Source organism: Dysgonomonas termitidis, assembly GCF_042654545.1.
In the GTDB taxonomy this organism is placed as follows: Bacteria; Bacteroidota; Bacteroidia; order Bacteroidales; family Dysgonomonadaceae; genus Dysgonomonas; species Dysgonomonas termitidis.
Map to the genome: position 1 here is coordinate 1 of NZ_JBHSGN010000143.1, position 41,340 is coordinate 41,340.

33 protein-coding genes and 3 pseudogenes are annotated in these 41,340 nt (G+C 43.8%); 8 read left to right on the plus strand and 28 right to left on the minus strand.

All coding sequences use genetic code 11. From position 1 onward, the window contains the following. Nucleotides 1–69: 69 nt before the first annotated feature. Both ACFO6W_RS22775 and mobB read left to right on the plus strand, forming a co-directional pair. Nucleotides 70–177, plus strand: a pseudogene (locus ACFO6W_RS22775) (plasmid mobilization protein); the annotation flags it as partial. Nucleotides 178–187: 10 nt separating this feature from the next. Further along, nucleotides 188–1,477 (plus strand): conjugal transfer protein MobB, encoded by a 1,290-nt coding sequence (gene mobB, locus ACFO6W_RS22780; protein ID WP_380000831.1) that lies wholly within the window; start codon nucleotides 188–190, stop codon nucleotides 1,475–1,477. 18 nt (nucleotides 1,478–1,495) lie between these two features. Here the strand turns inward: mobB and ACFO6W_RS22785 are convergent, their stop codons facing one another. Next, entirely contained in the window at nucleotides 1,496–2,053 is a 558-nt protein-coding gene (locus ACFO6W_RS22785; protein WP_380000833.1) for a hypothetical protein, read from the minus strand. A gap of 4 nt (nucleotides 2,054–2,057) precedes the next feature. Further along, a complete protein-coding gene (locus tag ACFO6W_RS22790; protein ID WP_380000835.1) occupies nucleotides 2,058–3,797 on the minus strand; it encodes a DUF262 domain-containing protein in 1,740 nt (579 codons plus the stop codon). A 255-nt stretch (nucleotides 3,798–4,052) separates the two neighbouring features. Here ACFO6W_RS22790 and mobC point away from each other — a divergent pair, with 255 nt between their 5' ends. Further along, nucleotides 4,053–6,062 (plus strand): conjugal transfer protein MobC, encoded by a 2,010-nt coding sequence (gene mobC / locus ACFO6W_RS22795; protein ID WP_380000837.1) that lies wholly within the window; start codon nucleotides 4,053–4,055, stop codon nucleotides 6,060–6,062. Between the two features lie 86 nt (nucleotides 6,063–6,148). Here mobC and ACFO6W_RS22800 read toward each other — a convergent pair whose 3' ends face one another. Beyond that, complete coding sequence (locus ACFO6W_RS22800) at nucleotides 6,149–6,796, minus strand: hypothetical protein (RefSeq protein WP_380000839.1); 648 nt, start codon at nucleotides 6,794–6,796, stop codon at nucleotides 6,149–6,151. A gap of 225 nt (nucleotides 6,797–7,021) precedes the next feature. On the opposite strand from ACFO6W_RS22800, the gene ACFO6W_RS22805 reads away from it, so the two are divergent. The 4 genes from ACFO6W_RS22805 (at nucleotide 7,022) to ACFO6W_RS22820 (ending at nucleotide 17,380) form a co-directional block, all read left to right on the plus strand. Next, the gene (locus ACFO6W_RS22805; protein ID WP_380000841.1) at nucleotides 7,022–8,899 is read left to right on the plus strand and encodes a DUF4099 domain-containing protein; all 1,878 of its coding nucleotides are present in this window, start codon (nucleotides 7,022–7,024) and stop codon (nucleotides 8,897–8,899) included. A 32-nt stretch (nucleotides 8,900–8,931) separates the two neighbouring features. Next, complete coding sequence (locus ACFO6W_RS22810; protein WP_380000844.1) at nucleotides 8,932–11,034, plus strand: type IA DNA topoisomerase; 2,103 nt, start codon at nucleotides 8,932–8,934, stop codon at nucleotides 11,032–11,034. 147 nt (nucleotides 11,035–11,181) lie between these two features. Next, nucleotides 11,182–11,628: a DUF1896 family protein gene (locus tag ACFO6W_RS22815; protein WP_380000846.1), complete on the plus strand. Its 447-nt coding sequence runs from the start codon at nucleotides 11,182–11,184 to the stop codon at nucleotides 11,626–11,628. Then, a complete protein-coding gene (locus tag ACFO6W_RS22820; protein WP_380000849.1) occupies nucleotides 11,615–17,380 on the plus strand; it encodes a helicase-related protein in 5,766 nt (1,921 codons plus the stop codon). Before ACFO6W_RS22815 ends, ACFO6W_RS22820 begins: the two co-directional genes overlap by 14 nt. Before the next feature lie 108 nt (nucleotides 17,381–17,488). Here the strand turns inward: ACFO6W_RS22820 and ACFO6W_RS22825 are convergent, their stop codons facing one another. The 24 genes and pseudogenes from ACFO6W_RS22825 to ACFO6W_RS22940 all read right to left on the minus strand — a co-directional run bounded on the left by ACFO6W_RS22825 (nucleotide 17,489) and on the right by ACFO6W_RS22940 (nucleotide 38,565). Beyond that, complete coding sequence (locus ACFO6W_RS22825) at nucleotides 17,489–17,821, minus strand: helix-turn-helix domain-containing protein (protein WP_380000851.1); 333 nt, start codon at nucleotides 17,819–17,821, stop codon at nucleotides 17,489–17,491. Between the two features lie 432 nt (nucleotides 17,822–18,253). Then, a pseudogene (locus ACFO6W_RS22830) lies at nucleotides 18,254–18,860 on the minus strand (AraC family transcriptional regulator). Between the two features lie 114 nt (nucleotides 18,861–18,974). Then, nucleotides 18,975–19,586: a DUF1349 domain-containing protein gene (locus ACFO6W_RS22835; protein WP_380000853.1), complete on the minus strand. Its 612-nt coding sequence runs from the start codon at nucleotides 19,584–19,586 to the stop codon at nucleotides 18,975–18,977. Nucleotides 19,587–19,895: 309 nt separating this feature from the next. After that, on the minus strand, nucleotides 19,896–20,243 hold the full coding sequence (locus ACFO6W_RS22840) for an SH3 domain-containing protein (protein ID WP_380000855.1): 348 nt from the start codon (nucleotides 20,241–20,243) through the stop codon (nucleotides 19,896–19,898). Nucleotides 20,244–20,260: 17 nt separating this feature from the next. Next, on the minus strand, nucleotides 20,261–21,100 hold the full coding sequence (locus ACFO6W_RS22845) for a CPBP family intramembrane glutamic endopeptidase (protein ID WP_380000857.1): 840 nt from the start codon (nucleotides 21,098–21,100) through the stop codon (nucleotides 20,261–20,263). A gap of 14 nt (nucleotides 21,101–21,114) precedes the next feature. Then, nucleotides 21,115–21,726, minus strand: a complete 612-nt coding sequence (locus tag ACFO6W_RS22850) for an NAD(P)H-dependent oxidoreductase (RefSeq protein ID WP_380000859.1) — start codon at nucleotides 21,724–21,726, stop codon at nucleotides 21,115–21,117. Between the two features lie 3 nt (nucleotides 21,727–21,729). Further along, entirely contained in the window at nucleotides 21,730–22,887 is a 1,158-nt protein-coding gene (locus tag ACFO6W_RS22855) for a class-III pyridoxal-phosphate-dependent aminotransferase (RefSeq protein ID WP_380000861.1), read from the minus strand. Between the two features lie 13 nt (nucleotides 22,888–22,900). Then, nucleotides 22,901–23,575 carry an HAD family hydrolase gene (locus ACFO6W_RS22860; RefSeq protein ID WP_380000863.1) on the minus strand — a complete coding sequence of 225 codons (675 nt, stop codon included), beginning with the start codon at nucleotides 23,573–23,575 and terminating at the stop codon, nucleotides 22,901–22,903. A 99-nt stretch (nucleotides 23,576–23,674) separates the two neighbouring features. Beyond that, entirely contained in the window at nucleotides 23,675–24,448 is a 774-nt protein-coding gene (locus ACFO6W_RS22865; protein WP_380000865.1) for a class I SAM-dependent methyltransferase, read from the minus strand. Between the two features lie 25 nt (nucleotides 24,449–24,473). After that, on the minus strand, nucleotides 24,474–24,896 hold the full coding sequence (locus ACFO6W_RS22870) for a DUF3788 family protein (RefSeq protein ID WP_380000867.1): 423 nt from the start codon (nucleotides 24,894–24,896) through the stop codon (nucleotides 24,474–24,476). Between the two features lie 6 nt (nucleotides 24,897–24,902). After that, nucleotides 24,903–25,385: a flavodoxin domain-containing protein gene (locus tag ACFO6W_RS22875; RefSeq protein WP_380000869.1), complete on the minus strand. Its 483-nt coding sequence runs from the start codon at nucleotides 25,383–25,385 to the stop codon at nucleotides 24,903–24,905. A 7-nt stretch (nucleotides 25,386–25,392) separates the two neighbouring features. Continuing rightward, a complete protein-coding gene (locus ACFO6W_RS22880) occupies nucleotides 25,393–25,716 on the minus strand; it encodes a carboxymuconolactone decarboxylase family protein (protein WP_380000871.1) in 324 nt (107 codons plus the stop codon). Between the two features lies 1 nt (nucleotide 25,717). Further along, nucleotides 25,718–26,470 (minus strand): subclass B1 metallo-beta-lactamase, encoded by a 753-nt coding sequence (gene bla / locus ACFO6W_RS22885; RefSeq protein WP_380000873.1) that lies wholly within the window; start codon nucleotides 26,468–26,470, stop codon nucleotides 25,718–25,720. Nucleotides 26,471–26,476: 6 nt separating this feature from the next. Then, nucleotides 26,477–26,953, minus strand: a complete 477-nt coding sequence (locus tag ACFO6W_RS22890) for a GyrI-like domain-containing protein (RefSeq protein ID WP_380000875.1) — start codon at nucleotides 26,951–26,953, stop codon at nucleotides 26,477–26,479. A 79-nt stretch (nucleotides 26,954–27,032) separates the two neighbouring features. Continuing rightward, a complete protein-coding gene (locus ACFO6W_RS22895; protein WP_380000877.1) occupies nucleotides 27,033–27,392 on the minus strand; it encodes a TIGR04076 family protein in 360 nt (119 codons plus the stop codon). Beyond that, complete coding sequence (locus ACFO6W_RS22900; RefSeq protein WP_380000879.1) at nucleotides 27,389–27,646, minus strand: hypothetical protein; 258 nt, start codon at nucleotides 27,644–27,646, stop codon at nucleotides 27,389–27,391. The genes ACFO6W_RS22895 and ACFO6W_RS22900 overlap by 4 nt, the downstream gene beginning before the upstream one ends. A 12-nt stretch (nucleotides 27,647–27,658) precedes the next feature. Continuing rightward, nucleotides 27,659–28,108, minus strand: coding sequence for a helix-turn-helix domain-containing protein (locus tag ACFO6W_RS22905; protein WP_380000881.1), 450 nt, complete (start codon nucleotides 28,106–28,108; stop codon nucleotides 27,659–27,661). Beyond that, nucleotides 28,089–28,940 carry an RteC domain-containing protein gene (locus tag ACFO6W_RS22910; protein WP_044164916.1) on the minus strand — a complete coding sequence of 284 codons (852 nt, stop codon included), beginning with the start codon at nucleotides 28,938–28,940 and terminating at the stop codon, nucleotides 28,089–28,091. The genes ACFO6W_RS22905 and ACFO6W_RS22910 overlap by 20 nt, the downstream gene beginning before the upstream one ends. Nucleotides 28,941–28,969: 29 nt before the next feature. After that, nucleotides 28,970–29,686: a LytR/AlgR family response regulator transcription factor gene (locus tag ACFO6W_RS22915; RefSeq protein ID WP_380000884.1), complete on the minus strand. Its 717-nt coding sequence runs from the start codon at nucleotides 29,684–29,686 to the stop codon at nucleotides 28,970–28,972. Further along, nucleotides 29,683–31,434, minus strand: coding sequence for a sensor histidine kinase (locus ACFO6W_RS22920; RefSeq protein WP_380000886.1), 1,752 nt, complete (start codon nucleotides 31,432–31,434; stop codon nucleotides 29,683–29,685). The genes ACFO6W_RS22915 and ACFO6W_RS22920 overlap by 4 nt, the downstream gene beginning before the upstream one ends. Before the next feature lie 7 nt (nucleotides 31,435–31,441). Continuing rightward, nucleotides 31,442–33,802, minus strand: a complete 2,361-nt coding sequence (locus ACFO6W_RS22925; protein WP_380000888.1) for a carboxypeptidase regulatory-like domain-containing protein — start codon at nucleotides 33,800–33,802, stop codon at nucleotides 31,442–31,444. A 153-nt stretch (nucleotides 33,803–33,955) separates the two neighbouring features. Beyond that, a complete protein-coding gene (locus ACFO6W_RS22930) occupies nucleotides 33,956–34,492 on the minus strand; it encodes a dihydrofolate reductase family protein (protein ID WP_380000891.1) in 537 nt (178 codons plus the stop codon). A gap of 667 nt (nucleotides 34,493–35,159) precedes the next feature. Next, nucleotides 35,160–36,266, minus strand: a complete 1,107-nt coding sequence (locus ACFO6W_RS22935; protein WP_380000893.1) for a site-specific integrase — start codon at nucleotides 36,264–36,266, stop codon at nucleotides 35,160–35,162. A gap of 505 nt (nucleotides 36,267–36,771) precedes the next feature. After that, a complete protein-coding gene (locus ACFO6W_RS22940; protein ID WP_380000895.1) occupies nucleotides 36,772–38,565 on the minus strand; it encodes a glycoside hydrolase family 15 protein in 1,794 nt (597 codons plus the stop codon). 203 nt (nucleotides 38,566–38,768) lie between these two features. Here ACFO6W_RS22940 and ACFO6W_RS22945 point away from each other — a divergent pair, with 203 nt between their 5' ends. Then, entirely contained in the window at nucleotides 38,769–40,937 is a 2,169-nt protein-coding gene (locus tag ACFO6W_RS22945) for a bifunctional alpha,alpha-trehalose-phosphate synthase (UDP-forming)/trehalose-phosphatase (RefSeq protein ID WP_380000897.1), read from the plus strand. Nucleotides 40,938–41,071: 134 nt separating this feature from the next. Here ACFO6W_RS22945 and ACFO6W_RS22950 read toward each other — a convergent pair. After that, a pseudogene (locus tag ACFO6W_RS22950) lies at nucleotides 41,072–41,340 on the minus strand (hypothetical protein); the annotation flags it as partial.

Consider the following 41,340-nt stretch of genomic DNA (forward strand, 5'->3'; position numbering starts at 1 on the left):
CAAGCGTACTCCCTGCTTATTTTTTTTACAGGATAGACGTCATCGCGGAGACGCTTACAGAAAAAAGCCCTTTCCATGCTCTATAAACTGGAGCAGGAAACGATAGAATTGTCGAAAATCGGGCGGGAAGTGTTGCAGTTGTGCGAGCAGTTCAAGAAAGAATGTTTGCCTGAATAGTCCTTAAAAAATGGTTGCGGATATACACATAGGGAATAATTTGTACGGCGCATTGGCGTATAATCAGGAGAAAGTTGATGCGGGTTTGGGTAAGATTCTGGAAACGAACCGTGTCTTTGTTCCTGCCGACGGGCAGTTTTCCGTAGGGAATTGTATGCGGGATTTTGAACGCGCGATGCCTCCTCAGGTAACTACCACGCGCGGAATTATCCATATTTCCCTCAATCCGCACCCGGAAGATAAGATAAACGACGACCAATTAGCCGACATCGGACGGGAGTATATGGAGAAATTGGGTTTCGGTGGCCAACCCTGGATGATTTTCAAACACGAGGACATCGACCGCCAGCATTTGCACATTGTTTCCACCCGTGTCCGCAACGACGGCACGTTAATCAGCGACAAGAAGAATTATGAGAAAAGCCGCCAGATTACCGATGACCTTGAAAAGAAATACAGTTTGCACCCGAAAGACAGGAAGCAAGGCGAGGCATGGCAACTTTCACCGGTGGACGCTTCGCGCAGCGACCTGAAAAAGCAAGCCGCCAATGCTATCAAACCGCTGACAACAATGTACCGGTTCCAATCGCTCGGCGAGTACAGGGCGTTGTTGTCGCTCTATAATATCGGAGTGGAAAAGGTCGAAGGTAGTAATCCGGGGAATAAATATGTGGGGCTGGTGTATTCGGCGTTGGATGCCGACGGCAACCGTGTAGGCAAACCGCTCAAATCTTCCCTGTTCGGGAAGGATTACGGCATCGAGGCATTGGAGCAGATGATGAAGAAATCCGGCGAGGAAATCAAATCAAAAGGAATCGTTGCCGATACCCGCGCTATCGTTTCTGTGTCCATGACGAAAGCCCGCACAGGAAGCGAGTTTCGGGCGGACTTGCAGAAGAAAGGTATCGACATGATATTGCGTTATGGAAACGGAGGACGCTTGTTCGGGGTAACGTTTATCGACCACAACAGCCGCACCGTCCTGAACGGTTCCGCGCTGGGCAAGGAGTTTTCTGCTAATGCCCTCGGCGCGCGGTTCGCAGATTTTGCGCAGCCACAAGAATGTCGCGAGAATCTGCAATCCGTTCTGTATGTACCTGCGAAAGAGGCTTTACGTCCGGCTGTGCAGCATGAGCAGGAGGATAAACAACCGGCTACCGTCAAAGGCCACGGCGGGGACGATTCGCCCGTCGGCAGTTTGCTTTCGGTTCTGACGCCGGAGCCGGATCAGCATGATGATAACCAGCCAGCGCCGACACGAAAGAAAAAGAAAAAACGGAGGTATGGGAGGCAGGTGTAGAATTAAGTAATAGCTTACTTAAAACTCACTAATCTTTTCTTCTTCTAATAATGTAATGTTGTATTCTAAGTTATCTGCAACCTTTGTAAATACTCTTTGCAAATATGGAATAACCGTATTCATATTTAATTCTTCTTCCAGTGAAAAGTTGTGGTAATGATGTAGATGTTGCTTTATATCCTGAATCTCAGTATCCGGTAAATAAAAAAATGGATTCTTATTCGTGTAGTTACTCATTGGTGAAAGATGAATAAACGCGCAACCTAATTTATAAACAGATAAAGACCAGCCGTATAGATTATTGGAAAACTCTACCATATGTCTGTCTGTTACTAAAGTTCTTGAATTAGGAAAAGTCCATTTCTGATTATTTAGTGTTTGCGACATGTAATGGTTTCTAACATTGATGTCGGATTTCTCCAAAAGGAATATTGTTCTTACCATAGAATCTAATTCTTGTCTAAGTATCGAAATAGCCTGTCCATATAAGCCATTTTCTATCATTAGAGAGATTGCTAATCTATGTTCTTTTGATCTTTCTCGTAGCAAATTACAAAAAGCATCTTTCTGTGTCATAATATTATTCGATATTATAGTATGCCTTCAATGTGTCAAGAACATATTTTTGATTCTCATTTAATTCATTTTTTGTCCACTGAGTTCGATATTTATTAAACACTCTTAATGAATTCGGAAATGTATTTATGTTTTCAGCAAAATATTTTTGATGCTTCAATGAATAATCAAATCGGCCTTGCGATGCATTTTTTCCTCGCCCCAATAAAATCAAATTTCCGATTTTATTGGTTAGGTCTGCTCGGTCTGTATCTGTGAAGTCTTTTTTCCATTGACTACCATCTTTGGGGTTTTGAGGTAGAATATGTTCAATGGTAATTTGACCAAACCAACTCCACTTATTTACTTTATTGTCATTATAAAGAAAATCAAGTTTTAATAAAATGTTTTTAACAAATTGCCTTCCATATGCTTTTTGACTAATATTTTTCAACAAACTTACTTTATCAAAATCAAATAAATTCGTCTTAAATAAATCGTCAGGAGATTTATGAGATTCAATTCCTTTCAGAATAGCATTCATATTTTCAATTCGTTCTGTTGGTGTTAACTGCCCAATCCAATCTCCTGTGAATTTTTTATCAAGCAATAATAGGAAATCATATATACGATTTGAATTGAATTTATTATAATAAGAAAGCAATGGAGGAATCCAATCGGTAGATGGCAACGTAGTTTTCATAACTACCACCATATTGTTGAATTCAAACCCATTAGTAAAATTATAGTTGTCGTTTTCAAACAATTGGTCGTAATGGTCATAGTATTTATTCAACAAATCAAAAGTTTCTTTTCCTCTTTTTAGTAAAGCAGGTTTTAACTTACCTGTAGTTTTATCTTTCTCCTTTGGATTGTATATTTTATCTTCAAATTCTTGAAGCAAATTCAAACGAGCTTTCTCCTTAACTACAATTGTTCGAATGAAAGACAGAAAACGATCAAATTCCTCTCCTAATTCACTTTCCAATTCTTCCCATTGGAGTCCATACTTAGTGCGCTCGGAATCGGGAACATACTGTAGGTTTTGTGCTTTCAAAATATCAGAATTACGTAGTTTTACGCCTCTATCATTTAAAATGGTAAATAAGCGGAATGCGTCTTCTAATTGCTCTGAATACACATAAATCATCAATACATACTGTAGTAAATAAGGGAAAAAAGTATCAATGTTTTTATTATCTTCAAAATAGGTACGAATGCTCACGATAGCATTTGCCATATTCTTGATGGATACATCTTTGTCTTCAATCGCAATACGTTTAATATCTTCCCATTTATCAATGATGCTGTTTTCAGGCTTCACATACTCATCAATAAATTTTTCTACTTCAGAGCGAATCTTGTACAACAATCGAATTCGTTCAGGCGTATTAGTATCTTTATCTTCTTCTTGGAAAATATACTTTTGGCAATTTTCTTTTCTTATCTTGTTTGTTTCAATATCGCGAACGACAGCAAAAAGTAAAAATATAGTAGTAATACGTTGTTGCCCATCAAGCAGATCATTTTCAATGAATTCTTGTTCTCCGCCAGCCTTCCTGTGCTGATACACAAAAGAGCCAAGAAAATAATCATTGGAAGGAGTATTTACAGATGCATAACTAATATCGTCCAATAACTCTATAACTTCATCTTTACTCCATACGTAAGGACGTTGATATTCTGGAATACGATACCATTGTTCAAATACATCTTTAATGTATATTTTATCCGTCTTGATTTCGTTGCGAGGTGTTATTGCCATATTATCACTTTTTATGGTTCTTATTTTATTTTTCTACTATAGTAGATACTTATTTTGCCGCCACAAAATTAGCAAATATTTGATGAAAAGGAAGAATAATCACTTATAACCTTTGATATCATTAACAACAACGCCACAAGCATCCAAACCGACGCCACAAGCTGCCACGCCCCGAAAACATAGCTTCGGGGCGTTTTCATCTTCCTACTTTCGCATTTTCAATCCATTGTCAAACAACTAAAAAACAAATTGATTATGCAACAAGAAGATGATTTGAGAGGGCTGGCAAAAGTCATGGACTTTATGCGGGCGCTAAGTATTTTATTCGTAGTGATAAACATATACTGGTTTTGTTACGGAGCAATTAAAGAGTGGGGCGTCAATATCGGGGTGGTCGATAAAATCCTGATGAATTTCAACCGCACTGCCGGATTGTTTACCTCCATCCTGTGGACAAAAATTTTTGCCGTTGTGTTCCTTGCCCTGTCCTGTTTGGGAACTAAGGGCGTGAAAGACGAGAAAATAACATGGAATAAAATCTACGTCTGCTTGGGCGTAGGGTTCGTTTTCTTCTTCCTGAACTGGTGGCTTTTGATTTTGCCGTTCCCGCTTATAGCCAATGCCGGGTTCTACATTTTTACCATGACCGTTGGTTATATCCTGCTGCTCATGGCGGGGATATGGATGTCGCGCTTGTTGAAAAACAACCTGATGGACGACGTGTTTAACACGGAGAACGAGAGTTTCATGCAGGAAACCAGGTTAATGGTAAACGAATATTCGGTAAACCTGCCTACCCGCTTTTGGTACAAAAAGAAGACGTGGAAAGGCTGGATAAACATTGTAAATCCCTTTCGGGCGGCGATTGTGCTGGGTACGCCGGGTTCGGGAAAGAGTTACGCCGTGGTAAACCAGTTCATCAAACAGCAAATCGAAAAGGGATTTACCGGTTACATTTACGATTTCAAGTTTCCTGATTTATCGACGATTGCGTATAATCACCTGCTGAACAACCGTGAGGGTTACGCCAAAGTCCCAACCTTTTATGTGATAAACTTCGACGACCCTTCGCGCTCTCACCGCTGCAATCCGATTAACCCCTCTTTCATGGACGATATATCGGACGCATACGAATCAGCCTATACAATAATGTTAAATTTGAACAAAACGTGGGTGCAAAAGCAGGGCGACTTTTTCGTGGAATCCCCGATAATCCTCTTTGCAGCAATTATCTGGTATCTTCGCATCTATCAGGACGGGAAGTATTGCACCTTTCCCCATGCGGTTGAGTTCCTGAACAAGCGCTACGAAGATATTTTTCCGATACTTACTTCGTATCCTGACCTCGAAAACTACCTTAGCCCCTTTATGGATGCGTGGTTAGGAGGTGCCGCTGATCAGTTGATGGGGCAGATAGCGTCGGCCAAAATTCCACTCTCCCGAATGATAAGCCCGCAATTATATTGGGTAATGTCCGGCGATGAATTTACGCTGGACATCAACAACCCCGAAGACCCGAAAATCCTTGTAGTCGGCAACAATCCAGACCGGCAAAATATCTACGGGGCGGCATTGGGACTGTATAATTCCCGTATCGTGAAACTCATTAACAAGAAAGGCCAACTAAAAAGTTCGGTCATTATCGACGAGTTGCCGACGATCTACTTTAAAGGGTTGGATAACCTGATTGCCACCGCCCGAAGCAACAAGGTGGCCGTATTGCTTGGTTTTCAGGACTTTTCACAGCTAAAACGGGATTATGGCGATAAGGAAGCCGCCGTAGTGATGAACACGGTCGGCAATATCTTTTCCGGTCAAGTGGTGGGCGATACGGCCAAAACCCTTTCCGACCGCTTCGGGAAAGTGTTGCAGAAACGCCAGTCGATGACCATTAACCGGCAGGACAAATCGACATCCATTTCAACGCAAATGGATTCATTGATACCGCCGTCGAAAATTTCCAACCTGACGCAGGGGATGTTTGTCGGGGCGGTCGCCGACAACTTCGACGAACGCATTGAGCAGAAGATTTTCCATTGTGAAATAGTAGTGGATAACGACAGGGTAGCCGCAGAAATGAAGGCGTACCGGAAAATACCCGTCATCTCCAATTTTGTAGATGAGAATGGTGTTGATCGTATGAAGGAAATGATTAAAGAGAATTACGACCGCATTAAAGCCGAAACAAAACAAATCGTCGCGGAAGAATTGGAACGTATCAAGGCCGACCCCAAACTGTGTCATTTACTCCCAAAACAGGAGTAAGAGAAACAGAGAGAGCCGCCCATTCGGGCGGCTCTCTCTGTTTCCATACACATTATATATATGTAATAATTAACTGAGAACAGGGGTTAGCTGTTTTTTACGCTAACCTCTGTCTTCTTCTGTAATTTATTCATTGCAGAAGTTACATTGTCCTGAAAGAATTTCCTCAATGTGGCGTCGTTCTTCAAGATGATATGGCATTCTTCTTCAAATATACCCGTCATCCGCTTTCTTATTTCAACCAGCTCATTTTCATTCGGGCATACATTTGAATGCTCCCAGTGTTCAATGATTTCCGAACGGATATAATCCCGGAGCCATTTTTTTTCATCATCGTCAAGTCCGGCAAATTTCTTCTTTTCGGAAAATACCGGAAGATTGTCTATATCCGCATAATCATAAATATCCCCATCGTTTTCACAGCCTTTTTCAATCGGTTCATTCACTCCCCTGCCACTCATGCCCAGTATCATTTGGGCAAACTCCGCCGCTTCGGGATACTTTTTGTTTTTCGCGCATTTTTCAAGGTATTCCCAGTCCTCCCGCGAGCGTGGATATTTTTCCGCAATCCGGTCTATCCGGTTAATATATTGCAGTTCGTTCTTCTTTTCCTGCGGCAGCGAGTAACATTCCTTGCAGATATGCCCGGCATGTCCCTTGCCGCTGAACTTTTCGTTAGGCTTGCGGCAACCGCAGATTCGGCAGTAATGTCCCGGAGGTTTCTTTTTTGCCATGCTTCATAACTTATATAATTACCCTGCAAAGATACGCCGCTTTTTTCGTTTTTCCGGGCAAAACCGACAGGCAAATAACCCGCTGGAAACCAAAGCATCAACGCCACACGCTTCCAAACCGGCGCCACAAGCTGCCAGCCACCTGAAATCCCTTTGCCGCATAGTAAGATAGGCGTACTTTCGTTCCGCATTAATAGTAATGCGGAACTTAAAAATCAATGATTTATGGCAGAAAAACAGATTAATTACGACCGCGACATTTTGCTTGTCGCGGACAAAAAGAGCGGCAGGCTGAAAGCCGTTGCAGGCATGAGCGAGGACGGGAAGAAAATCAAGACCGTAGAACCGTCGATGAGGAACGAGCGGATGTTCCTGACCGTCGAGAAAAATTCCGGCGACATGGAAAAATTCTTCCAAAACTTCATGTCCCGGACTGGCGACCCTTCCGGCACGGCATTTTACAAGGTAAGCGCAAACGGATTGGACATGGGGGTAAAAGTGCTGGAAGGGCTTTTGAACCACCAGCCGGACGCGCGGATTGTTACCGAAAGCCGTATCCGCCTCCAGGATTACATGGGCGCGGCGCAGGAGCATGACCCGAAAGTCATTTTGACGCAGGGCGAAGATGGCAAGCTGAAAGCCGTCGCCGAAGGAAAGGACGGCAAGCTGAAAAAGGTCGATCCGACAAAGGAGAATGCCGACAGTTTTTTGAAAATCGACCCGCGTGGCAACGCACTGGAGAACTTCTTTCAGAAGTTCACGGCACAGTTCAAAAACCCGTCGCACACGGGTATTTACGCGGTCAGCGGGAAAGCGGTCGATATGATGGCGGCTTTCCTTGACAAAATCATCAGGATCAACCCGGAGGACAAGGTACTCGACCCGTACCGTGTAACGCCGGAGGGCAAGATGCAGGAACAGGCGCAGGGGAAGTACCAGCCGCTTGACCTGAACAAGCTTGAATGGAAAGAGGTCGAAAAGTACGGTTTGACCGGCGACAACTTGCAGGATTCGCTCAAAGCCATGTCCTACGGCCACAAGTCGCCCGGACTGCTCGAAATCCGCATGGAGATTGACGGTAAAGAGTTGCAGGCAAAAGCCCGCCTGTCCTTTGAGCAGCAGCCCGACGGCACAATCAAAATCCAGACGCACCCCTTTCAGGAGAAGCCTGATTTTGAAAAGCCGTTTATGGGTGTCATGTTCTCCCCCGACGACCGGAAGCAACTCACCGCTACCGGCCACGGCGGGCGTGTCTTTGAGCTGGAAATGACCCCCGGCGGCGAAAAAGTCCCGGCGCTCGTATCGCTGGATAAAATCACCAACCGCTTCGAGGCCGTCCCACTATCGGAAATCCAAATCCCGAAAGTACTGAAAGGCGTTGAACTCTCGCAAGAACAGCAGGACGGGTTGAAAGCCGGTAAAGGCGTGCTGGTAGAAAACATGGACAAGAAGCAACGCCCCGGCGAGGAACCCGGCGGGAAAATCACGCGCATTGTCCAGTATAATGCCGTGAATAAAAATTTCGACTTCCTGTTTACGCCCGAACAACGCCAGCAGCGCCAACAGGAACGGGCGGCGAAAGCGGAACAAAAAACGGGACAGGACGACAACCAGCCGCTCAAAGCCCGCAAGGTCGGCGAAGTATGGGTGCGTCCCGTGCAGGGCGGCGTCGAACTCACCCGCGAACAGTTCAAAACCCTGTGCGAAAATAAACCTGTCTGGGTAGAAGGGATGGTAAACCAGAACAATAAACCCAAACAGGAAGAAGGGGTGAAGCAGGTGGAGTCCACCGACCAAAAGGGACAGAAGTACAATGCCTGGGTGTGGCCGGATCAGGATGCCGGGCGTATCCGCCATACCAGCCTGCCTCCCGAACAATGGAAAGAAGCACTGGCCAAGAAGCAGTCGCAACCCGCCGAAGGCTTCAAAACACAGGTTGCCGTCAATAATGAGGGTAAAACCAACGAGGCGACCAAACACTCGACCGAGCCATTGCAGAAAGGCCAGACCCAGCCCACCGGGAAGCAGGCGGAAAAGAAAGAGCAACAGGAGCAGCGCCAATCTCCCGCCAAGCCCAGGAAAAGCACGGGGCATAAAATGTAATTCAATTTTTCAAACCACTAAAAAAATTCGATATGAAAGTTTGTATAGCAGAAAAACCGAGCGTGGCTAAAAGTATAGCCGCCATACTCGGCGCAACCAGTAAAAAAGACGGCTATATGGAAGGTAACGGCTGGGCTGTTACCTGGGCGTTCGGCCACCTTGTGGGGCTTGCCATGCCCGAAGCATACGGGTTTACCGGTTTCCAAAAGGAAAACCTGCCTATATTGCCGAAGGAGTTTATACTCATTCCCCGCCAAATCAAAGAAGGTAAGGAATACAAAAATGACCCCGGCGTGATGAAGCAACTGAAAATCATCAAAGAGTTGTTTTCCAAAGCCGACGGCATTGTCGTTTGCACGGACGCCGGACGGGAGGGCGAGTTAATCCATCGCTACATCTATGAATATTTGGGAAGCAACCGCCCGTGCCAACGCTTATGGATAAGCAGTTTGACCGACAAAGCCATTAAGGAGGGTTTTCAGAATCTCCGCCCCGGCAGCGATTACGACAACCTGTATTTATCGGCGAGAGCAAGAAGCCAGGCCGATTGGGTTGTCGGACTTAATGCAAGTCAGGCGTTGAGCATTGCCGCCGGGCGCGGCTCGTGGTCGCTCGGTCGAGTACAGACACCCACGCTGGCGATGATATGCAGCCGCTATCTGGAGAATAAGGACTTTAAGCCGCAAACGTACTTCAAACTGAAAATCCACACGGCTAAAGATGATACGGCATTTGCCGTTTTGTCGGTGGACAAGTACGATACCCGTTCCACAGCCGATGGCGCATTGCAACAGGTGAAGGCTGCCGGAACCGTCCGCGTTACGGGTGTCGAGAAGAAAGAAGTAAAGCAGGAACCACCGCTGTTGTATGATTTGACCACGCTTCAAAAGGAAGCCAATAGCAAACATGGTTTTTCAGCCGACAAAACGCTGAATATCGCCCAAGCGTTGTACGAATCAAAAAAAATATCGTATCCACGCACGGGAAGCCGTTATATTTCCGCCGATGTGCTGGACGAGATACCGCACCTGATCGCCACGCTGAAAAACCATCCGCGTTTTGGCGCTTACGCCGCTTCAATGGATAACATCGTACTCAATATCCGCTGCGTGGACGACAAGAAAGTAACCGACCACCATGCGCTTATCATCACCGGAGATCCGGCGGACGGATTAACCGGCGATGAACGGACGATTTATGACATGATAGCCGGTCGAATGTTAGAATCATTCTCCAATCGTTGCACCAAAGAGAACACCGCCGTTTCGCTTGACGCGGGCGGCGTACACTTTGTCGCAAAGGGCAGCGTAACACTACTTCCCGGCTGGCGGGCTGTGTTTAACGCCACCGATGAAGAAGCGCAGGACGAAGACGTAACCACGCTGCCCCAACTCGCCGAAAGCGATATGCTTCCCGTCCGGGATATGGAAGCGTTGGAAAAGCAGACCAAGCCCCGTCCGCTGCATACAGAGGCAAGTTTGCTTGGTTCGATGGAATCGGCAGGCAAGGAATGTACCAACGAAGAAGAACGCGAAGCGATGAAGGACGCCGGTATCGGCACACCTGCTACCCGTGCGGCCATCATTGAAACGCTGTTTGCACGGGAATATATCGTGCGCGAAAAGAAGGCGTTGGTTCCGACCAACAAGGGACTGGTAGTTTACCTTGCCGTGAAAGACAAAAAGATTGCGGATGTTGCGATGACCGGAAGTTGGGAACACGCCCTTTCTAAAATCGGTGAAGGGAAAATGGATGCAGCTACATTCCACCACTCGATAGAGGTGTATGCTTCGCAAATCACCACGGAATTGCTCGGCATCGCTTTTGAACGGCAGGACGACCGCCCCGGCTGCGGCTGCCTCAAATGTAAAAGCGGACAGGTCATATTCTTTCCGAAGGTTGCCAAATGCAATAATGAGCATTGCGGGCTAATGGTTTTCCGAACCATTGCCAAAAAGGATTTGACCGATACGCAGCTTACCGCCTTGCTGACGAACGGTAAAACAGGCATCATCAAAGGCTTTACGAGCAGTAAGACCGGAAAACCGTTCGATGCAGCCGTAGCCTTTGACGCCGACTATAAAACCGTGTTCGAGTTTGAAAACAAGAACGGAAAGAAAGGTAAAACAAAGTAAATGATTACCTTTGCCACTGAAAGAATCTAAGACTTGCCAATTAGGGATAATTGCCTGACATCGGATTTTTTTAGTGGTGGCGACCGGGGCAAGGCTCCGGTCGCTTTTTCCTTTCCCTCCATTTATTTACCACTAAAAAATCAAAAGATGAAAGCAACAAATAAATCCGCAGACGTGGAAATGTCTTATTTCCGGCTCTCCCTGTTATCCTATTTACGTGAATCGCATCCCGAAAAGGCAACCGACAAACAGTTTATCGCCTCGCGGGGTGATACGGCAGCCGAAGCATACAGTAGCATTATCAAATCGGGCGGCTCGCACGATGAAGCCGAAGAAGCCGCTTCCCAAATCCTCTATGCCGGACTGCATTTCTCTCCTTACCGCACCATTGTCAATATACTTTGGGACGAGTTTACGGACGAAACAGACCCCGCGCTGGCCGAAGGCTTGGCAATAGAGTTACTGCCCCGCCTTTCGGCTGTAATTGGAAAATATACATTGTCGGACGATTTCGCCGATAGTGCAGAGTACAGGTTACTCTACACGGAACTGACGGGCGCAATCCAAATACTTCTCGAAGATGGCGTTCAATAAGAAAGCCCGGCTTCGGGACAACATTGAGGCGATACGTTTAGCGTTCAGCCTTGAAAAAGAAGGGCGGCAGGCAACGCCCGCCGAACGGGAAATATTGGAAACCTACTGCGGTTTCGGGGGAATCAAAGCCGTGTTGAATCCCGCCGACAAGCCGGAAGACGTACAACACTGGACAAAAACCGACAGCGAACTGTTTCCGCTGGTTACGCAGTTGCACGATATATTGCGCATGGGAGCGGGAAACGCGCCGCAGTATAACCGCTATGTAAGTTCTCTGAAAAATTCCGTGCTGTCCGCCTTTTATACCCCGCCCAAAGTGGTGGACGCATTGGCTGCAGCCTTGAAAGAAAGCGGCGTTGAACCGGTGCGCCTGCTCGACCCCTCCGCCGGAACAGGAATCTTTTCCGAATCTGTCCGGTTGCTGAATCCGGGATGTGAAGCGACACAGTTTGAAAAGGATATGCTGACCGGAAAAATCCTTTCTCACCTGAATCCTGCCGAAAAAGTGCGGGTAGAGGGATTTGAAAACATCGAAGCCCGTTACAACGGTTATTTTGATGTAGCCGCCAGCAATATCCCGTTCGGCGACGTAAGGGTATTCGACCCCGCATACAGCAACGCGAAAGACGACGCCCACCGGCAGGCATCCGGCACAGTACACAACTATTTCTTTATGAAAGGCGTCGATTGCGTCCGCGAGGGCGGGCTGATCGCCTTTATCACTTCGCAGGGCGTATTGAACTCCGAAGCCAACCGCCCCGTGCGCGAGTGGCTGATGGAGCGGTGCGAACCTGTTTCCGCCGTCCGCTTCCCGAATAACCTTTTTACGGAACATGCCGGAACGGAAGTAGGCAGCGACCTCGTTATCCTCCAGAAGAAAACAGGTGTTAAGGAACTCTCACAAAGGCAGCAGGATTTTATCGACAGCAGGAAGCTCTCCAACGGCATACCGGTCAATAACCTGTTCCAGAATTTCGACCGGGTAATCCACGACAATGTAAAGGTCGGAACCGACCCTTACGGTAAACCGGCGATGGAGTTTCTCCACTCCGGCGGAGTGGGAGGCATTGCAGCCGCATTGCGCGGGATGCTGCGCGAAGATTTTTCGCGGCATCTGGATATGGAGTTGTACCAAAAACACGCCCCGCAGGTGGAGCAATCCGCCGCCCAAAGCCGGGGCTACCGGCCGACAGCGCAGGACTGGCGGGAAATGGGCGAAATGGTAGAAGCCAACAAGGAAAAAGACAGGGAATTGTTTATGGAAGCCACCCCGGAAGATTTTTCCGAACGAAAAAGTACAGCGCAATTAGATTGGGAGGAAAACAGGCTGGGTTTTGACGATGTGCTGTCGGATGACGATTTTTCCCCGGTAAGGGAGCTGAAGCCGCAAGAACAGCCATACATGCCGCCGGGAACACAAACTTCCTTGCAGTTTGACTTTTCCGACCCGGTTCCGCCGCCTGCGCAAACCAAAGAGCCGACTGCGGAGGCGAAAGCGGTGGAACCGGCGTATAACATCCAAAACCAACCGCTCATATCGCTGTATGATTTGTTCGGGTTGTCCGCCGAGGAACGCACACAAATCAAACCCAAAAACAGCCGTTCCCGCCGCCGGATGGAGATACCCCAGCCCAAAGCAAAGCAGAAGCGGAAATCTTCAAAAAAAGAAGATGACCGCGCACCGCTGGACTGGCGGGAAGAATTGATGCTGGAAGCCGGTAAAAAGAGGAAAGAAGCGGAAAGGCAAGCCAAGGAAACAAAAACAGATACCAAACCCGTTTATCCTGTCGCCGATGCCCGAAAGGAGGAACAGTCCCAAAACCTCAAAAGGGAAACGGAACGGGAAGAACGGATGAAACCCGTACCCTTTGCTGTGCCGGAGCAGGGGCTACCGAAACATTACAGGGAAGGCTCGCTGGTAACAAATGCGGACAACCGCATCGGCTATCTTCGCGACCTGAACGGTTTCAACCCCATGTTCCACCCGCTGGAGCTTTCAGCGCAGCAGGGGAAACGGGCATCGCTCTACATCGAAATCCGCGATACCTACCACCACCTCTACCTGAACGAAGCCGGCCAGTTGAAGGAAAATCCTGCGCTTCGGCAGATGCTCAATCGTCTGTACGATGATTTTACAGAGAAATTCGGCAATCTGAACGACCCCAAGAATCTTGACCTGATTAAGATGGACGCCGGAGGCCGGGAAATACTCTCTTTGGAACGTTATCGTGAGGGCAAGGCGGTAAAGGCGGACATCTTTGAACGTCCAGTGGCGTTCAACAGCCGGGAGATTACCCACGCCGACAACGCCCGCGACGCGCTGGCTGCTTCGCTCAACAAGCACGGCAAGGTCGATTTGGAGTATATGGCCTCGCTTACAGGCAGTCCGGAAGAAAGCCTACTATCAGAATTGAAGAGCAGGGTTTATTTCAATCCGCTGGTGGGCGGCTATGAGGTTGCCGACAAGTTTATCGCAGGAAATGTTATTTCCAAAGCGGACGAGGTACAAAAGTTTATCGACAGTCATCCCGGCCACGAAGCCGCCAAAGAATCGCTGGCAGCCTTGCAGGAAGCCGCGCCCAAGCCGATTGACTTCGACGATTTGGATTTTAATTTCGGCGAAAGGTGGATACCGACCGGCATTTATGCCGCATACGCTTCGTACCTGTTTGAGACCGATGTAAAAATAACGTATGCCTCCAGCCGCGACGAGTTCAGCCTCAATGCCCGCTCCCGGAACGCCAACATCACGGAGAAATACGGCGTCCGCAGCGAAAACCGCCTGTTCGACGGAGTTGCCTTGATGCGCCATGCCATGCACGACACCACGCCCGACATTACCAGGACAATCAAGGACGGCGATAAGGAAGTCAAAGTACCCGACGGGCAAGCCATCCAACTGGCAAACAGCAAAATCGACGAAATCCGTAACGGCTTTTCCGACTGGCTGCGCCAGCAGTCGCCGGAGTTCAAAGACCGGCTGGCCAATCTCTATAACCGCACGTTCAACTGTTTTGCGCGACCCGAATATGACGGTAGCCACCAGACCTTTCCGGGGCTTGACCTGAAAGCGCTGGGTATCGACGACCTGTATAAGAGCCAGAAGGACGCCGTCTGGATGCTCAAAACCAATGGCGGCGGCATCTGCGACCACGAGGTAGGGGCAGGTAAAACGCTGATTATGTGCTGCGGGGCAATGGAAATGAAGCGGCTGGGATTAGCGGGCAAACCGATGATAATCGCCCTGAAAGCCAACGTACACGAGATAGCGCAAACCTTTTGCACCGCCTACCCGGACGCGAAAGTACTCTATCCGGGGAAAGAGGATTTTACCCCTGCCAAACGCACCCGCATTTTTAACGAAATGAAAAATAATAACTGGGACGCGGTGATAATGACCCACGAGCAGTTCGGGATGATTCCGCAATCCCCCGAAATCCAGCGCGACATCTTGCAAAAGGAGCTGGACAGCGTGGAAGAAAATCTGGAAGTGCTGCGCAATAAGGGAGGGGAAGTTTCCAATTTTATGCGCAGGGGTGTCGAAAAGCGGAAAACCAATCTGGAAGCCCGCCTGAAAGGGATTACCCACCAAATCGCCAACCGCAAGGACGACGCGGTGGATTTCCGGCTGATGGGCATCGACCATTTATTCGTTGATGAATCGCACAAATTCAAAAACCTGACCTTTACCACCCGGCACGACCGCGTGGCGGGGCTGGGAAACTCCGACGGCTCGCAGCGGGCGCTTAACATGCTTTTCGCCGTGCGCACCATCCAGGACAGGACGGGCAAGGATTTAGGCGCAACCTTTCTTTCGGGTACGACCATCAGCAATTCGCTCACCGAATTGTACCTGCTCTTTAAGTACCTGCGCCCGAAGGAACTCGAAAGGCAGGGCATCAACACCTTCGACGCATGGGCGGCCATCTTCGCCAAGAAGACGAAGGATTACGAGTTTTCGGTAACCAACCAGATTGTGCAGAAAGAGCGGTTCCGGTACTTCATTAAAGTGCCGGAACTGGCTTCATTCTATTCGGAAATTACCGATTTCCGCACGGCGAAAGACATCGGTATCGACCGCCCGGAGAAGAACGAGATACTGCACAATATTCCGCCTACGCCCGACCAGCAGGATTTTATACAGAAACTCATGACCTTTGCCAAAACGGGCGACGCCACCATTTTGGGACGTCCGCCGCTTTCGGAAAGCGAGGAAAAGGCAAAGATGCTTATTGCAACGGACTACGCCCGTAAAATGTCGTTGGACATGCGCCTGATAGACCCGCAGAAGTACGGCGACCATATCGACAACAAGGCCAGCCATTGCGCCGCCGTCATTGCCGGTTACTACAAGACATATACCCCGCAGAAAGGGACGCAGTTTGTCTTTTCGGATTTGGGAACCTACAAACCCGATATTTGGAACCCGTACAGCGAGATTAAAAACAAACTCGTCACGCAGTATGGCATCCCTGCATCCGAAATACGGTTTATCCAGGAAGCCGGAACGGAGAAATCCCGCAAGGCGATGATACGCGATATGAACGAGGGTAAAATCCGCGTATTGTTCGGCAGTACGGAAATGCTGGGGACAGGAGTTAATGCTCAAAAACGGTGCGTAGCGGTGCATCACCTTGACGCACCCTGGCGGCCAAGCGACCTGGAACAGCGCGACGGGAGGGCAATCCGCAAAGGTAACGAGGTTGCCAAACTACACGCCGACAATAAGGTCGATGTGGTGATTTATGCCGTTGAAAAGTCGCTGGACGCTTATAAATTCGGGTTGCTGCACAACAAGCAGCTATTTATTAACCAGCTAAAGAATAACAATATGGGTAGCCGTACCATTGACGAGGGCAGTATGGACGAGAAAAGCGGCATGAATTTCTCCGAATATGTGGCAATCCTCTCCGGCAATACCGAATTGCTGGAAAAAGCGCGGTTAGAGAAAAAAATCACTTCGTTGGAGGGCGAACGGCGGGCGTTCACGCAGGGCAAGTCCTCGACCCGCTGGAAGCTGGAGGGAATCATGCAGACGGTGGAAACCAACAAGGGCTTTATCGCCCGCATATCCAAAGACGTGGAAGCGTTTAACGCCCGTGTGCAGGTTGCCCCGGACGGCACACGCCTGAATCCTGTAAAACTGGACGGCTTTGCCGCCACCGACCCCGTGTCCGTTGGTAAGAAACTGAACGAGATTGCCGACAAAGCGCGGACGCACGGCCTGTCGGAACCCATCGGGTCGCTTTATGGCTTTACCCTGCTGGTGAAATCGGAAACCACCGTGAAGGACGGCTTCGATTTGGTACAGAACCGTTTCTTTATCAAGGGAGAAGGCGAGATTTTGTATAACTACAATCACGGCCACCTTGCAGCCGACCCGAAGACAGCGGCGGCCAATTTCCGGAACGCCTTGGACACCATGCCCACCCTGCTGGAGAAGTACAGGACGGACAACGAAAAATTGATGAAGGACGTTCCCACGCTCAAAGCAGTGGTGGAAAGCCTTTGGAAAAAGGAAGACGAGTTGAAGGGACTGAAAGCGGAAATGGTGGTCATGGAGCGTAAAATCGAAGCCTCGCTGAAACCCATCGAGCAGAGCGTCGGCATCATGGCGGGTATCCCGAAAGAAGAAAATAAATTTGCACCCATGCCGGATAATTTGCAGACGATTAAGGCAATTATGGGCGACAGGCTGGTTGTCGCCCGACCTGCCGTCGGAATACTGGAGCGGAAGGGCTTCAAAATCTAACAGTAAAAATTGTTGGGAACATTACCATAAATGAGCGAAGCCCGCGCCTGTCATCACGACGGTGCGGGCTTCTGTTGAACGATAGTGTTTAGAAAAGAAAAATACCAATTACGGAACATCCGGTTCTTCGGGATTATTGTCGTCCGTGTCTTCGCCTTTGGCGAAATTGGCCTTGATAAAGGCTTCCACGTCGCTTTCCCTGTAAAAAGTCTTATGATAGAGCATCTGGTAGGGCAGTTCGCCCGACGAACGGTAACGCTGGAGCGTCCGCTTGCTTACATTGAGCATCTGGCAAACGTCCTGGTTGTCCAACAGCCGTTCGCCCTCCAGCAACTTCTCCTTTATCGCCATTTTTTCCAAATGTTTGTCCAATCGGTCGAACCGTGCCATAAGCCGCTCAAACCAGTTTTGCATAAATGCCGTTAATTCCCTGTCTGTCATGGCTTATTTTGTTTAGGATTATTTGCCATTTTTGTTGTTGTTTTTGCAAAGGTCGGAAGTTGAATTATCAGGTATTGACAAGTTGATAATACTTTTTTTGAAAATTATTTTTACATGATTGATTATGAGCAGATTATTTTATTAGAGAAATAACAAAGAACAAAAAACGGCTTTGGAAATTATTTTTTATGGCAGAAACAGTAGAAAAACGCCTCAAAATCGCCCAATTTGGAGACAAAAAGAGGCTTAAAATAGATATTGAACTTTATATCAACTTGATAATAGAATTTGTTTTAACTTGAAAAGAAAAAGCCGCTACCATTGCTTTTTACACGGTAGCGGGCTTTCTATCCAGGAATGATTCTATCAAAAATGTAATCTTCGTTTGTTTCGATGAAGATAACTATAAGTTGCAGTGGCAGAAGGCGGAGTCTATTCTATTGGAACATAAATTTCTGTTTTCAACTTTTCGGGAGCTGTATCTTCGGGATTGTTTATGTACTTCTCGAAGCAATGATAGTTGCGCAGTTGCTCGCCGCTTTCCGGCAACCATTTAGCGTAGATAGTGTCATAAACTGCTCCCAAATTGTCGTAAGAGCCTTGATAGAGGAACATTGCGTACTTGCCTCCTTCAATCGTTTTTACGCCGATTTCACCTTTCGGTTCAGCCTTTTTAGACAAAACTAAACAGATGTCGGTACGCAATTTGCCGGCTTCCGTTACTTTGGGGTCGTCGTGATAGATGGCGATGTGTTCAATACCTGCGGAAAAGAGCTTGTTTTCCTTTACATACTGCCACAATTTGCTCCATGCGCCGCAACAGTTTCGCCGCAGTCTCCACCCGCACCCGCATGATGTACGCACCAACAGGTTCACCCAAATACGCTTTCATCATGCGCTGGAAATGCCATTTTGAAAAATTGGATATTTCAGCCAGTTTTTCAAGGTCAATAACTGCATCGAGATGATTGTTGATGTACTCAATGACGATATTAACCCGCTGCCGGTAATCTTCTTTTGTCGATAGTCGTTGTTCCATTTTTCCTGAATGTTATCTTGAGCGCAAAGGTAAGGGCGATTATACTTTACGGCTTTTCCGATGGTGCGAACTTGATTCATTCATCTTTCAATGCTTTATCGGGAATTTACACGGTTATTTTCCCAACCTGTGATTGGAAATATAGCTATCAGTCAAACTCATTTTACCGAAAGAAGCAGGATTATTACCCGGCTTGGGAGATTGCGAACTGAGTCCCAGCCATATTTTTTGCGGATAATAGTTTTTATATATCCGGGCAAGATTCCAATCGACTCCGTTTGTCGAATAGTAATAACCTATTTGTTTTCCGTTTGATGCAATGCGCATGTACACGTAATCCTGCCCAATAATATCGTGATTATTATCATCCGAAGAGCCATCCGTTTTAACGGTAACAACACGGCATCGAAGTTTTTCGTCGCGTTCGAATGCAAATTTCAGCCAATTCTCATTATCAATGTAGATATATATTGTTCCGGCATCGTATATTTTTTCTATTTTACTCTCTACACAAGTAGTAAAAGTGAAAGGTCTGCTGTTATCTATCTCTTTCAGAAGTATAGGGGCGGTGGCCTCGGCACGCATACCGTCCGGCGAGATAAAATAATTGGAACCTCCGATACCATCAATAACCAAAAGGCTGTCACTGACCATATAATGATTCTCCGCGTCATTGATAGCTTTGGTAAACTCAATACCGGAGAATATCAAGGAAATATTTTTCATATCTGTGTTATTTTTAACAGTGTTACAACTTGTTAGTAAAAATACAGCCGCCATAATAATGCAAATAAATAAATTCATTATAATGGAAGTTGGGGTTTGTTCAATGTTACCTTCTACAACAGGTCTTATTTGCGTCATATTAATTTTCATCTTTATTATTTTTGTTAATTATTATTTACGAGAGTTTCATAATTTTGCAGAATCAGCGTCCAAAGCAACCGACGTTCAAGGCCGGAGCGATAAACGACTCCTCCCGGTCTGCAAACTCATTGAGCAGACCAAGTATTACTTCTTTTTTCATTTCGTCATTCATTTTTCCAATAATTTGATGTTTTTTACTGGTATCCAGCCCATTTCATGGGTCTTTTTATTTTCCGACCACAGCCATCCATTGAGTTCTTTTATTCCTTCAAGAATATCTCCCTCCCTGACATTCAACTCCTTTGCAGAATAATCTTCCGTTATGATTCCGTAATTATCCTCGTATCTTATTATTTGTTCCGGGACATATCCTTCGTTAGAACTGTCCGTCTTTATACAGTAAATCCAGCCTTGCCAATGTTCCGATTCGCCTTTAACGATTACTTTTTCGTTACGCTTCACCAGTAACGGACTGGGAAATTCCGTTTCATACGCTTCATTTACAACATATTCCATATTATTTCTTTTATAGTTTAATTGAATATTTTCTCATGTGATTTGTCAAAGAAAAATGCTTTTTCCTTCCATACTAAGACTGTCGAAAATATCAACAGTAATACCGTTTGTATAATTTTACTGTCGGGATGTGTCTGGAATATTTCATTGGAATATCCTGCCAGCAGATGAAACAGTACCACCAGCAGCATATTTCTACTCGTTCTGTAATACAGCCAGTTGCCTATAATCACATAAGGGATAAGGCTTACCAGAAAATTGATGGAATAAATCACGCCTGTTTCCGCAAGAACGTTCTGATAGTAGCCTTTCACAAAAGATAAGGGTATATGCCAGATTCCCCAGACAATAGCAAAAATAAGAGACGTAACCAGAAGATTAAAGCGGTTTCTTAAACAGTGTATCCCGTAGGTGTGCCAGCCAAATTCTTCCAGAATGGGCGCTAATATCAGTAAAAACCACGCGGGAAAAATACCGGCCGTAAAAGAGAGATGTTCTACAATCCTGAATTGAGACAGGCTGTATCCGAAAAACAGGGAAATTGCTTGGGCTGCAAGTATGCTCAACGGGAAAAGGAAAATCGTTAATGTCCAGAAAACAGGTCGGATGCCTTTCAACCGGAACGTTGCGGAAACAAATTCCTGTTTCATTTCCTTGTCGGGAAGTATCAAGATCATGGCAATAATGAACGGAGCACATAAACCGGTCAATCCAAGGATACTCCCACAAAAAAACACTGCCGGATTTCCTTGCCATTGACTGTGGCTTAACCATGCCCATATAAACCAACATAGCCACGGAACCAAAACAGATGTGCCGTAAAACAGTATCGGCCGATTGTACTTTTGCAGTTGCATATCAGACGTTATTTTTAAAATGTGTCACAAAATTTATCCATGTTCATTCCTAAATTCATAATCTTTTCCAAATGACTGTTCGCTACTTTCTCAAGTTCCAGTGTGCCGCCGAGTATCATCATTTCTTTCTTCTCGAATCGAACTCCCAACCTGTCGTCAAGCATTACATTTCGCATACTTCCTGCAATTCCTGTTTCTTCTAAAAAATCGTTTGGATGCCCTGCTGTACAAATGACAAGTCCCAATTTGATGTGCTTCATTTTCATTGCTTTTTCTCCATTTTGGCTATAACCATAAGCATACCCGGCGGAATAAACCCTGTCGAACCAACCTTTCATTTTTGCAGGGCAATCACTCCACCAAACCGGATAGAGAAAGACAATGCAATCAGCCCAATCTATTTTCCGGTGTTCTGCGATAACATCTTCGGATAAAGGAAGTTCGGTTTTTGCAAATCCCTCTCTTTCATATTCTTCTTCCGTCATATCGGATTGAAATTTCATTTTGTATAAATCCGATACTTCAACTTGGTGACTGCTCATATTCAGAGCCTTCAATAAAATTTGCAATACCTTATATGTAAAGGATTTATTGCTCGGATGCGCATAAATGATTAAGATATTCATATACTATTGCCGTAACAGTTCCAGTATTTCACCGATATTTGTAATTAACTTGTCTATCTCTGTTATTTCAATGACCAAAGGAGGTAAGAAACGCAGTGTATTTGCTTTGTAACCAATAACAAATCCTCTTTCAAACAATAAATCGCTGACAAGTTCGCCATTGACCGAGTTATCCAGTTCCAAAGCAATCATCAATCCTCTTCCCCGCACTTCCCTTATTTCTTGTTTGAATTTGGTGTTAAGAAATAATAATTGTTCTTTGAAATAATGTCCGGTATCAAGACAGCGATTCAACAGATTTTCATCCCCAATTGTCCTTATCACCTCCAATCCGATTACACATCCCATCGGGTCATTCTGGTGGGATTGCAAATGTCTGAACGGATTGCTCCCGAATGATTCGGATATTTTTGCACTGACCGTTACCGCGCTGACTGGATAACCGTTTCCCAAAGCCTTACCGGTTACGACTATATCCGGTAAAAAATCATAGTATTGGAATCCGAACCATTTACCCATACGTCCCATTCCGGTAGTAACCTCGTCTGCCACGACAAGACAACCGTTAGCTACTGATAATTCGACTAATTCTTTGATAAAAGCATAATCCGGGAATCTGACCATATCAATGGATGCTCCCCCTGTTTCCAGAACAAGCGCTGCAATCTCTCCAAAATTGGTTTCATCCAACGATTGCATATCGTTAAAGTGAACATTCTCAATATGGTTGTTACCGGGAGTTATCTGCCCGTATCCGTATGCGCTCAGGTAAGAATTGTGTATTTTCAATATTTTCTCGCGTCCCGTAATATTTCGCGCCATTGATATGGCAAGATTAACCGCTTCCGAACCGGAAGACAGGAAAACGCTCGAACCTTTTTCCAATCCGGTTATCCGTACAAGTTCCTGAGACAAAAATTCCGACGGATGATTTCTGAACTTGTACCCGTGATGAATAGATTGACGGATGCCCGCTTCCATTGCTTTCACAATTCGGTCGTTACTGTGCCCCAGATTGGCGCACCAGACCCCCGATTCAAAATCGGTATATTGTTTTCCTTCCGAATCATACAGGTAGCAGCCTTTCGATTTTTCCACTATTTTTTCGGATGGAATATAAAAGGGAATTATTCCGTATGAATTATCTACTTTACGCTTCATAATCTTTGTCGTTTTACAATTGATGTATTTCCCCGATAATACTTGTTATTTCGGTGAATTTTCCGATAATAAAGTCCGGATTCCGGCTTTTGAGTTGTTCTTCCGTATGGTTTCCATAGCTTACTCCGCATGTGATGCAACCGGCTTCCTGACCCATTGCCATATCATACACCGTGTCGCCTACCACCAAAGTTTCCTGTGGGCTGGAATTTGTTTTTTCAAGAATCAACAGCGCCATGTCGGGGGCAGGCTTTTTGTTTTTCACATCCTGTTCCCCAAATACCAGCGAGATGTACCGGGCAATTCCCATTCTGTCCAACAAATTCAACAACGCTTCCTTTCCTTTTCCGGAAGCCACTGCGATGGTTAGCCCGTTATCATGCAGTCCTTTTAACGTTTCCTTTACATCGGGGAACAATTTTACCGTATTAAGGCTAATTTGGTTATATTTTTCTCTATACAGTACTATCGCTTTCTCCTGCATATTCCTGTCCATCAAGTGCGCAACCCTGACAAATGTTTCCCTGAGCGGAAGTCCTATCAGGTTCTTTATACCGGATTCATTTGCTCTTTGAATACCTAACTCATCCAATGTTGCCTGGATAGTTTGTATGATACTGTCTTTTGTGTCGGCAATCGTGCCGTCAAAGTCGAGTATAATCGTTTTTATCCGGATTTTTTTATTCATTCAATCTATGCTTTTTTCTTTTTGAATTGCGATTTAACCAACATTTTATGGACAGGTTTTACTATGAATATTTCCGTAGCAATTTTATATACACTCAAATTAGTCGATTGGGTAACCATTCTTCTTCCCAATATAAAACACATAGCCATAATACGCTTTATGCCGGTTGTATAATTGAACTTCGCGGCGTTGATTGGCGATAAACTCCTCTACGGCAGGATTTCCGGTATATTTTTCCAAAAGTGCTTTTTCTGCTACTTCTCGTGGGGCAAAATAATTATCTGTCCAACATTTTTCAGGTATTATAAATGATGCAACAGGAATATAACCAACCTTTTGCATTATTGAAATATTATGTCCTATTGTATCTAATTTGCAACCTGCATCAGACCAAAATTTTTCAATTTCAGCAGGGCGTTTATCAGTAAACCATGAAGGACATGTTACTACAACATAGCCACTCTTTTTTAGAAAGTCTTTCCAATGGGTTAAACCCTTTTCAAAACCTATATTATCAATAGCCCCTTCTGACCAAATAAGGTCAAGTTCTTCTTTTTGAAAAGGAAGGTTTTCCATTGAGCCAACAATGCCATTTACTCTTTCTTGGAAATTTAATTTTTTGGCATTATCGTTAAAAACAGTAATAAAATCAGGGAATAGGTCTAAACCCGTAATTATTCCGGTAATATTTTGCGCGAGAACCATTGTTTGCCCGCCGGTTCCGCAACCTAAATCGGCTACCCGTGAAAGATTATGATTATCCAGGAAGCTTAATGCCTTAATAGTCATTTCAGAACTACCAGGCCCCTGCCGCTCCAATCCTACATGAGTTTCAATGATTAAATCAATAATTGATATTTGTTCATTTTTCATTGTTTTTTACTTTATTTTAATTTTATTATTTTGTCAAATCCTTTTTATACTTTGCTATTTTCAGTAAATCGGTTAATTGTTCTCTCGTATTGATATTGATTATTAATGGAATTAATTTCCCCGCCGGTTTGGTGTGAAAAAATACTTCTTTAATTTGCTCTGAAATATCCAAAGACGCAATGCTTTCGAGGTGTTTTTCCGTGAAGTAAAACGAGATTTTGAAAAAACCTTCCCAAACTGAAAGCCATAAGATTGTCTTTTTCTTGTCGCAAACTTTGCACAACCATGATTTGCCGTCTTTATAGTAGTTCCAAGTGACCGTTAATGAAAATTCGTCTTGAGTTAGCCTTGTTATCATTTCTTCAAAGACATTGTAAACATTGCCGAGTACATCTTTTAAAACTTCTTTTGACGGAAAGATATTTTGTTCCTTTAATAATTGACTCATGATTCCTTACTTGTTGATTTCCTGTACAAATCTATCTATATTATCGCTGTTTATGTCCGAAACGCTTTTATCCGTTTTAGCAATACGCTTGATAATTGCGCGTTCAAAGAAATTCATTTTCTCGAACTGAAATTCACCTCCGGCAAAGCATGTTGAAACGGCATGTTGATGTAATGCCTGGGGATAGGCATTTGTCAATTCCTGTTGTCGCTTGGACGTGTCCGGTTCCATTCCGCAAATGAACAACGCCAATCGCTTTTGCGTCAATACTGCAATGTTGTCCTTGCAGAAACGTTGCATCGTTTTTGATGATGTTCCGGCATAAATGGATGTGCCTAAAACTATTCCATCAAAGGAATTGAGGTCGGGACATTTCACTTTTTTCAGGTCAATGATTGATACCTGACTGCCGGTTAATTGCCCTGCAATCATTTGCGCAACCTTGGCGGTTGTTCCATGCTTGGATGTATAAATAATAGCAGCTCTCATTAGTTTTTTATTTTGCATTATCATAGGCTTCCAAAGCCGGAATCAAACAACTTGCAATTCCCTTGATACCGCAAACGGTAGTCGTCATGATGATTGCTTCTTTCAACTCATCGCGGGTGGCGCCTGCCCGTTTTGCCATCGGCACATGGGCGGTTACTGCTGTCGTTTCGCCCTGTGAGGCGCGAATAGCAATGTAAATCAGTTGCTTCACCTTGGGTTCCAAGGATTTCATGCTGCTGACGGATTGGATTAATCCGCCGAAGGCTTGTGCCACTTCAGGAGATTCTTCCTGAAAGACTTCCATTAAATTTTTCTGTTTCTTTGTTTCCATATTATTTTATTTTTAAATGTTGCTGTAATAATCCTTTTGTATGCTGCAATATTTCTATGCCACCGATTTGCCCATGACCAGGAATTACAATTTTGGCATCTGAAAATTTAGCTATAACCTTTTTGATGGTCGGACTCCATTCGTCTATAACAGCATCTGATAAATTACCAAGTCCTTTGGAATGAATATCTTTTGCCATACATCCTGCAAATAAAATTTTCTCTGAAGGAATCCACACAACAATGTTATCAGATGAATGACCACCGCCTAAATAGTAGCAAGAAACATCTATATCGTGCAATTTTAACGAAAGTGAATCACTAAAACCTTGTTGGGGTATAGGCAAACTCTTTCCTTTAGTAATGTCAATCGTCATCTGATTGGCGTATGATTTTACGCCCTTTGAATGAAGATAATCCAAGCCGCCGAGACAATCTTCGTGCCAATGGTTGGGAACGAAAGTAGAAACAGTGGCTTTTAACGAATCGGCAATCCATTTCACCAAAGTTTCCGTTTGACTGTCGGTTGCCGGAGTGTCAAAAAGAAACGCTTCGTCCTTGCTTACCAAAATCAAGCCGTTGGAAGAGACTTTGCCGAATCCGTCTATTTCAGAAACAGATACATGAACGTATGCCTTTTCCGAAAGTTTTATCAATTCGACGTCTTCGGAAATCCGTATCTTCGGGTAATCGGATTGCGCCCGTAAAGGCAACTGAATGAACAATATAAAAAGAAAAAACAGATGTGTCTTCATTTTATTCTAATCCTGTTTAATAACCGGAACCCATATTTCACTTTTATAATCGGGCGAACTCATATCTCCATCGGAATACCACTCAATTTCCGGTGCATCGGCATGTTGATAACCCGACGACGGAAACCATTCATTGAATATGTACCGGCATCCGTCCTGTACGGCTTTGGGCATCGCGCCGGTTATCTCGAAGACAATCCACTGTGCGGCGGGAATATCCAACTTCTCAAATCCGGCGGGACATTCTTTTGTTGTCGCGGCGGCAATCCAGTAGTCAAAGCCGTTATCGTGCATTTCCGCGCATACACCCAGTACGCCCGACGGCTTCAGATTGGAAAGTTCGCCCAGCCTGTTCATTGTTTCTTCGGGCAAACTTGCCCACATTCGCGGAATTTTGATGAAATTCTCGCCGTTTTCGATGGATGTAAAATTCTTTACTCCAATGACGCTGAATGCGTCCAAATTAACTGTTCTGTACTTCATATTTTATTTTCTGTTGTCATAACAGGTTATTCAAACTAATTATTTTGCTGCCTTTACTCTCATAATAATGAAACATTCATCACAGCGCCTCCTGATTAATAAACTTCCCTTTAAAAAAATTCTCGTTATCAAGTTTCTTTGCTGTCAGTCGAAATATAACGCAACCGTCCGGGCATACAACGTTCTTGCTGTATTTGCCGTCGCCACCGATGTTTTCTAAATCGCCGCCGCTCCTAACGGCTTCCATAATCGGGAACATAATCATCATCACTTTGGAGCAAATCCCCTGTCCATCTGAATTTACAGGGCAGCCGTATGTACAGGTGTATTTGTCGCCGATTTCTTCGCCGTTCCGGCAATATCCCTCGGTGCGGTCGCCACGGAGAAAGCCGGTTACCTCAACAGTAAATTCGTATTCTTCTTTATACCATTTTTTCATAATTGTTCCTCCTTATGAAATGTAACGTGCTTCTCCTTCATGGAGATTTTCCCCACACGATAGCCAAATTGCGCCGCTTCCTTCTTGCAGGTTAGAAAGGAATGGTCGATATCAAAGCCGAGAACAGCTTTGATGTCTTCATAAGTGAGTTTCAGCGTTTCACTCCCATTTGCTTGCAGGTGTTTCCATAATGGTTCGTATTTACTCATATTTTCAATCCTCCTCATTTTGTAATTTGTATTTATTTTCGTCATCTTTTTGTCCGATTAGCTTACAAAAATACTACTATTTAATGACTTTATCGCCGTCTGATACGAATCTGCAATCTTTAAACGATTGATAACTGAATCCACTATTGATTCCGTCAGGTTAAATCCATCCAACAGATAACCTTTGCGGATACAAAATGGATTAACATTAAATTCCTGCAAAAAAGACACTAAAGTATTGGTATTGGGGAAAGAAAAATCTTCTGCAATTACTGCTACTTCATCGCAGGTTTGCGCCAAACGCTTCATTATCTCCGTAAAGCGGCGTTTCTCCATATATTCCTGAATACTGAATGATGTTTGTTCATAGAATGCTTCATTGAGTTGTTTTTCCGTAAAACCCAATTCATTGGAAAGGTGTTGCATATCAATGGTTCCTTTCAGGTTCCATTCGATATGAATAAGCGTTTCCATACTTGCATTTCTACTATCGTTTATCATCTTCATCCATCTTGTCATTAAGTTCATCTGTCAAAGAATCAAGGAATAACGTCCTGCTATCCTTACGGCTTCTGATATTCAGATAGATACGGTAAATATCTTTCAAATCAATATTGAGAAAGTTCCCAAAATAGTCGGCAAGTTCCTTTATATCAACATTTCCCTTGTCAATGCTTCCTTTAACGTATAATCCATAAATCAGTTCCGTAAGGTCTGTTTTTGAATCCGTCCATGTATGTTTGGATTTGGAAATGCAATAACTTTCTTCTGTAAAGGATTGAGACTGTTGTTCCAGTTTGATAATTTTCCCGTTTACATATACTGTCAGCATTTCATTTGCCAATATTTTTGCTACCTTGAAATCATGGCTTGTAGAGAATTTTGTATCCCGCTCAAAATAAAAGCTATCCAGAATGAGTTGTATATCAGGCTTCCCCATGAGAAAGTAATATTTATCCAAGTGAGTACTTCCGGAACGGTAATAATGGTAAAAATCAAAATTCATATCGAAGAAATATTTGATTCTGCTTAACACACTCTCCAGATAAGATTTTTTATCATTATAGCTGCCTGTCGGCATCCGCATTTCAATATTGTAAATTTTGTTATGATAGACTAATTGGCTGAACAATTGAGGCTTGATTTCTTTAAAGAAAATTATTTCTTCCGTTTGGTCTTTGAAAGTATAATCCAAAATGAATGTTTTTAAATCTTCAAAGGTTTTCTCCAGCACTTGAATTATTTTCAACGACTTCTGAGAAATATCGCTCTCCGACAATTCAATTTTCTGAATGTCGGCATAAATACTTTCCTTGAGATTACACACAAACTGTTCCATCTTGCCTTTATTAGAAATCACTTATCTTGCTAAACAAGTTTCCCATTTACAAACTTCTCCATAAAACTGTCCCTGTAACGGCTGCCGATAGCCAGTTCGTGTGTGCCTATGTAAATATCGTTCACATCGAAGGAATCAATCTTTTCCAGATTGACAATATACGACTTGTTGGTACGCAGGAATATTTTCGGTGGAAGTTGCTCCTGAATGGCTTTCAGCGTATGCTTCGTAATGATTTTCCGGTCTGCCGTTTGAAAGACTACGTAATCTTTCAATCCTTCGATAAACAGGATGTCGCGGAAAAGGATTTTGAAGTAGCGGCGGTCTGACTTCACGAAGATATGCTCCTGCGTAATGGTTTCCACGCTGCTTTTCTGTGATTTGTCCTGCAAGAGTTGCAGGTAATCGCAGGCTTTGGAAACGGCTTTTTGGAAACGTTGCGGTTCAATGGGCTTCAGAAGGTAATCCACGGCATCGAGTTCATAACTGTCCACCGCATATTCGGGATAGGCGGTAGTGAATATCACTAAAGTGTTGTCCTTGACGGTGCGGGCAAACGTTATCCCGTCCGTGCCGGGCATACGGATGTCGAGGAATACCAAATCAACGGGATGGCCGAGCAGGAAATTTCCTGCCGATTCGGCATCTCCGAAACTTCCCGACAAGTCCAGCGCCGGGGTATCTTCCACCAACAGGCGGATAGCTTCGCGGCCTAAGGGTTCGTCATCAACAATAATACAGTTCATATCTTTTTATATTTAAGTTCAATACTTAATTGTACCGTGTAGGAGGTTTCGTTTTCGGTTATCTCCAGCCGATACCTGTTTCCGTACAGCAAATCGAGGCGGCGGCGCACATTGGGAAGCCCCAGTCCCCCGACTTCGTCCTTTCGCATCGGGCGGAGCGGTTTGGAGTTGATACACCCGAAACACAAATTGTCGTTTTCCCTGCCAAACCGGAGCCGGACGAAAGAGAGGTTACGGTTGTCGTTGTTATGTTTCACGGCATTTTCCACAAAGGGAATAAACAACAGCGGAGGCAGTGAAATTTCTTCTACGCCGTCGTCTGCCGTAATGCTGAACTCGAAATTATCCCTCCGCAGCTTTTCGAGGTTCAGATAGTCGGTCAGAAAACGTATATCATCGCCAAGGCGTATGGATTGCTTCGTGAAGCCGTGGAACTGATATTGCAGCATGTTGCTCAATTTATGAAGGACATTAGCCGCCTCGTCGGGATTTTTCTTCGTCAGGACGATAATGTTATTGAGCATGTTGAACAGGAAATGTGGGTTCACCTGATTTTGCAACTGTTCCAGTTCCGAGCGCAGTCTTGCCGCTTCGAGTTCGGCGATATGCCGTTCGTTCCGTACCCAATGTTGGAAAAGGATGAAAACATTCACGCTAATCATCGGAAAACTTATCTTGATGGTATTGGTAATGGTATATAATACCTGCATCCACGCAGAGAAGTGCCAGGCGCTGAAAGTAAACTGATCGTTATACCATCCATTACTATCGGCGATTCCCTTAAAATAAGTCAGCTGCATGGGTATGACAACCACGAGCGCCGACAGCGTTACCGACATCAAATAAGCAGGCATTCTGTTCCGCATCATCAATTTCGGCATTAATACATGGATACTGAAATATATCAGGATTAGATAAATAGACAGTGATAACGGCAGCATAAACAGGAGCGAAAACCATGTTCCATTGAGATTGGAGCTTAGTATCAGCGTGAATACTATTATCATCAACAGATGCCGTACTCCACGATAACGTTTCTCCGTCAATAAATTCAGGAGGGGTGATGACAGGTTGAACATTTGTGAGGGAAGTTCCCCCGGTGCGGTATGCCGCTTGTGTTCACTTTCATACAGTTGCAGGCGGAGCGATTTGCTTAGCTTCATCAACAGGGTGGAAGCTTCGGAAGGCGATTGCCGGACAATACCTGCTGTCCTGTCGAGCGTCTCAAACAATGCTTCGGAATCAATCCGTGTCCTGACTTTCTCCAATTCGCTCCGGGCGCTCTGTTCTTCCAAATCCCGCATCCGTGCGCCTGACTGCTTCCAGAGACGCATGAAGATAACAATCGCCGTCCCTGCCACACTGATAAAGTAAACGGCAATGCCGGAGAGCATCTCAAAAAATAAAATACTGTCTTCCGAAAAATACAAGTCTCTTCCGGGCGACAAGTGATAGTGGTCGATGAACAAGCGCTCAAAGCCTATTTCGATAGCGATAAAAATTATTGCAAGCGCCAGCAATGAAACTATATATGCCGTAAAACGGTTTCGCAATAACAGGCGGGGTACGAGTACACGGATATTCAAAATTGTTGCAGCAAAATAAGTCAGCGTAATCAACACAATCTCTACAACCAACGCTGTATGGGCAATACGCAGTCCTTCCGATGAAATCAGATAAATCCTTCCCATAGCGACAAAGCCCAATACCGCGATAAGCGCCAAATTATTTGCTATCTTCCGTTTCATGTTTCTTTTAAAACGTCACTTTATAGTAAATATTGGGTATGCTGACTGCAGCTCCTGTCTTGTCCATTTGCCCGGTTCGGTAGTTATAGTCGAAATTCACGAACTCTTTTTTACCTGTCACATTTAGCATTTTTATTCCAAACTCATGTACCAGACCCGGCCTGTTGATTTTAAGATTCACAGTTACGTGTGCAACAAATACGGCAGGATTCTGACTGTCCATCACGCGGTTCTCATCTTCAATGGGGCGCTGTCCGGCAAGTGACGCCGCTTCATCGAGGGGCGTATAATAACCGCCGCCCATCCAGTTTAGGCGAATGTTTACACCCAGTATGTTCTGCCTCTTTCGTCCAAGCATCCACTCTTTTCCGCCAAGTACATTGGTCAGGAAATGGCGGTTATAACGGGTATTGCGCCATACGCCGTCGCTACCGCGATATTTGGAATCGAAAGCGGAAGCTGTCAGCATGTAATAGTAACCGCCTTTCAGATACCGTTCAAAGGTGAAATCGACACCGAAATTCCGCCCTTTTCCGTCGTTTACCAACTGTTTGGACATGTAAAAGTCGGTTTGGTTGATAATGGAAATGCCGCTGCCAGGCACGACAGGCACATCGTACAGGTATTGGAAATAGGGTTCGACCTTGAAGTGCATATTGTCCGAAACATGCAAATCGTAGCTTAATACCGCATGAAATGCTTTGGCGAAGTCAAGATTTTTATTCACGAGGCGATTGCCTGTTTCCGGCGTGGTAACGAAATAATAATCGAGCCTCTCGTGCCTGCTGTGCGAACCAACTGCCAAAGCAAACACATGTCGCGGGGACGCCTGCCAGCGGATGCTTGCCCGTTTTTCAAATGTCCAGTGCCGGTTGAGTGCAAAATATTGCACGTTCAGTCCCAATTGGGCAGTGAACTGTTCATTGAACTGATAAGACGACTGGGTGAACACCGAAGTCAGCAGGCTACTTCCGTCGGCATCGGCAAAATTCATCATCGGTTCACCGTTGGAGTAGGGGTAGTTCGGTACGATATTGTAGTTATCGTCATAGAACAAACCGGTCAGCGTGATACCGGTACGGTTTGTGTGACGGGCGTTGAACTTCGTGTTCAGGCAGGAATTGAAAACAAGACTGACGTTTTTGTCCAGCATGTCCAGTATCTGTTGAGGGTTTTGACGGTTGGCATCGTAGAGGTCGGCTTGCGAATGATTCTTTGCATACGTGGCGGCTAAAGTGGATTTCAGGTAACTGTTTTCGTTGAGGAAAATCTTGTGCCCCAGTCCTGCCGCTCCCATATATTGGCGTGCTTTCTGCTCGATTGGAATGTAGTCGTAGCCGGTCAAGTCATCCGGCAAGTCACTGATAAAACCGTCGGATGTGCCGATGCCCCACAGCGAGAATGTTCCTGCTTTTTTTGTCGGAAGATTGATTTTGAACGACAAGTCCTGATAACGCATATCGGAAACCTTTTCCAAATCGCCGCCGACAATATCGCCAGCCAAAGCCATCGACGAATAACGGTAATTAAACAGGTAAGAAGCCCGCCCGCCCTTTTTGAAAGGACCTTCGGAAGCAAATTCCACGCCGAGCGTCCCTACTTGCGCCGTGTGCTCATATTGCCGGTTGTTTCCGTTGCGCAGCGCCATGTCAAATACACCGGACAACGCATTGTTGTATTCTGCCGGAAAAGCACCCGCCAAGAAGTCGGAATTACCCAGCACCTGTGAACTGAACGCTGTCAGGATGCCTCCGCCCACGCCGCCAATTTCGGGATAATGGCTTGGGTTGGGTATTTCAACGCCTTCCAATTTCCATTGCAGGGATTGCGGCGAATTGCCCCGGATGGCGATGCTGTTGCTTGTTACATCGCCCGCTACGCCCGCAAACGAACCGACCAGCCGTGCAGGGTCATCGAAACCGCCTGCATAACGGCTTGCTTCTTCCACGCTGAGCATCCGCGCCCCGGCCAATGCCATCGGGTTGAGCGGCGCTTCCTTGTTCGTCTTCGGACGGACAACTATTTCGTCCAATGCCTGTACATTTTCCTTCATTGTAATCTCCAGTACGGTTTCTTTAGCTGACGAAACCATCACTTCCCTGATTGTCGCCGGTTCATATCCGACAAACGACGCCTGGATGTTATAGCGTCCGACAGGCAGTGGCGGCAGATTGAAAGCCCCCTGTTCATCCGTTGTCGTCCCAACGGTGGGATTTGTGTTCAACACTATCACCGTTACATACGATAATGTTTGTCCCGATGCCGCATCGGTGACGACCCCCCGGATGTTTCCACCCGGCTGCGCCATCGCCTGTACTGATAACCCGGCAATCATAATTGCCCATATAACGAATACCTGTTTCCTCATGTCTGTTTTCTATTTTAATTTGAAGCGACAAAAGTAAAGGCATTCAAAATACACAAAAGGATTTTTCGACAAAACACGGTGGTTTTTCGACCAAAACGGATTTTTGAATGTATTTTTTAGGAAGTTGTCTATTTTTGATTCGTAAATGTTCTGTTATGCGGATAACACGTAATCGACCTTTAATATACCGGATTCAAACGTCTTGCTGCCGCGCAATTCCCATTTTGATATTTTCATCTTGGATGGGAACAAAGGAATGCCGTCTCCAAACATAACAGGGATGTAACAAAGGTGCAGTTCATCCACCAAATCATGGTTCAACAAAAGTCTTATCGTTTGCCCGCCACCTAAAAGCCAAATATCCTTACCATCCTGACGTTTGATTTGACGTATGTATTCCAATACATTTTCAGTAAGATACGATACGTTTGCTTTAGGAGGAAGATTATTTTTTCGACGGGAAAGCACATAAGTTGTTTTGTCTTTGTACGGCCAATCCACATCAAAAGATGTTATCTCCTGATATGTACCATGCCCCATAAGGATAGTGTCTATCGAATTGTAAAACACTTTATCCTTAAATTCTTTCAGGGAAGGAGCATTAAGTCCTGCTAACCAATCTATTCCGCCATCAGGATAAGCAATGTAACCATCAAGCGACACAGCGATGAAAACTTTAATCTTTTTCATTTTTCTTCAATTTAATTGTTTATACTGTGTTCGCCTGCATCCAACGAAAAAGCGTGGAATCCACACTGCTCCGATACGAGGTACTGGCATACCTAAGAATGAAACAGGCAATTCCACGCCATACTTTCGTATAGCATGAACATTGCGCGTTGGTCTCATTCTTAGTTTTGAAAAGTGCCAGTTTTCGTATCGAGACGTTCAGCGAACGTTATGTTATATAAACGGCTTTACAAGCCGCTATTTTCTATTTTTCAGGGGCAAAGGTACAAATTCTTTGCCTATATTCATACTGTCCGAAAAATAGAAATAGAAAAGGTATTGATTGTTGTGGTTTCTCTCAAAAAGCAGTTATCGTGGCGAAGTTATTTGAAGCAATGGATAAACGAAGCAAGGTAAGGAATTTCGCTCATTTCCATATTGTTGCCCAATGCTTATTCCCGCCTGCCTAAACTTCTGTTTTTAAGTTTGTAATGAAGGGTTAAAACTGTAAAAGCATTTCGTTATGAGTAACCAAAATAGATTGGAAAAAGGGAAACAGAAAAGAAATGATTGAGTATATTGGTAATATGAGGATTCTTTTGTAACTTTGCAGTTCAATATCGTTCTTTGTACTTTGTGAAAAATGACGTAAATAAACGAGACTCGCTCGTTTCTAAATCGTTACCTGTCAAGAAAAAAGTTCTTGTAACTTGCTTGTTTTCAGCCGAGAATAAAAATTCATGTGTCTTGCAATGTGTGTCGAGAGCTTCTGTTTAATCCCACATATTATAGCAATTTCCTTCAAATACTCATTCATCTTTTGATTGGTCGAAACCGGCAATAATTTCCCGTTATTCTCGTCTCTCTTATCTTTGTATTTTTCAAGAATAGCTAATGGAATATCAAGCAAAGGAACATTAACGGGCTCCTTTGTCTTTTCTCGTTCAGTCATAATCCAAAGTCGCTCGTCATAAGCTAACCTGATCTCATCTTCAGTTAAGTTATAAACATCAATGTACGCTAATCCAGTATAGCACTGAAAAATGAATATATCCCTGACTTGATTCAATCTTTCTGTTGAAAATTTTTTCTGGTATATTTTATCAATATCTTCCTTAGATAATATTTCACGATTAACCTTTTGTGTGTGAAATCTAAAATTTGCAAATGGATCGACTTTCATATCATACCCGGTATTAATGATAAAATTGAAAACAGTCCTGAATCGTTGCATGAATTTCATTGCCGTATTATTACTGCATCCACAATGATTACAGAGATATGCATAGAAGTTTTCAAGGAACATGTAGTCTATCTCCTGTACAATAATATCCTCGATGTTATATTTGATACGCAAGAATTCACTCATCCGGTTTTTAGTCAGCTCATATCTTTGGGCTGTTTTAGATGATGTCCTGCTGCCGATCCTAAGGTTGTATTGCTCATTATGCAGGCTAAAATACTCCATAAAAGTTTTTCTGTCAGGGTCATTGCCTTGCAATTTTTCTTTTATTGTTTCAGGTAATACATAACCTTTTGTATCCAACTCCCTGTTGTATAGTTGGTCAATTTTGGAGCGTAGATTATCAAGCAAACGATTTAGATTTGTGGCATCGGATGTTCTACCGATAGCCCTTCCAAGTTTAGTATCCCATAAATTGGGGTCAACTTCCAGCTTGGAGCTGAATTGTACCATTTGTTTGTTGATAGTAATACGGACCATAATCGGAACTAATCCCTGTGCATTAACCCGATCTTTCCTTAAATAGAATAATGTTCTGAATGTTGATTTCATACTGTCAATGTTTAAAATTTCAAAATTACTTTCTAATGTATTTTGAATGGCAGACAAAATATAGACAATATGCTACAATGCAGAGACTTAAATTGAAATTCGTTACCATTTTGTCATCGGTGTTTTTGGGTAACGGATTGGTAACGAAACTCTGTCCGAATTCGACCGGGCGGCTTTCTTATTTGTGTCTTTTTACAAGATATAAAAACAGAAAAACCTCTCATAATCAATAGTTATGAGAGGTTTTGTCTTGTTTGACCTCGAACTGTCTTTAAAAGGTTCAGTTCTTGAAGTGATCCCACTTGGATCAACCGATTTATGTCTTAAACTGATGTTTTCTAATATTTTACAGAAACACTACTATTAATTTAGTAGCGGTTTAGTAGTTATTTTTGGCTTTTTGTTGTCTCTCAAAATACCACTTTTGGCTTGGAGTTGACTTGTATTCTTTTGTTAGTTCAAAAATAGTGATTATTCTTTGAAATACCAATTTTGAAGTCTATAATTATGCCCTCACAAATTTTGAAAACGCTTTCTCTTCCGAAAATAATAAAGCCGTATTTATCAGTGCCAGATGTGAATATGCCTGAGGGAAATTACCTAATTGCCGTTTTGTATCAAAATCGAGATCTTCACTGAATAATCCCAAATGATTGGAATAAGTAAGCAACTCATTAAATACCTTTAAGGCTTCTTCTTTCTGTCCTGTAACAAATAATGCACGTACGAGCCAGAAAGTACATATTGTAAATGAAGACGAAGGCAAACCAAAATCATCATCGGTTTTATACCTGTACATCAATCCCTCGTGGAATAATTCCTGTTTGATTCGCTCTACCGTCTTAACGAACTTTTCGTCATCTGGATCGATAAATCCGTATTGTTCCATTAATAACAGTGAAGAATCCATATCATAATTATCATACGTTTGTGTAAAACTCTGTATTTCCTCATTCCAGCCATGTGCTAAAACATCATTTTTGATTTCTTCGGCTTGTTCTTTCCATTCAGTTTCATATTCTGACTTACCCAAAAAAGTGGCGACACTTACGGCTCTGTCCAACGCCACCCAACACATCACTTTCGAAAACACAAAATGTTTTTCGGTATTGCGGAATTCCCATATACTTTGGTCAGGATTTCTCCATTCTATAGATACCGTTTTGACAATGTTTTTTACTATTTCCCACATCTCTTCTATTTCGTCGAGAGTTCCGGGAAAATGGATATAATAATTGTAGATAACGTCCATCAAGTACCCTAACGAATCATTTTGTCGTTGATTGTATGCCGCATTCCCGATCCTCACAGGTTTTGAATTTTCATATCCCGATAAATGGTCGAGAATCTCCTCTCTTAAAGTCCGGCTGCCATCAATGGCATACATAATCTGAAAAGAGTCCGATTTCGATCTCAATATTCTTTTAATAAAACCCATAAATCGCTTTGCAGCAGACTGGTGCCCCATTTTCAATAAAACTTCTATCGACATGGAGGCATCCCTGATCCAGCAAAACCGGTAATCCCAATTGCGTACTTCGCCAATCGTTTCCGGAATGCTAGTGGTCAGGGCAGCAATAACTGCCCCTGAATCCTGATAAGACATTAGCTTCAATATCAACAGGCTGCGGGATATAACATCATTGTATTGAATAAATTTGCGGGAACGGTTATTCCAGTTCAGCCAATAGACCTTAGTGCGTTGGTATTCCAGATAAACACGGTCGATGTCTATCGATACAAGCTTTTGTCCATAAGATAATAAGATGAACTCCTCTTTTTCGAGGGTTATTTCTTCGCTATTCAGTACCGTGTCAAAATCGAGGCTTGAATACAAGTACATATTATCCTTGATGTTTTCACATGAAGAAGTTTTTATGTAGTCCGCAAATTTCTGGTGAGAGGCTGTTTCTTTAGCATAATTCATCACAGGCTCGTACTGAACCCGAAAACGCGGTTTGCCTGTCAACAGGCGTATATAACGGTAAACTTCCGCAGGAAAGAAATGATCCATTTGTAAAGTCCTGTATCTGGGCATAAAATCGAGTACCTCGAAACTACCCTCATCAGAAATGAATTGTGTACACAGGATATTAGTCCCTTTCATATATTTTTGCGTACATGTATAATCGCCGGATACTATAAAGGCAAAACTCCCACCGGATTTTTCATCCAGAATTTTGGAAAATACTGACGGCGAATCAAAATTTGGCATACACAACCAATCGATGCTTCCTTTTTCCGAAATTAATGCTGCCGATTTACAATTTCCTATAATTCCGTAATTTAGATTATTCATGTTTAATATTTGTTTTATCCGATGTTTATACCGTTCTTTAGGATACAATGTAGTCTTTGTTTGAACCAAACTCGCAATTCCTCTGTTCTATTTAGTATTAATTCACACTTCGTGATCGTTTCTTCTCCAGTTTACTGAAAGAAATACATTGTAAGAACATTCCTGGAGTGTTCTGGAAATTTCTTATTATTAAATTAAAAAAGATGAAACTTATAATAATAGCAAACAGGTTACCCTTGACAATTGTTCAGGAGAAAGAAGAGTATAAGGTTATTCCCAGTACCGGAGGGTTGTCGACAGGACTGGATTCTCTGGAAACAAAAATGGATAAACATTGGGTTGGCTGGCCCGGAATGTATATTGATGACTGCAAGGAAAAAGAAGTGATAGATGAACAGTTGGAAGAGCAGAACTTTCATCCGGTTTATTTATCTCCCGACCAAATAGAAAATTATTACGAAGGGTATAGCAACAGCGTGCTATGGCCGCTCTGCCACTATTTTTCAAATCATATGCGATATGAGAACAAATATTGGGAGGCTTATAAAGAGGTTAATAGTCTATTCTGTGAAGCGGCTCTGGAGATTATTGAACCTGGCGATATAGTTTGGGTACAGGATTACCAGTTGATGCTGTTGCCTAAAATGCTCCGTGATAGAACTCCTGATATCAGTATTGGTTATTTTCATCATATACCCTTTCCTTCTTATGAATTATTCAGAGGTTTACCCGAGAGAGCCGAAATATTGAACGGATTATTGGGTGCCGATTTAGTCGCATTCCATACCCACAATTATATGCGACACTTCATAAGTGCTGTATACAGGGTACTGAAGCTAGATTGTCAACTAGATGAAATACAAATGGACAGGCGTGTGGTTGATGTCGATGCTTTCCCTATGGGGATTAACTATGATATGTTCCATGATGCCTTGTTGAATCAGGAGATTAAAGATAACGCGGAGGAGCTAAGAGTAAGCTTCGGTTCAGGCAAACTGATCCTGTCGGTAGATAGGCTGGACTATAGTAAAGGTATTATGATTCGTCTAAGAAGTTTTGAAGAATTTTTGGAAAATCATCCCGAATATATAGGAAAAGTATCATTGGTGATGATTGTAGCTCCTTCGCGAGATAATGTGGATATCTATGCCGAGCTAAAGAATGAGATAGATATGAAAGTGGGAGCCATCAATGGAAAATATTCAAGTATTGATTGGACTCCGGTGTATTATTTTTATCGTGCTTTCGGTTTCGAAGAACTGGCAGCTCTCTATCATATAGCCGACATTGCTTTAGTCACACCTCTGCGCGATGGTATGAATCTGGTTGCCAAAGAATATGTAGCAACAAAAAGAGGTGAACCGGGTGTACTTATCCTTAGCGAAATGGCAGGTGCTTCCATTGAATTGTCCGACGCCATTATTGTAAATCCCACAGATATAAAAGAGATAGAAAGCGCTATTTTACAGGCATTGGAAATGCCTGCTGAGGAACAATTAGAGACTATTACAGTCATGCAGAAAATCATATCAACCCAGACGGTTAAACAATGGGCTAAAGATTTCATTGAAGAATTAACAGGCATAAAATCCAAGAATGATGCTTTACAACAGAAGATAGTTGAGAAAAAGAATTTTGATATTATAAAACAGGCTTATGATAAAGCCAGAAATAGACTTGTCATACTCGATTATGATGGAACATTGGCTCCCTTTTATAAAGAGCCGATGCAAGCATTTCCTACTCCTAATTTACTCAAGATATTAGAAGACCTGAGTGCGGATCCTAAAAACCATATCGTTATAAGTAGCGGGCGCAACAAGGAAACGTTGGATAAATGGTTGGGGCATTTACCTATTGGCTTAGCCGCTGAACATGGGGCTTTTTATAAAGAAGAAGGCATTTGGCACCAGACAGCTCAAAATATAGAATGGGATGATGAAATACCTGAAATAATAAGACAAACTGTAAAACGAACTCCACGCTCAAAGATGGAGGTAAAAGATACCGCTTTGGTATGGCATTACCGAAATGTGGATGTATGGTTAGCAGATCTTCGGGTAACTCAACTCATCAATGCATTATTAAATCCATGCGCCCGTCATAACCTGCAGATAATGAAAGGAAATAAAATAGTAGAAGTAAAATATAGTGATATTAGTAAAGGTTCGGAAGCTAACAGATTAATAAATAAAGGTAATTATGACTTTGTGATGGCTATAGGCGATGATACTACCGATGAGGAAATGTTTATGGCATTACCTTCCGATGCTATTGCAATCAAGGTAGGGCAAAGTTCAAATGCTGCATTATACAATCTGCCAATACAACAGCAGACTCTGTCTTTTCTTCTGGGATTGTTAGATCAGTAAAAGTAATAGCTATTTTAAGCTATCACCTTTCTTGTTCTTTTCAGCACGTTTATTTGCTTTATCTGCTCTTTTTTCTTTCAGGCTTTTGAGCGGAGTTTTTTTCTCTGACTTATTGTTGCCTTTTCTTTCTTGTGACTGTATAATATCGGTGAGCGTTGCAAATTGGACTCCTTCTTTTAGACCTCTTCGTTTCCATTCGTCAGTTAGCTCTTTACGGATTTCAATACTTTTAAGCCGTTGGTTTATCCAATTCTCAGAATAACCTAAACGAAGATATTGTTCCATAGCTCGATCGATTGTTAATTCCGGATCTTGCATTTCATCTAATCTCTCAGATGCAACTTGTGGAAAATCCAGTGAGCGTTGCCCCCTCGTGCCAAATCTAAATTGACCCCTGAAAAAA

Bases quoted from the DNA above. Each gene is read 5' to 3' on its own strand.
- ACFO6W_RS22855 (WP_380000861.1), bottom strand. From the start codon at position 22,887: ATGAAGCGTAAAGTAGATAATTCATACGGAATAATTCCCTTTTATATT.
- ACFO6W_RS22815 (WP_380000846.1), top strand. From the start codon at position 11,182: ATGAAAGCAACAAATAAATCCGCAGACGTGGAAATGTCTTATTTCCGG.
- ACFO6W_RS22920 (WP_380000886.1), bottom strand. From the start codon at position 31,434: ATGAAACGGAAGATAGCAAATAATTTGGCGCTTATCGCGGTATTGGGC.
- ACFO6W_RS22925 (WP_380000888.1), bottom strand. From the start codon at position 33,802: ATGAGGAAACAGGTATTCGTTATATGGGCAATTATGATTGCCGGGTTA.
- ACFO6W_RS22850 (WP_380000859.1), bottom strand. From the start codon at position 21,726: ATGAATATCTTAATCATTTATGCGCATCCGAGCAATAAATCCTTTACA.
- ACFO6W_RS22915 (WP_380000884.1), bottom strand. From the start codon at position 29,686: ATGAACTGTATTATTGTTGATGACGAACCCTTAGGCCGCGAAGCTATC.
- ACFO6W_RS22805 (WP_380000841.1), top strand. From the start codon at position 7,022: ATGGCAGAAAAACAGATTAATTACGACCGCGACATTTTGCTTGTCGCG.
- ACFO6W_RS22840 (WP_380000855.1), bottom strand. From the start codon at position 20,243: ATGGAATATGTTGTAAATGAAGCGTATGAAACGGAATTTCCCAGTCCG.
- bla (WP_380000873.1), bottom strand. From the start codon at position 26,470: ATGAAGACACATCTGTTTTTTCTTTTTATATTGTTCATTCAGTTGCCT.
- ACFO6W_RS22900 (WP_380000879.1), bottom strand. From the start codon at position 27,646: ATGACGAAAATAAATACAAATTACAAAATGAGGAGGATTGAAAATATG.
- ACFO6W_RS22940 (WP_380000895.1), bottom strand. From the start codon at position 38,565: ATGAATAATCTAAATTACGGAATTATAGGAAATTGTAAATCGGCAGCA.
- ACFO6W_RS22825 (WP_380000851.1), bottom strand. From the start codon at position 17,821: ATGACAGACAGGGAATTAACGGCATTTATGCAAAACTGGTTTGAGCGG.
- ACFO6W_RS22800 (WP_380000839.1), bottom strand. From the start codon at position 6,796: ATGGCAAAAAAGAAACCTCCGGGACATTACTGCCGAATCTGCGGTTGC.
- ACFO6W_RS22870 (WP_380000867.1), bottom strand. From the start codon at position 24,896: ATGAGTCAATTATTAAAGGAACAAAATATCTTTCCGTCAAAAGAAGTT.
- ACFO6W_RS22895 (WP_380000877.1), bottom strand. From the start codon at position 27,392: ATGAAAAAATGGTATAAAGAAGAATACGAATTTACTGTTGAGGTAACC.
- ACFO6W_RS22890 (WP_380000875.1), bottom strand. From the start codon at position 26,953: ATGAAGTACAGAACAGTTAATTTGGACGCATTCAGCGTCATTGGAGTA.
- ACFO6W_RS22945 (WP_380000897.1), top strand. From the start codon at position 38,769: ATGAAACTTATAATAATAGCAAACAGGTTACCCTTGACAATTGTTCAG.
- ACFO6W_RS22865 (WP_380000865.1), bottom strand. From the start codon at position 24,448: ATGAAAAATGAACAAATATCAATTATTGATTTAATCATTGAAACTCAT.
- ACFO6W_RS22935 (WP_380000893.1), bottom strand. From the start codon at position 36,266: ATGAAATCAACATTCAGAACATTATTCTATTTAAGGAAAGATCGGGTT.
- ACFO6W_RS22845 (WP_380000857.1), bottom strand. From the start codon at position 21,100: ATGCAACTGCAAAAGTACAATCGGCCGATACTGTTTTACGGCACATCT.
- ACFO6W_RS22910 (WP_044164916.1), bottom strand. From the start codon at position 28,940: ATGGAACAGTTTGTGTGTAATCTCAAGGAAAGTATTTATGCCGACATT.
- mobC (WP_380000837.1), top strand. From the start codon at position 4,053: ATGCAACAAGAAGATGATTTGAGAGGGCTGGCAAAAGTCATGGACTTT.
- ACFO6W_RS22790 (WP_380000835.1), bottom strand. From the start codon at position 3,797: ATGGCAATAACACCTCGCAACGAAATCAAGACGGATAAAATATACATT.
- ACFO6W_RS22930 (WP_380000891.1), bottom strand. From the start codon at position 34,492: ATGAAAAAGATTAAAGTTTTCATCGCTGTGTCGCTTGATGGTTACATT.
- ACFO6W_RS22905 (WP_380000881.1), bottom strand. From the start codon at position 28,108: ATGAAGATGATAAACGATAGTAGAAATGCAAGTATGGAAACGCTTATT.
- ACFO6W_RS22835 (WP_380000853.1), bottom strand. From the start codon at position 19,586: ATGAAAAATATTTCCTTGATATTCTCCGGTATTGAGTTTACCAAAGCT.
- ACFO6W_RS22875 (WP_380000869.1), bottom strand. From the start codon at position 25,385: ATGAGAGCTGCTATTATTTATACATCCAAGCATGGAACAACCGCCAAG.
- ACFO6W_RS22860 (WP_380000863.1), bottom strand. From the start codon at position 23,575: ATGAATAAAAAAATCCGGATAAAAACGATTATACTCGACTTTGACGGC.
- ACFO6W_RS22810 (WP_380000844.1), top strand. From the start codon at position 8,932: ATGAAAGTTTGTATAGCAGAAAAACCGAGCGTGGCTAAAAGTATAGCC.
- ACFO6W_RS22820 (WP_380000849.1), top strand. From the start codon at position 11,615: ATGGCGTTCAATAAGAAAGCCCGGCTTCGGGACAACATTGAGGCGATA.
- mobB (WP_380000831.1), top strand. From the start codon at position 188: ATGGTTGCGGATATACACATAGGGAATAATTTGTACGGCGCATTGGCG.
- ACFO6W_RS22880 (WP_380000871.1), bottom strand. From the start codon at position 25,716: ATGGAAACAAAGAAACAGAAAAATTTAATGGAAGTCTTTCAGGAAGAA.
- ACFO6W_RS22785 (WP_380000833.1), bottom strand. From the start codon at position 2,053: ATGACACAGAAAGATGCTTTTTGTAATTTGCTACGAGAAAGATCAAAA.